We start from the raw sequence: 57671 nt of genomic DNA, 5'->3' as shown, positions 1-57671 counted from the left end.
TTCCCCTTTCGGACGATGCAAAGGACGAAATGAAGGGAAGGGGGATACAGGGTGAAAAACCGTCCGACCGCGACAGTTCCTTCCTTTACGGCGGTGTGACCCTGAGCTTCACCTTTTGATGAAGATCCGCCGGAAGGGGGGTATGCCGGCGGAGATCATCCTTTTTAAAAAATATGCCTAAAAATGCTTGACCTGTCTATCGCTTTACAGTTTAGGATAGCTTTCTCTCCGGCCGGAAGAAATAGCGTCATGGAGGATGGAAAAGATGAAGGGAGCTGTAACGATAGCGGAATGGATAGACCGCTTCCGAGCGGTAGGGCTTGACGAACTGGCGATGCGGAAGTGGCACCGCCTCTTTGAAGAAGAGAACCCCGAAGGTCATCAGAGGTTCCTGGAATGGCTCGGCGCTTCGCCGGAGCAGATCGCTGATATCCGAAAAATGTAACCCGGAGTCAACCGCCCCCGTCCTAAGCCGGTCCGGGGCGGAACCCTTGAATAGGGCCCAAGTACCTGATTCGTGAACTTGCTGGAATTTTTGGCCTTTCCCGAAGCACCCTGCTTTACTATGACCGGGTCGGACTCCTTTCCCCTTCGGCACGATCCGAAAAGGGGTACCGTCTTTACTCCGATGCCGACCGGGATCGTTTGTCGGCGATCTGTTCCTTCCGAGAGGCTGGTTTAAGCCTGGAGGATATTCGGAAGATCATCTCTTCCCGGAAGAGCGACACGACGGAGATCCTTCTTCGGCGCCTTTCGGCTCTGAGCGGGGAGATCCAGGAGTTCCAGGCCAAGAGACGCATGCTGGCCGGCATGCTGAAAGCCCGTGCGCCGGGAGACATCCCTTCCTCCGTCGACAAGAACCTCTTCGTCGGGATGCTGAAGGCCGCTGGACTGGATGATGCGGCGATGCGGCGGTTTCACAGGGCCTTCGAAGAACGCGAGCCGGAGGCGCACCATGCCTTTCTTCTTTCCCTGGACCTTCCGGAAAAAGAGGTGCTCCGAATCCGCAGATGGGCCGCAGGCCTGTCCCGGGAAAGGCGTATGGGTTAGTTCAGCCCCCCTTCTCCCATCCCGTTAGACGTCTCCTTTCTCCCCGCTGTGAGAGATTTTCTTCCTGACGTGATGATTTCTCCCGCGTCTTCCTGATGGATTGATCCCCCTCTTTTTTTTTGAACTCCGACTAAGGCTTTGAGGCCGGTTACGCACAAACGGAAACGGCCACAGCCAAAGCTTCAGAACCTTCTCCCTTCCCGGGCGCTCGAGCCGCCAGGATGACTGTTTCGTCCCTCGTCCCTTTCGGGCAAGCATGACCAAGGCATCCGAGGCAAGATTGCGGCGCTTTTCCTAGGCCATATCTGAACGATGGCGCCATTTCTTCCTAGGCCAAAATTACGATATCTCTTAGTAAAAATAAGGTATTACCTGAATTGACAATCCCTGGAAGTTGTGTCTTTATTTTTTTTCATAATTAATATGGGGTTTCCGGTTCTGTCTTCTGTGCGGCGGAGGAGGGTCGGCGTTCTCCCGGGCAGGCGCTCCCGGGGAGAACGCTGTCGATCTGACTCTTCAACCGACAGCGGGACGCGGAGATCCCTCCAACCCGAGTTTTCACTAAGGAGGTTTTCCAAAATGCCAAAGGCTCGTCGTTCCCTGCTGTTCATGTTTCTGTTCTTCTTCGTCTGCTCCTCCCCTTTTCTCCTTTCCGCTTGTGAGAACAGGGCAAAGGAGGAGAAGCTGAATTTCACCACGGAGTACCAGGCTGTGTTTATGGCTAACGGTCAGGTTTTTTTCGGTAAGATCGAGAACGCAGGGGCGGCTTACCCGCTGCTGAAGGAGGTTTATTATATCGGCCGCCAGGCGGCTCCGGAAGAAAAGGAAGTGAGGAGCATCCTGATCAAGCGGGGCAGCGAATGGCACAAACCGGAGTATATGTACATCAACCGGCAGCACATTGCGGTGATTGAGCCCGTCTCGCCCGATTCCAGGGTGGCTCAGCTTATCAAGGAAGCGAAGACGGCGAAGCCAGCGGAAGCTAAGCAGCCATGAGGAGGAGAAAGTACCAGGCAACCGTTTCATGTTGAAGGTTATCCATTTTTGCACGTAAGGAGGGAGCCATGAAGGGTATGTTAAGGAAAAGGGGTGGGGCCTTAAGCCCGGTTTTGTTTCTTCTGCTATTCTGGCTGTGGATCATCTCCGGCCAGGCGGCCGCCGCAACGAACGCCACATGGTCGTTGGGTGGAGATGGTGTCTGGAACAATCCGGCCTATTGGGACATCGGGATGGTTCCTAACGGAAAATACAACGCTTTCATCATCGACGGCACATCCACTGTGACGAGCAACATCAATGTGGCTGTTGAAAACCTGACGCTTGCTTCGGGTAACGGACTTATCGTACAGGACGGGACGTCTTTTTCAATCTCAGGCGGGACAGGGATCGTCACCAACGACGGGACGATCAGGATCGCCGGAAACGGGACTGACACCAGGTTTTATGTCGGCAGCCCCAATGTGACCCTGACGGGTTTCGGTACCCTGATTCTCGATCCGGGCAATTCGGCTCAGCGAAGCCGGATCGGTTCCACCAACATCAACTATGTCCTCACCAACGACACGAACCATACCATCATGGGTGCCGGTTACATCGGGGAGGGCAACATGGGGCTCGTCAACCGGGGAACCATTGTGGCGAATAGCACGGCCGGTCCCCTCTACATCTTGCTGAGCGCTGTGGATGCAGTAAATGAAGGAACCCTCAAGGCAACAGATGGAGCCGGTCTTCATCTCGTCGGCCGGGCGTTCGACAATGCCACCGGTTTGATCCTTGCCGACGGTGCCGGTTCCTATGTCGGTCTCAGGGAAGGTGCCGAAGTGGAGGGGGGAACCTTTACCACGACCAACGGCGGCGTGATCGCGACCCTCAACAGCGGAACGATTGACGGAATCGCCCTTTCCTCCGGTTCCTCGTTTCAGGGCTGGGACGGCACCAACACCTATCTGCAAAACACTCTTACCAATTCCGGGACGATGACGATTGTCGGCAACGGCAGTGATACCCGTTTCTATGTCGACAGCGCCGGTGTGACCCTGACCGGTTCGGGGACGTTGGTTATGAATCCGGGCAATTCGGCACAGCGGAGCCGGATCAGTTCCACCAACGGCAATTTCGTTCTCACCAACGATACGGATCATACGATCCTGGGCTCCGGCTGGGTCGGCGAGAACAACATGGGACTCGTCAACAAGGGGACCATTGCGGCGACCAATGCCGGCGCCCCTCTGTACATCGATGTGAACAGCAGGGATGCCGTAAATGAAGGGACCTTCAAGGCGACGGCCGGTGCCGGCCTTCATCTCATGAACGGCTACTTCGACAATACCAAGGGGCTCATCCTTGCAGAGGGGAGCGGCTCTTATGTCGGCCTTGTGGACGGCGCCATGGTGAAGGGGGGCACCTTCACCACGACCGGCGGCGGTGTGATCGCGACCCTCAACAGCGGAACGATTGACGGGATCGCCCTTTCCTCCGGTTCCTCGTTCCAGGGATCGGACGGCACCAATACCTACCTGCGGAACACTCTTACCAATTCCGGGACGATGACGATTGCCGGCAACGGGAGCGACACCCTCTTCACCCTGAACAGCGCCAGTGTGACCCTGACCGGTTCGGGGACGCTGGTCATGAATCCGGGCAACACGGCTCAACGGAGCCGGATCAGCTCTTCCGACGGCAATTTTGTTCTCACCAACGATACGGATCATACAATCCAGGGCTCCGGCTGGATCGGCCAGAACAACATGGGCGTCGTCAACAAGGGGACCATTGTGGCCAACAATGCCGGCGCCTCTCTGTACATCAATCCCAACGCCAAGTTGCTTGACAACCGGGGAACCCTCCGCGCCGAAAGCGGTGCGACGCTGGCTGTATTGGATGGATTGAAAAACTACGGGAGCAGCACGCTGACCGGCGGCACGTACTACGCGGCCGGCACCATCAAACTTCCCATTGCTACGGCGGGTATCGTAACCAACGCAGCGACAATCGTGATGGATGGGCCGACATCCGCCGTTCTCCGCTATGCCGACAATACCGATGCCCTGAAGGGCTTTGCAACCAATGCGGCGGCCGGGGACTTCACCATCAAGAACGGGCGGGATTTCACCACGGCCGGAGCGTTCAGCAATGCCGGGCAGATGAGCTTCGGAACGGGCAGCGATTTCCAGGTCGGCGCCGCGGGCAGCCTGCAGGATTACACCCAGAGCGCCGGGATCACGACGGTCGATGGCACGCTTTCAGCGAGCAGCGTGGCGATCAATGGCGGGATCCTGAAGGGAACGGGAAGCATTACGGCAAGCGTAATCAATAGCGGAGGTACCGTTGCTCCCGGAAACTCCCCCGGGACCCTGACCATTCATGGAAGTTATGAGCAATCGGAGTATGGAACCCTGGCGATTCAGCTTCTCAATTCAGGTCCTGGCAATTACTCTCTCCTTGACGTGAACGGCTCGGCAAGTCTGGGCGGCGCTCTTGCGATTTATGTCCTGTCGAATGCGATGATTTCTGACGGCGACACCTTCACGGTTCTGACCTCATCGGGAATTCTAGGCGATTTTGCCTCCATCTCCGACAACTCGGCATTCATTGATTTTACATGGAGTATCTATGACGGCAAGGATGTGATCCTGACCGCCCACGGAAACGCCGTACCCATTCCGGCGGCTTTCTGGTTCCTGGGATCCGGGATTGTCGCCGTCCTCGGAATAAGAAAGAGGATGGGATGTTAATCCTGTAAGAGGGGAATTAAAAGCAGGGGGCGACTCGGAATGGAGCGCCCCCTTTTTTTATATCTGCGCACCGCATCAATCCCTCATCGGGCACGTGCCGGCCTTGAGCACTTCGATTCGGGCAAGGGACCTCTGAACAGAACGGAGCGCATGGCAATGCCGTCCGCAGGAGGGTGGCGCACCCGGGACCGGCGGTTTTTTCTCGTTCAGGGCCAGCCTTATTCCGTGTCGGGGATATTCCTTTGACCCGGTACCGGAGCCATAGAGAACCATGGAAGGACTCAGCGGGGATGATTTTTTTATCTTTACATGAGAAGCCATTAAAGTTTTAACGCGCCGGGCCGATAAGGGATATAAAAACCGGCAACAGTGTGCAACGAGGTTGCAGCCGGGACCTCGTCGCACGGAAGAGACGATCCTCTGACCAGAACCGCGGAGAAGATCCCCGAATCAGTCAATCGGCGGGTTGAACTTGTCCTTTGCCGACAAAGTGATTTTCCCCGTATGCTTTTTGCTTGCCTGTATGTAAAAAGATCTTCCGATTCCAGAGCAAAGGTGGCGGTAAAAAGGCCGTCTGCGCGGTCCAAAGAGGAGCCGATGCGGGTGCCGTCAAGGGGCGCTTTGATATGGAATTGGACGAGTGGAATCATGAAGCTGCGCAACACACAGGACTGAACAACCCGGGAACAAAAAATCGATGAAGAGATTGAGGCCGATTCCCAAAAACATCTGGCCGGATCACAAACGATTGCTCTGTTATGGCCTCATCGTTACGGCCCTGTTTTCCCTCCTCTACCTCCTGGATCCCCCTTTTCTCCGCTTTCTTGAACTGCGGTTTTACGATGCGGTCCTCCGTGAAAACCCGGTTGACAAACCTTCTGCGGATATTGTGATTGTCGATATCGATGAACGCAGCCTCCAAGAGTTCGGGCAGTGGCCCTGGCCCCGTCATCGTGTTGCGCGCCTGTTCAGAGAGATCAACGCGCAGGGCCCTTCCGCCGTCGGGGTTGATCTTCTGTTTGCCGAACCGGACCGGACATCATTAGCTTCTGTTCTTCAGGATATCAAGGAGACATACGGAGCCTTTCCCCGCATGGACCATGTCCAGCCCGCGGTCATGGACAACGACGCCCTGCTGGCGGAAACCCTTCATTCCGGTCCTTTTGTCCTTGCAAGGAAATTTTTATTTCAGAATGAAGCCGTCAGCTCAAGAGAATGTGTGTCTCATCCGATTTCCGTTGCTCTGCTTGGAGATGCGGACATCCAGCCGGAAAACCGGCCCTTTTACAAGGCCTCCGGGGCCGTCTGCAATCTGCCGATTTTTGATGCCGCCGCTTCGTCAGTTGGTTTTATCAATGCCTCCTTCGACATCGACGGGCTGATGCGTCGCATTCCCTTGATGATGCGGTGCGAATCCGGCTCTTCCGGTGAGGAGTATTTCCCCAGTCTCGTCCTGGCTGCCATCGTGAAGCACATGAAGCTTCGTCAGGTGTTTGTAAAATTGACTTCCACGGGAACGCCCTGTGAAATTCTCCTGGGAGACAGGGCAATTCCCGTGGATGGGCGCGGCAACATGCTGATTCATTTTCGGGAACAGGAAAAGGTCTGCCCTCATGTTTCCGCCTCGGACCTGCTGTCCGGTCGCCCAACGGACATCTCTCTGAAGGGGAAGATCGTCTTTGTAGGCACATCCGCCACCGGCCTTGGAGAGCGAACCATCACGCCCGTCCATTCGTATCTCCCGGGTGTGGAAATCCACGCCACTGCGGCCCAGAACATTCTCCAGTCGTGCTTCATCAAAAGCCCTCCCTGGATTTCCGGCCTCGAATTTTTTGTCATTCTCCTGGCCGGGGTCCTGTCGACGGTCCTCTTTGCGAAAACCAGCGCGAGGGGAAGTCTTCTCTTCGCCTTTGCCGCCCTGATCGGATTGAGCGCTCTTTCGTGTTTCGCCTTTCGCATCGACGGCATTGTCGTGTCTCCTCTCGTCCCCCTGCTGACGGTTGCAGCCAATTTTTCTCTTCTTAATCTCTCAAAGTTCTGGCAGGCTGAACGGAGCCTGCGCCGGAGTGAAAATCGGTATCGCTCCATTTTTAATAACGCCCTCGAAGGAATCTGCCAGATTGCTCCGGACGGTCGCATGGTAGCGGCAAACCCGGCTCTCGCGCAGATGATGGGATTTCAAACGCCGGGGGATTTTCTGGCCGCTGTTCCGGATGTCTCTTCGATTCGCCTGGTCCATCCCGATGATGGGCGGAAGATTCTCGAATCGCTTCTGAAAGATGTCGAAATCAGGGGCTTCGAGACGGAGGTTTATACGGGAAAAGGAACAAAAATCTGGGTGTCCATCAACGCGGGGACGGCGAAAAACAGCGGAGAACTCACCTGCTATGATGCTTCGATTGAAGATATTACCGAGAGAAGGAGATGGGAGGAAACCCTTCGGGAATCCCGGCAAAGGCTTCTGGATATCATAGAATTCCTGCCCGATGCGACTCTGGTCGTTGACAGGAGCGGCCGGGTGATTGCCTGGAACCGGGCGATGGAATTCATGACGGGGATTGGAAAAGAGGCTATGCTCGGCAAGGGGGATCGGGAATATGCCCTGCCGTTTTACGGAGACCGGAGACCGATCCTGATCGACCTCGCCCTTTCGCAGGATGAAGAGATAGCGGTGCACTATACGGCCATCCGGCGGAAAGGGGATATCATCTTCGGCGAAGCCTACGCTCCGAACCTCCCTCCCGGCGATGTTCACATATCCGCTACGGCCTCTGTGCTGCGGGATTCTGAGGGTTGCGTCATGGCCGCCATTGAATGCATCCGTAACAATACGGAACGAATGCGGATGGAGGAGCGGCTGAGAAGGGCGGAGAAAATGGAATTTCTGGGCACAATGGCGGGTGGAGTGGCGCACGACCTGAACAATGTCCTGGGCGTACTGGTCGGTTATGCCGAGATGATGATTCTCGAGATTCCGGAGGGAAATCCTCTGAGGCGTTATGCCATCAATATTCACCAGTCCGGTGTCCGTGGCGCTGCGATGATCCAGGACCTGCTGACCCTGGCCAGAAGGGGGGTCGCGGTATCCGAAGTCTTCAATCTGCGCGATCTGGCATCCGTGTATTTCAATAGCCCCGATTTTGCCGGGCTGAGGCAGGACCATCCCCAGGTATCCTTTCGGACGGATATATCCAGTGACCTGATGAATGTGAAGGGATCGCCCACCCACCTGTCGAAGGCACTGATGAACCTGGTTCCGAACGCGGCCGAGGCGATTTCGGGGCAGGGAGAAGTCGTTGTAAAAATGGAGAATTGTTATCTGGAGACACCGGTCAAAGGGTACAGCGAAGTGAAGGAGGGGGATTATGTCGCCCTGTCTGTATCCGACACCGGCCAGGGGATTGCGTCTGGGGAACTGGAGCGGATTTTCGAGCCGTTCTACACGAAAAAAACCATGGGAAAAAGCGGGACAGGCCTGGGATTGGCCATTGTCTGGAGCACCGTCAAGGATCACGGGGGATACATCGAGGTGACGAGCCAGGAGGAGGTGGGAAGCGTTTTCACCCTCTATTTCCCGGCAACGCGGGAGGGGCTGGCACAGAGCAAGGAGCAGATCTCCCTCGATCAGTGTACGGGCTCGGGAGAAACCCTCCTGGTGGTCGATGACAACGAAGGTCAAAGACACCTGGCGGCGAGCATATTGGCCAAACTGCACTATAACGTGGTGACCGCTTCCGGCGGAGAGGAGGCAATTTCCTACCTGACGTCCCAGAAGGCGGATCTGCTGCTCCTGGATATGATCATGGACCCGGGAATCGACGGCCTGGAGACCTACCGGCGAATCCTTGAAATTCACCCCCATCAGAAGGCGCTCATTCTCAGTGGATATTCCGAGACTGAGAAGGTGAAAAAAGTCCTGGAACTCGGGGCCGGGGGATTTCTTCGAAAACCTTATTCCCTTGAAGGGCTTGGTCTGGCGATTAAGGAGGAGCTGTCTAGGCCAACAGGGTCGGCTGCTGTCGGTCCAACAGCACGGTCAGCAGAATGAGAAGCGCCTTCCGTGTGGCGGATTTCCAATTCGGGTCAAAGGAAAGGCTGTAATCGTCCCATCCTGAAACGATGTTCGTGAAAAAAGTTGCCGCTCCCGCCATCCCGGCTTAATGGGTTCTGCGCATAACTGACGCGAAATATTTCCGCAAATCAATTCCTTATTAATTCTTCAAATACCCTCATAACATTCAGAAGCGACAGATCGATTTCATTCTTGAAGTTGCTGATACGCCCTCCGCTCCAAAGATCCCTTCCGAGAAAAGGCCATTCGTCATAGTTATTTTTAAAGGAAAAGAAGGAATATGCTTGACATTATGCGCGAGAAAGCATATGCCCAACGGCACATATATTAAAGACCGCATATGCTATGCGCTGCATGGACGATTCAGCCTTTTTTTCCAAACGAGAGTGATGAAGGAAGGTATGCCGTCAAATCGGCGAAACGGGACACTTCCTGTCGTCGAGGAGAACAGCGGATGCCAGGGGTAAAGGGGTGTGTGAAATCGTCGGTCAGGTTCAGCGATGTAAAGAAATCTGCAGGGGAGGAGAGTGTGACCGGTCATTTTAATCAAAGCAATTCATTGTCCATCCTTAACGAAGCAGCGGATGTTCTCCGCTGTCATTATGGAGCCGCCATGGAATCTCTCTTTGTTGAGAGGCTGGTGGTCGGCGTTTTTTTTACGGGCGTAAAACTCTCCAACGGTTCCGGAGGGGTTGCCTACACGCCGCCCGAAACGGTGGCGGATGCAGGCCGGCAGATTCTGCGGGAAGATTTCCCTCCCATTTCCGGGATGCCTGTACAGGACGTTTTGTCCGGTACCCTGTCAAGTCCCTTTGCCCATATCCTTCGGCTGGCGGCGATCAATGCCCTCTCCGTGCCCCTTTTCCGGGAGGAACGATATGTTCTGGCGGAGAACACGGACCTCTCGGATGTCTCGCATCTTTTTGCCGGGCGGCGGATCTGCATGGTGGGGGCGATCATTCCACTCCTGAAACGCCTGAAGGAACTGGGGGCCGGGAAAATTCAAGTCATTGATTACAAAAAGGAAAGTCGGAGCGAAGTCGAATCGGCCTGTGGGGAATTTGTTTCTCCGGAGCATACGGCGAAAACCCTGGCGCAGTGCGAGACGGCCGTTTTTACCGGGGCGACCGTCGCCAACGGTACGATTGAGTCTCTCCTCCAGCTTGTTCCGCGAGAGGCCGTCGTGGCCGTTGCGGGACCAACGGCGGGCTTTGTCCCGGGGCCCCTCTTCCGGCGCAGGGTGGCCCTGGTCGGAACCGCCATCGTGACGGACAGCGATGCGGCTTTGGAGATCATTGCCGAGGGAGGCGGCGCCTATCGGCTTTTCGGCCGCTGCTTCAAAAAGATCAATGTGCTCAACGAGGAACGGATCGAACAATTAACGAGGAGAGACAATGACCGAAGAGCAACAGGCTAGGGATCAGTACGCCATACTGCTGGAAGAGGCGGGGCGCTTTCATGGAGACATCTGCGGCGGCATTCAGATCGGAACGAGGATGACCATGTGTGCCCTGCGAAAACTGGGCATTGCGGATCCCAAGGGGGCGGATGGGAAAAAATTGATGGTCTTTGTGGAAATCGATCGCTGCGCGACGGATGCGATCATGGCCTTGACCGGATGCAGACCGGGAAAAAGAACCATGAAGGTCCTCGATTACGGGAAGATGGCGGCAACCTTTGTAAATCTGGAAACGGAAAAAGCGGTGCGGGTGACAGTCAAACACAAAAGAGAGGACGGCGAAGACGGCGGAAGTGAAACCGACTTCGGAAGCCTCAGCGAAGAGGAGCTTTTGTCCGTCACCGAGGTCGAAGTCCCTCTGCGTTCCGAAGACATGCCCGGCAAGCCCGTCCGCCGCTGTCGGTGCGCCCTTTGCGGGGAAGATGTTCTCGATGGGCGGGAGATGAACGGTGAGGGGGCAACGCTCTGCAGGCCATGCTTTGAGAAAAAGAAGTATTATTGCGTAAAGACGGAAGGTTGAGCGGGTAAGAGGCGATGCGCACGTGCTCTTCAGGTATGGAAGCGGGGCGATCGAACTGCGGGGAGACGAACTCTGTTCCAACAATGACGGATCGGCAAATCCGCACCTGCAAGGGAATGCTCCTGTCCCTTGTTTTTCATGCCTTTTGCGTCGCGGTGATCCTGTTTTCCGGGAACCTGTCCGCTCAATATTCCGAGACCCCAAGAGTTTTCCTGACTTTGGAGCCGCCGGGCGGGAGTCTGGAAGAAAGCCGCCAGGAAACGGCGGCCGGAAAAAAGACTCAGAGCCTTCCGATCCGAGAGAAACTCTCCCGGCAGAGCCCGATCCGCAAGGCACGTTCATCTGATCCCGCTCCGGCAGTGGACAGGGCCTCCGTTGAACCGGCGAAGGAGGCCGTTCCCCTGCTTGACAAGACGCCGATTGAGACGGCCGCTCCGCTAAAGGCTGTTGGTTCCGGCGCCCATGAGGAAAGCGTTGCATCTGTTGCAGGCGCCGGAATCGGAGCGGGAAGCAGCAGTCGCATGAGGAACGGTGCAGACGGCAGTGAGGGAGCGGGAAAGGGCCGCGAATCCGGGGAGGGGCTGAAGAGCCGCTATTTGAGGGAACACTTTGCCTATATCCGCGACCTTATATTGAAAAATCTCACGTATCCCCCGATGGCCAGGAAGAACGGCTGGCAGGGAAAAGTGAAAGTGTCATTCATGATCCGGGAGGATGGAAAGGTGGAAACCATAAGGATTGTTGAAAGTTCGGGATACGTCGTGTTGGACAGGAACGTCGTGGAGACGATTCGTGAGGTCCAGCCCTTTCCGAAGCCGCCTGTGCGGGCGGAACTCGTCATTCCCGTCACCTACGCTCTGAAGACATGAACCATCAGACGGCAGATCCTCGATCTATGAAACGCAATCTTCTTTTTCCGATGCTGTCGCTTCTTCTCGTTCTTACGGTGGCCTTTTCGCTGACCCTTGGCAAATATCCTATTATGCTTAATGATATCGGAAACTTCTTCCTTATGAAAATGTTCGGTGCGGGCAGCATGGACCCTGAACGATACAGTCTTCTGGAGAGCCTGCTCCTCGAGATTCGGATGCCCCGGATTATCGCGGCCATCCTCATCGGTGCTTCGCTTGCCGTAGCGGGGACCGCCTTTCAGGCCATGTTTGTCAATCCCCTCGTGTCGCCCTCCCTTCTTGGCGTTCTGGCAGGGGCCTCATTCGGCGCAGCGTTTGGAATGGTTTTTTCCAAAAACTGGATTGCCGTGCAGATCCTGACGTTTCTTTTCGGTTTTCTTGCCGTCCTGTTCTCCGTGGGCATTGCCCGGATCCACAAAGGCAATACCATCCTTCTTCTCGTGCTCGGCGGCGTCATCAGCAGTGCGCTTTTCACTTCCCTTTTATCCGTCATCAAATATATCGCCGATCCCTACAACCAGCTGCCCGCCATCACCCAGTGGCTCATGGGCGGTTTGTCCCTCGTGGATGGGAAAAGCCTGCTGGCTGCCGGGATTCCTCAAACGGCGAGCATCGCGCTCGTCATCCTGTTTTCCGGGTATCTCAATGCCCTGAGCATGGGGGATGAAGAGGCGCGGTCGCTGGGCATTCCTGTCGAGGGGATCCGTCTGGCCCTCATCTTTCTGGCGACGCTGATGAGTGCGCTGACCGTCGTGCTGGCGGGAATGATCGGCTGGGTGGGGCTCATCATTCCCCATATCGCCCGGATGCTGGTGGGGCCCGACAATAAGATCCTTGTTCCGGCAAGCGCCCTCATCGGGGCCATTTATCTGATTGTCGTCGATGACATTTCGCGGATGATCTTCACGGTGGAGATCCCCATCGGAATTACCACCGCTCTGATCGGCATCCCCTTTTTCGTAATCATTCTGAGGAAGGCAAAAAAAGGATGGAACTGAAATCCCTGATCGAAGTGGAACATATTTCTTTCGGCTATACCCGGGAGATCGTGCTCAGTGACGTCAGTTTCGCCATCGGTGAAGGTGAAATCGTGACCCTGCTGGGGCCGAACGGTTGCGGGAAAAGCACCCTGATCAAGATCATGCTCGGTCTTCTCCGTCCCGCCAATGGCGATGTTTTCCTTAACGGCCGAAATATCGGACAGATAGGTTCAAGAGCACTTGCCAGAAAAATCGCTTATGTCCCGCAGATCCACAGGAGTTCCTTTCCCTATACCGTGATGGATGTGGTGCTCATGGGGAGGATTCCCTACAAGCCGTTCTTCTTTCGCTATTCGAAGACCGACCAGCGGATCGCAGGCGATGCCCTTGAGAGGCTTTCCATTTCACATCTTGCGGACAGGGCGTACACGGAAATCAGCGGCGGCGAGAGGCAGTTGACCCTCATTGCACGGGCCCTTGCCCAGGGGGCAAAGACCTTCATCATGGACGAACCGGCCAGTGGTCTCGATTACGGGAATCAGCTGCGGCTCCTCGATCAGATCATCAAATTGTCCCGGGAAGGATACACCTTTATCAAATCGACGCACTCTCCCGAACACGCCCTCTGGATCGCGGACCGTGCCATTCTGATCAAGAACGGCGCCATCGCAGCGGACGGAAAATGCGACGAGATCATCAGTTCCGAGAATCTCTTTTCCCTTTATAACGCCAGGGTCAACGTGCTGAAGCTCACAGGATCCCTGCGGGTATGCGTTCCCCAGACCATCTGCGGCTGTGCGGGGTTCGGCCATTCTCCAAGGGTGCTGGACGATTCGGACAGCCCACTTCCCTGTGCGGTCATTCAAGGGGCATGAGGCGATCCGGGCGCAGGCGGTTTGGACATATCGATTTTATGAACCAGCTATTAAAACGTTAAGCCATCAGGAAAGAGGACAAGAATGGAATGGCTGAAAGAAGCAGTGGATTACGGAATTATCTGGTTCCTTGTTTTCTTGAGCTTGATCTCTGTGGGGATCGCCATCGAACGGCACCTTCTCTACAGAAAGATTCAGCTTGAGAAGTTTACGGACCGGAAAACCCTCGAAATGGAGCTGACCCGGAAGCTGCACCTCATCGCGACGATCGGCAGCAATGCCCCCTATATCGGTCTGCTCGGGACCGTCTGTGGGATTATGCTGACCTTTTACACTCTGGGCAGGGATGGATTTCTGGATACGGGGAAAATCATGGTCGGCCTCGCCCTGGCCCTGAAGGCGACCGCTGTGGGGCTTTGCGTGGCGATTCCCTCCGTGGTTCTTTACAACCTGCTCCTGCGCCGGGTCAAGGTTCTTCTGATGAACTGGGAGATTCAACATGGAAGAGAAGGAGTTTGACTACATCAACGTCATTCCCCTGGTGGATGTGATGCTGGTCCTGCTGACGATCGTTCTGACCACCTCGACCTTCATCGCCACCGGAGGCATTCCGGTGAGCCTTCCCAAGGCATCCCAGAACCGGATGGAGACGCTGAAGGTTCGCACCGTAGAAATCGACCGAAACGGTCAAATCTATTTTTCCGGTCAATCGGTCACCCTTGAAGCGCTGGCGGATGGCATCCGGTCGCTGGACCGCGGCAGCCCCTTTATGATCCGGGCGGACCGGGACATCCCGCTGCAGAATTTTGTGGATGTCCTGGATGTCGTGAAAAATTCAGGATTTCGGCAGGTAAGCCTCCAGACGGAGACAATAAAATAAAGGAGTTCACAGCATGGACATTCTGGAGAATATTCTCAAAACCGTCAAGGAAGACGCACCGGTCCAGGAGGTGAGAAGAGGGCTCTCCTGGACCGCCGTGGTGAGCAGGCGCTGCGGTCTGGCCTCGACCATGGCGCAGGGGGGCTGCAGCCACGAGGATGGAGGGGGACTGGAGGGCAATCTTACGGAGATGAGCGCCCTCGGCCTGGCGCGCTACGGTCTCAGCGGCGGCATGGCAAGGGCATCCCTGGGACTAGCCGTCATCAATTCCCTCATCGATGTGGACCCGAACCGATATTCCGATGTCGAGGGGCTGAAACTGGTCAAGGATCTGGGCAAGGGGAAGAATATCTCCGTCATCGGTCATTTCCCCTATCTCGATGCGCTGGCCAGAGAGGCCAAAAATCTCTGGATCATAGAAAAGCGGCCCAGGGTGGGAGATTATCCGGAAGAGAGCGGAAATGATCTTATCCCGCAGTCGGACATCGTCGTCATCTCCAGTACGACCCTCATCAACGATACCCTCCCCGGCATTCTCAAGCTCTGCAGAACAGGGAGCGTCAAGATGCTTCTCGGGCCATCGACGCCCCTCTCCGAGGTGCTCTTCGATTACGGCATCGACATGCTCGCCGGGAGCGTGGTGACGGAAAAGGACGTCGTGCTGAAATCGGTGAGCGAAGGGGCTTCTTTTCTTCAGCTCAAGAAGAATGGCGGCGTTCGCTTTGTGAGCATCATCAGGGATTACGACGATATCGTCCGGAGGCTTGCGGGAGCGGAATGAGGAGAGGAGAACCTCCAGGAGCAGGGGGAATTCTTTTGAAAAGGGCAATTTCTGCGGCAGGACGGTACAGACAATATAACTTGAAGGAGGTTCAATCAATGAAAAACAGGAGGATTCTTTTTATGTTGGGTATTTTGTTAACCGTATTATTCGGCGCCGGTATCGGTAATATCCCCCTTTATGCCGGGGATCACAAAATCATCACCGACATGTGCGACAAAAAGGTCGAGGTGCCGGTCGAGCCGAAGAGAATCGTCTGCATGCACTGCGTGTCTCCGGAAAAGATCATGACCCTCGGCGGGGGCAATTCCATACTCCTGATGGCACAGCAATCACCTTGGGCCTACCGGCTCTATCCGGAGATCAAAAAAGCTCAATCCAATAAGGGCGTCACGCCGGAGCAGCTGCGGGATATGAACGTTGATTTCGTACTCTATACCCCCGGGATGACGAAAGAGTCACCCTATAGCAAGGCCGGTTTGAAAACGGTCTGTACCTTCAACGCCGACACTAGACCCGGGAGCCTCGATGAATATCGGCAGAACTTTAAACGGCAGATATCCTTTTTCGGCGCTCTTCTTGGACCGGACGCGAAAGCGAGGGCGGATCAATATAACCGCTATTTCGACCGGAAGGTCCAGCAGATCCTCTCCATCACCTCAAAGATCGAAAAGAAAAACAGGCCCAGGGTTTATTACGGCGGTCTGCACGGCAGCCCCCTGGGCAGCCAGGGAAACGGCAGCGTGATGCACTGGAACACCGAGGTCGCCGGCGGCAATTACCTGCCGGCGGCGCTGGATGACAACCATGCCACGGCGACCCTGCAGCAGGTGCTGTTGTGGGATCCGGATATTATCCTCCTGAGCGGCTATTTTGATCCCTCGGATGATCTGAAGAAGAATCCGGACTGGGCTTCGCTGAAAGCCGTCAAAAGCGGGAAGGTTTATCATCTCCCCCGGGGGATCTACACCTGGGATCATGCCAGCGGCGAGGGCGTGCTCCTGATGATCCATCTGGCCAAGATCTTTTACCCCGAACAATTTCAGGACTGGGACATGATTCAAGAAATGAAGGCCTTCTATTCCGAGGTGTACGGCAAGGCGGTAACGGATCAGGATGCGGAAAGGATCCTGAACTGCCTGCCCCCGCTCTCGAAGGAAGAAGCTGCGGTAAAGGCGGGTGAAGCGGTTCCGGGAACAGCTCCGGAGCAGGGTTAATGCCCCTTGTTGCTTTGGAAGGGAAATCCGTCCATGGCGGAAGAGGAGAAGCGGCGGGTGATCATTCGATGGAAAACAACAACTCTTCTACAATCCAGGGAAAGAATCAAGCGAAGTCCGACTGGATAGACAGGCAGAATTTCTGGAATGGACGGGCTCGGGAGTTTTCGGAGCATGCCGCCTCCACGGGATATCCTGCGGCTTTTCTCCGGATTATGAAACCCCGTAAAAGCTGGACAGTGCTTGATATGGCCTGCGGCGGCGGGACGCTTGCGATCCCCCTTGCCCGAAAGGTGAAAGCCATTACCGCCGTCGATTTTTCGGAGCGCATGCTGGAGATCGTTGAGCAGCGGTGTTGCACAGGCGGCATTGCGAATGTGAAGACCCTCCTGGGACGGTGGGAGGACGATTGGGACCGCCTGGGGATAGGCGTTCACGATGTGGCCATCGCCTCCCGGTCGCTTCTCAGCGAAGATGACGGCGGCTCCATAGCCAAACTGGACAGAATTGCAGAAAAGGCCGTCTATATCTCCACGCAGGTCGGTGACGGTCCCTTCGACAGGAAGCTGCTGGAGTCGGTGGGAAGGGAGTTCAAACAAAGGCCGGATTATATCTTCTATGTCAACCTTCTCTATGAGATGGGGATTCGGGCGAACGTCACCTTCATCCCCGAGTCGAACCCCAATTCCTGGGAAAGCCCTGAAGAGGCGTTTGAAGATCAGCGGTGGATGCTTCAAGGAATGACCGATGAAGAGGAAGAGAAACTCCGGACATACCTGGGGCAGTGCCTGGTTCGAGTCAAGGGGCGCTGGCGGTTGCCTTATTCAAGGAATTATTGCTGGGCGGTTCTGTATTGGACGAAAAACGGAAGGGGCAAAGGATGAGAGGACGGACGGCAACAGTGCAGGGCATGTGGAACCGGTTTTTTTGGGCACTGACCTTTTTGCTTCTGGCGGTCCTGGGCTCTGCAGGGTCTTCGCAGGGCAGGGAAATTACCGACATGTTCGGGAAGAAGGTGTCCGTACACGATGTCCCGCGGAAGGTTTACAGCACCTCTCCACCGGTCACCTACATGCTCTATGCCCTTGACCCCGCCATGCTGGCCGGCCTCAATTTTCCGGTCCGGCCGTGGGAGAAGCGCTACCTTCGGAAAAGCATGCAAAGTCTGCCGGTTCTGGGGGGGTGGTTCGGACAGGGAGCGATACCGAATCTGGAGATGATCCTGAAAATCAATCCCGAGATCGTCGTGACTTCCTCACAAGATTCCGCCATGAAGACCAAGGTGGATGAGGTGATGAAGCGGATGCCCATGCCCGTCATTTCCGTTTCCCTGAATTCGCTGGCGGATTATCCCGGTGCCTTTTCCTATCTCGGCGGGGTTCTCGGCCGCCGGGCGCGGGGGGAAGAGCTGGCTGCCTATACCCGCAAAGTGCTCGCACAGATGTCCGCCCTGGCGGCCTCGATTCCACCTGGAAAGAGGGTTTCCGTGTACTATGCCGAAGGCGTCGACGGACTGAGCACGGAGTGCGATTCCTCGCCGCATGCGGAGCTTATTCCTCTGGTTGGAGGGCGGAATGTCCACCGCTGCCGGTCCTCTAATCCCATGGGGATGGAAAAGGTCGGGTTCGAACAGGTCCTGCTCTCCAATCCGGAGGTGATCCTGGTCATGGAGGACGTCTTCTACAGGAAGATCTTTTCGGATCCTCTGTGGCAGCGGATCAAGGCCGTACGGAACAAACGGGTCTATCTCATTCCCAGGGAACCTTTCAACTGGTTCGACCGGCCGCCGTCCTTCATGCGGCTTATGGGGGCCAAGTGGGTGGCGGGCTGTTTGTACCCGACCATCTACAGAGCGGACATGGTCAAGGAAACGCAGGATTTTTTCAGGGTTTTTCTTCAGGTCAACCTCACGCCGCAGGAGGTTCGAGCCTTGATTCATCGGCAACAATAATCAACAAAGAAGAAAGGAGATGAAGATTCACGGGGTGCACTGCCTGCTGTCCGCCTGGACCCGCCTGCAAACACGGGAATACGGGGCTTGCGCCGCCATGCAGGCAGGTCAGGGAGTTGGAGAGCCGTTTTGGATATGGGGTGTCCGGGACTTCAAATAAAATCATGAAAGGAGGATGTTGCAGTGGTTGGAGCAAGACATTTATGGTTAATGATTGCGTCTTTGTTTATTCCTATTTTTTTAACGGTTCCTTTTGCCTACTCGGGAGCTTCCGACAGTGGATTTCAGCCCTTTGATCTGGGGGAGGTGGTGGTTTCCGCCGATCGGGAAAGGGAAAAAAATATCGCCATTACAAACGAGATCACGGCGGACGATATCAAGGCGACCAACAGCCATACGGTTGCCGAAGCCCTGTCGAGAGCCCCGGGCGTCCGGGTGACGACAGGAGCAAAGAATCAGGCCACCGTATCGATTCACGGTTTCGATCAGAGCCAGATCCTTTTTATGATTGACGGAGTTCCTTATTATGAGACCAAATTCGGCATCCTCGATCTGAACAGCATCAGTACGGATAACATCGCCAGGATCGAGATCATCAAGGGAGCGCCTTCCGTCCTCTACGGTGCCAACACGATGGGGGGCGTCGTCAACATCATCACAAAAAAACCGACGGAAAAACCCTTCACCAGCGCCTCGTTCGAAGTGTCGGGAAACGACACCTACCGGGCCTCCGCTTCTCACGGCATGAAGGTGGGCATGTTCCATTACTGGCTTAATTATATGTATGAAAAATCGGGCGGCTGGGATCTGTCGGACGACTATCCTGTAAAAGAGGGGACATTGACGGATTTTCACGAGTTTCCCTATAATAAAACAACGTCTGCAAAGGTTTTCGAAGACGGCGGCAAACGCTATAATTCCGATTATGAAACTCAGAATCTAAGCGGCCGCTTCGGAATCGAACCGAACAAGGATTCTCAATACTACATGACCCTCTTCTACCGGACGAAGGAGAAGGGGGTGCCGTCCAATACGGAAGGCAACCAGGTATGGGCCCGCCCCGTTTTCTCTCAGTTTTACGCGAGCTATATCCCCGACTACGATGAATGGGGGGTCGATCTGGATGGCCGCCAGCGCCTGTCCGATAAGCTGGTGCTCAAAGGGAAGCTTTTTTATCACAGGCATAAAGACAGCCTTTATGCCTATGAAGACCCGTCGCTTGACGATGTGCTGGCCAAGAGCCATTATAAAGACTACCTTGCGGGCGGATCGCTCATTGTAGATTTTCAACCCGTATCATGGGATTCGGTCCGCCTGGGCTTGAGTTACAGAGGGGATTCCCACAAGGAAGTGGCGGATGAATATCTGCCGTACGAGAAATACCGGTCCTACACGGGTTCGATCGGACTGGAAAATGAATTTACCCTGATCAAGAATCTTACGGTCGTTGCGGGGCTCAGCTACGATTGGTATGAGGTGACGGAGGCCAAAAGAAACGTCACGAGTACGGAAACAGCAACCTATGGCGATTATCTCGGGCAGGAGGATCTTTATCAGCCAAATGACGATGATATCAATTACATGATCGGAGCCAACTATCTCTTTTCCGATAATACCAAGATCTATGCCTCTGCAGCCAGAAAGAGCCGGTTTCCGACTCTCAGAAGTCTCTACAACAAGCTCGATGCCAATTGGGGAGACCCCCATCTGAAATCCGAGAAGAGCAACAACTATACAATCGGGGCGTCCAGGCCCTTTGGATCTTTCATGAGGGCCGATTTCGCCCTCTTCTGGCATGACATCAAGGATAAGATTTCGTCTACCGGGTCCACAAAAACGGGTGATTATCATCCGATAAACATCGATGGCGTGAGAACGATCGGTTACGAAGCGGGAGTCGAACTTTATCCCGTGGATAAACTGATTCTCCGGGCCGATTACACCTATACCTATGCAAAGGATAGAAGTGAGGACCGGGTCAGCGATGATGTAACGGGTATCCCCAGGAGAGCGTTCAACCTTTCGGCTCAGTACACGCTGCCTTCCGTCAACACGAAGATGGATTTCAATGGCTCCTATGTGTCTCACGTCTGGACCAACGTGACGCCGGGACAGGAAGATTCGTTGGACAGTTATTGGCTGTGGAACGCCAAGGTCACCCAGCCCATGGGGAAACACGTTGAATTTTATGTTGCGGCGAACAACCTTTTCGACAACTATTATGAATGGGGAGACGGTTATCCGGCACAGGGGCGCAGCTTTTGGAGCGGCGTTTCCGTCAAGTTCTGAAGCGTTTCATCTGGAAGCGAATGACCAACGCCGGGCTTGATGAGGTCCCGTGTGCCGGTGCGGAAAACCCATGATATGCCGGGACGCCGATTGTCCCGGCTGCGTTCAGGTTTCAATACCGAAGATGATTTTTCTTGCGTAAATCCGTCATAAATGTACCATCTTTGCGTATAACCCCCGTGTGGTTTTGTAACCATGGGAACACTCGGACCTCCGGGCGAAGGCGACAAAAATCGCCTTCGCCCGGAGGTCCGCCTGGAATCAAGGCGAGCAGGGAGGAAGGGTCGAAGCGGGGGGATTCCACTCCACATTCTTCACCTTCGACATGATCCATGTAATACCGATGGAAGGCATCGGCGGAGGGCATGAACGGAGAATCGCCCGGCAGCTCCTGCCTGGCAAAGAGCAGAGGAGACGCATAGATGGGTCACATACAGACAATGTTCGATCCGGCAACGATCGCCCTGGTCGGGGCATCGGAAAAACGCGGTGCCGTGGGAAGATCGATTCTCGAAAAACTTCTGAATTCCGGAAAAAGGCGCATCTACCCGGTCAATCCGAAGGCGGAGTCCCTGCTCGGGATCAAGAGCTATCCTGATATCGCTGCTGTTCCTGAACAGATGGACCTGGCGGTCATTGCCGCACCGGCCCGCTCTGTGCCCCGGGCGCTGGAGGAATGCGGAGCGGCCGGCGTAAACGGCGTGGTCATCGTCTCGGCCGGATTTCGTGAAACCGGCGAAGAGGGCAGACGACTGGAACACGACATCAACAGGATCGGCAAGAAGTACGGGATGCGCATCCTGGGTCCGAACTCCGTCGGTTTTATCAGGCCTCCCCTCAACCTGAGCGCCACTTTTCTTAAAAACACCCCCCCGCCAGGCCGTATCGCTTTCATCTCTCAGAGTGCGGCCCTGGGAAGCGCCATCCTTGACTGGGCGGCCGACGCAGGGATCGGTTTCAGCCTGTTCGCCTCCCTCGGGGACATGATCGACATCGACTTTGCCGATCTGATCGACTTCCTGGAGGAATATGACGAGGCTACAAGAAGCATTCTGATCTACATGGAGAGTGTCGGAAATGCGCGGAAATTCATGAGCGCGGCGCGTGGGTTTGCCCGCCGCAAGCCCATCATCGTTTTGAAGCCCGGCAGATACGGCGAAGGGGCCGGGGGGACTGACTTTCAGCTCGCCTCCATGGCTGGTGACAGTGCCGTCTACGGTGCGGCGTTCCGGCGGGCAGGCGTATTGAGAGTCAAGGAAATAGCGGAACTCTTTGATGCGGCGACGGTCCTTGTTTCCCGGAAGTTTGCCCGAGGTCCGAGGGTCGCCGTCATCGGCTCCGCCGGTCCCTGCGCGGTCACCATGGATGCACTGCTCGAAAAGGGCGGGGAACTGGCCAATCTTTCACAGGAAAGCATAGACCGCATCAACACCGTCATGCCGCCTTACTGGAACAAGGCGAATCCGGTTTATCTACATGGAGGCGCCACCGTCGAACAATATGCGGAGGCACTGGCCATATGCATCCAGGATGAGGCGGTGGACGGTGCAATTGTAAACTATGTGCCCCTCATTAATGCCCCCTCCGATCAAGTTGCGCAGGCGATCGTGAAGGTTGCTGAAAAAAACAGAAAGCCCGTCATCGCTGTATGGATGGGCGGAAAAGTGGTTCAGGAGGGCAAAGGCATTTTTTCCCGGAACGGCATCCTGGTTTATGACACGCCGGAAGAGGCGGCCAGAAGCTACATGAATATGTACAATTACAGGCGGTACCTCGATCGGCTGTATGAAATCCCCGCCGCGCTGCCCGAGCAGGAAGCGCCTCCGAAAGAACGCCTCAACGCGCTGATCGGCAATGCCCTTGCAGAGGGACGGACGTTGCTCAACGAACAGGAGTCGAAGGAATTTCTCGCCGCTTATGGAATTCCGACGGCGATGCCCCAGGTTGCCCGGAATCCTGAAGAGGCTGTAGCCATCGCCGAAAAGCTGGGATATCCGGTCGCTCTCAAGATTGTCTCGCCCGATATCTCCCGCAAAAGCGAGGTGGATGGCGTCATCCTGGGGATCGACTCCCGGGACGAGCTGCCGGGTGCCTGTGAAAAGCTGGTCCGAAGAGTGAGGAAATGGGCCCCGGAGGCGACGCTCAGTGGCGTGGCCGTGGAAAAGATGGTGAGCCGCGTGGAGCATGAACTCCTCCTGGCAGCAAGGAAGGATACGGATTTCGGTTCGGTCATCCTCTTCGGGTCGGGTGGGCCCATGGCCGGGGCCGGAAGGGATTATTCCGTCGGCCTTCCCCCGCTGAACAAGACCCTGGCGTCCATGCTGATCCAGGACACCCGTGTGTACAAGATGATGCGGAATTCCCGCGAAAGCTCAGCGGCAGATATTGCAAGGCTTGAGGAAGTGCTGATCAATTTTTCCAATCTGATTGTCGACTTTCCGGAGATAGCGGAAATCGTGATCAATCCTTTTGCGGTATCCCCGGAGGATATGGCCGCCCTGGATGCAAGGATAACGATCGAAAGAGATCCTCGCCCGGACGGTCCATCGGCCTATCCTCATCTGGCCATCAGCCCTTACCCTACAAAATACATTCGGTCCTGGCAGATGGAGCCTGGAGCGGAAGTGGTCCTGAGGCCCATCCGGCCGGAAGACGAACCTGCGAAATCCGAGATGCTCCTTTCTTCTTCCCCGGAATCCTTGAGAACCCGGTTCTTTCACACGGTAAAGGACATTCCCCGCAAATTGCTCATCTACTTTGTCAACGTCGACTACGATCGGCATATGTCGCTGATTGCCGAGGTTCAGGAGGAGAAGAAAAAAAGGATGATCGGGGCGGCGAGCCTCGTCATGAATGCGGATATGACCTCCGGGGAACTGGCCGTTTTCGTGCACGACCGGTACCAGGGAAAAGGACTTGGAAAGAGGCTCTTGGAGTCCCTGATTGACATCGCCAGGGATAAATCTCTTCCGGAGGTGCACGCGGAGGTCCTTTCGGAGAATGCAACGATGCTGGGAATCTTCAGGCGCTTTGGCTTTACCGTCCGGCAGCTTCCGGGGGGCTCCAGCGAGTGCAGGTTGAATTTGGGCTGATGGGTACGGATTATCCTTATTTTTAACATGCTCCAGAGTTTCTCTCCGCCGCGGGAGGCTTTGACGGATCAGGAAAGGCGAAGGCGGAACCGGACCGCCGGGGGCAGGGCAGTTTGCCGGGGGTGGCAGGCTGCAAGAGCTTCAGGGATCTTCCCGTTGCCTTCGGAACGAGGGGTCCGCCAGTACCAGCACAAGGGTGAAGAAGGGAAAGAGGGCCAGTCCCCCCAGCAGCCATTCCAGGGGTACGGATTCCGCGATTTTTGCGAAGAGAAAAACGAGAACCCCGCCACATCCCCAGACGAATCCGCCCAGAAAAGAGGAGACCGTTCCCGTATATCCGGGGGCCCGTTCCTGCGCCATGCTGATCAAAAGGGAAAAGGGGAGCATCAGGAAAAACCCCAGCAGAAACACCATGAGCAGCTGTGCGGCGCCTGCCGGCGGCATCGCGTTGAAAAGCAGCAGGAGAACAATGGGGGGGATGGAGGAGAGAAGAATCACGAAGAATCGCCCCGTCTTGCGGGCCGAGAGGCTGCCGGCCAGCGGACCGAGGGCGCAGCCCAGGGACAACAGGGAGAGGAAGAGGCCTGTTCTAGTTACGGATGCCCCGTGCTGGCGCAGAAGGATGGGCAGAAAGGCATAGAGGTTCATGGCGATGATGCTGACGGCGAGGGCAAAGAGGAAAAGGGGTAAAATCGGGGGAAGAATCTTCGCAAGGGGATAAGAGAAGCCTTTCGCCTGCAACCGCTGGCGGCTCCCGGGATTCGGGAGAATTTTCAAAAGCCACACGGTGGCCAGGATGCCGGGAAAAGAAATCAGGTAAAACTTTTCCATACCGAAGTGCGTAACGAAGAGGGAAATGAGGGAGGGGCCGGCAACAAACCCCAGCGAAGTAGCCAGGAGAAGGAAGGAGATGACCAGGGATCCGCCGTCGGGATGGATGGCCTTCACGGCGGAAAAGGACGCCGGATGGAAGGCGCAGATCCCGATTCCGGCAAGGAGCAGGAACAGGACCAGAAATCCGTAATTCGGAGCGGAACCCAGCCCGCCCATCCAGAACCCGACCCATAGAGGGGAAAGACACAGGAACGGATAATATCCCAGCCGGTCTTCAAGCCAGCCGAAGATGGGTTGCAGCACCGAATTGAAGAGCGAGAAGACGGAGACCAGGGCGCCTGTTTCCGTGAGGGAAAGCTTCATCTCCGTCATGAAAAGGGGAAGGAGAGGCGCCAGGATGCTCGTGTAGGACGTGATCAGGAATTTGACGACATAAAGCGGGACATTCCTCACGGGGGGGGTCCTTGATCCGCGGCCTGCCGCCGCTGTTGCCTGCTGTTCGCCCGGCTCATCCGCCTTCCCATCTCCGGAACAGATCGTGTTCGATGCCGAGGGAGTCGAGAATTTTTCCGATGGTCTGATGAATCAGGTCATCGATGCTCAACGGCTGGTGATAGAACGAAGGAATGGGGGGCAGGATCTGGGCGCCGCACTCCGCTGCCGCCTCCATAAGCCTGAGATGGCCGAGATGAAGCGGCGTTTCTCTCACCACGAGAATCAGTCTGCGTTTTTCTTTCAGGGTGACATCGGCGGCACGGATCAGGAGATTCTCCGTATACGAATGGGCGATGCCGGAAAGGGTCTTGATGGAACAGGGGATGACGACCATGCCGCAGGTCAGGAATGAGCCACTCGCCAGGGCCGCGGCCATATCCCGGTTGTCATACCAGCGGGAAGCAAGGGCCGTTACCTGGGAGAACTGAAAGGGCGTTTCGATTTCAATAGTCTTCCTTCCGGACTCGGAGACGATCAGGTGGGTTTCCACGTCCATCTTTCTGAGGACTTCCAGCATCCTGATCCCGTAGATGACGCCGCTGGCGCCGGTTATGCCGATCACAATCCGCTTTGCCATTCTTCAGACCTTTCCCCTTTCTTCATCCGGGACGTTCAGATCTTCCTCGAGGTACTGCACGATGTATTCCGTCAGCAAATCGATGTTCCGCAGAACCAGGCCGATTCCTTCGCCGTCGAGGTTGTCCCAGTGGATGCCGGCCGTGACGACGACCCGCGTTTTGAAGACCGAGGAGAGATGTTCAGACGCCTTTTTTACGACTTCGTCTTCCTTGTGGCCCACCACGCAGAGCACGGAGGCGGTGGCGCCGGTCCTGCCGGGGTCTCGAAGGCTCGGCCGCGGCTGGGCCAGCGCGACGGCTCCGATGTGCGGCCGTTCGCCTCCCCAGATCGAGACGAGCAGATCCTGTCCGATCCACTGCGCCGAGGCATCCAGATCATACCGGCCTTCTTCCGTCCTGAAGAGGATCCCGTTCAAAGTTCTTGTTGCCTGCAAGAGTTTCCCCCTTCAACGCTTCCGCGAAAACCATTGCGCCGCCGGTTCCGTGGAGCCGCTTCCCTTAGCTTTTTCCCGTATAACGAAAATTCAAAGCAATGCAAGACTTTTTCTGTTTACAATTGGCCGTGTGTCATCTATGAATATCTTACTTCGCTGAAAGCGGCCTGGATGGCCTTATCCCTGACAGGCTCCCATCCTGAGAGAAGAAAAATGCCCAAAAAAAAAGAGAAAGGATTACGACCATGAAGTGGACCATCAGACTGTTTGTGCCCCTTGTTTTTTTCTTCTTTTTGAGTTCCCCCGGCTGGCCCGCCCAGGCCGCGCCTGATCCGCATAAGGCCGATCGTCTCGTGGACCTGAACGCCTGCATCGACTACCTGGAAAAGACGGGGAATCTCGTCCGCGTCAAATCGGAGGTCGATCCGGTCCATGAGCTCGCCGGCATTGCAAAGAAGTTCGAGGGGAAGAAGTGCGTCCTTTTTGAAAAGGTCAAGGGGAGCGCCTTCCCGGTATTCATGGGCCTTCTGTGGAACCGCGATACGGTGGGCTCCCTCTTCAACGTCCCCAAGGAGAAGGTCCCCTTCGTCATAGGCCAGGCCATCGGTGCGTGGAGAAAGGACAAGGAGGCGCTGCCGTCGAAGGTTCTCGATAAGGGACCGGCCAACGAGGTTGTCGTGACCAAGGGTGTCAACCTCTACGATCTTCCCGCCCCGGTCCATGCCCTGCAGGACGGCGGACCCTATTTCGACTCTTCCGTGGTGGTGGTGAATGATCCGGCGACGGGAAAGCCCAACATCTCCATCCACCGGATCATGATCACCGGCAAGGATCGCCTTACCTTCCTGATCGATCCGGGAAGGCACCTGGGGGCCTACCTTGAAACGATGGAAAAGCAGGGGAAACCCCTTCAGGTGACCATCAACAACGGCGTCGGGCTCGCCCCCTGGCTGGTTTCTTCCGTACCGGGAACGGGGCCCGGAAAGGCGACCATTGCAAGCCATATCGTCGGCAGGCCGATCCATTTCATCAAGGCGCAGACCGTCGATGTCCCTGCCTTTGCCGATGCGCAGTTCGTGATCGAAGCGGAAATCATCCCTCACGTCCGGGAGACGGAAGGCCCCTTTGCCGAGGTGACGGGATATTATGGAAAACAGGACAAGCGCTGGGTCATGCGGGTCAAGGCGATCACCCATCGGAAGAATCCTGTCTTCCATTCCCTGCTCTCGGGCCAGGAAGTCTGGAATGCCGTCGGCTTCACCGCCGAGGCGAAGATCTTCGTTACGGTGAAACAGAAGGTTCCTGACCTTAAAGCGGTTTACCTTCCCCCGGGGGGATGCGGGTTTTATGGCGCCGTTCTCCAGCTGACCAAGAGCAGGGAGGGCATTCAGAACGAGGCCATCCAGGAGGCGTTCAAGGCCTTTCCATCCCTCCAGTGGGTTGTGGCCGTGGACGACGATGTCAATATCTACGACCCGATCGACGTCGAATGGGCGATTACGACGCGCTTCAACGCCAAGAAGGGATTTATCGTCCTGAAAGATCAGCCCGGCCATATCCTGAATCCCATGGTTGAGGACGGCCTGGTCACCAAGGTCGGCGTGGATGCAACGGCCCCGTATCCCCGCACCTCCTCCTTTGAACGGGTGAAATTCAAGGATGTGGATCTGGGGAAGTTTGTGATCCAATAGCGCCGGCGCCTGCGGATCTCCCCGGCGGGACTGCCTGGAAACGGATTTGATGCAGAAAGAAAGCAAAACGGGATGGCCTGAAGCGGGTAGTCATCGCCATGAACGTTCTTGCATTTTCCTGCGCCGATCCGGCTAGCCATTTCATGAAAGAGGCGTGGACTGAAAATTGGGATTCTATGAAGAGATGATCCGGCGCATGGCCGCCGATGCCGATCCGGCGGCGGTGATCGAGGATATCAGAATTTATGTCAACTGGGTCCTGGTCAAGACCGGGAAATGGTCTCTTTCGACCTACTTTCATAACATGCCCGGTTTTAACGAGCCGATCGGCATGGATGCCTGGATGGGGGATTGGATCGGCCGGCCCGCCCGGGCGGCAGCCCTCGAACTCCTGGCAAGCCGGAAGAACCTCAGGCGCAGTGTCGGAATGGCTTGCCTCAAGTCCCTGCTCCCGGAACCTCCCGTGACGATTGAAGGAGGGGCCATGGAACTCTTCGAGCCGGCCATAACAGCCCGCGTACCGAGTTGTTTTATCGGCTACTTCAAAAAAGCGGCCCTGTGGCGGGAGCAGGGCTATCCCGTCACGATTGTGGAGCTTTTTCCCCGCCCGGGGGATATCCATTGGGAGCAGGCTGACCAGGCGCTCCAGGACGCCGAACTGGTCTTTATGACCGGCTTGACCGTTGTCAACGAAACCCTCGAAGCCGTGATCCGCCGGACGCCGTCCGCCCGGATGAGGATCCTCATGGGTCCCACCGTACCCGCCAGCCCCGTGCTCTTCAGTTATGGCGTTGATGTACTGGGCATTACTTCTATCGACGATGTGGAGCTCATGTCCGGCTATGCGTTGCGGGGTGGGGGAAGTATCGCCAACGCCCCGTCCGGGGCGCTTCGAAGCCTCAATATGGCGAGCGACCTGGATGAACTCCGGGAGCGGATTGCCGCCTTGGCGCATTGAATTCCCCTTGGCCTTTCGGATGATGCCGCCGACGCCGTCGACGGATGAGAGCGCCGCGGGCCGCGGATAAAGTTCATTCAAGGAGAGAGGATATGTGGCTTGACCGCCTGGTTGAATGGCAGGCACAGGGCATCCCCTGTGCGATCGTGACGATTATTGACGCCCAGGGATTCACACCGCGCAAGACGGGGGCCAAAATGGTCGTGACTGAAGATGGCCGGAGCGCCGGATCGGTGGGAGGCGGCACGTCCGAGCAGCAGTGCATCGAACTGGCCGCCAAGGCCATTGCTCATCGGACCTGCCTGATGCAGCGCTTTGTCTCTCCCGTTGAAGGGGGGGAATGGATGGCAGAGGATCGTCCCCTGGGGGCCTGCGGGGGGACCATGACGGTCTTTATCGAACCGATTGTTCCCGAGCCTGAACTGGTCATCTTCGGCGCCGGCCATATCGGGCAGTGTCTGGCGCGCCTGTGTGCCGTCATGGAAATGTCCTATCGCGTTTATGATGACCGGCCGGGAATTCTGATCCCCGATCGTTTCCCCGGGGCCGGGGCCCTCGTCTGCGCCCCCTTTGACAGGATTTCCGAGAATATCGAACTTACGGCCATGAGTTACTGCGTCATCATGACTTATGGACACGACCATGACGAGGTGGTTCTGGAACAACTGCTTCCCTGCAAGGAGATCCCCTATATCGGCATGGTGGGCAGCCCGAATAAGGCGCGCGTGCTGATCGAGAACATCCGGGGGCGCGGCGGAGAAATTGATGAGCGGCTCTACTGTCCGGTGGGGCTGTCGATCGGGCGCAATCAACCCCAGGAAATTGCCCTGTCCATCCTGACCGAAGTCGTTCTTCTCTGCCGCGGCGGCAATCTTTCTCACCTGCGCCGTGACTGGACTTCAACGTAAAGGATCCTGGCTCACCGGACTGGATCCATATTCCCTTTTAAAAAGAAAAACGGCTGTTCCCAGGCAACCCGAGGGGACGATTACAGATCTCCCTCAGCCTGATGTGGTCATTGAGGCCGGCATGGCCAAAAGAAAGGTTTCGCAGAGATGTTTTGTTCTTCGTCCTGGGGACATCTTTCCCGAAGGCGAAAGAAATAGAAGCCTTCGGGAAGATGTCCCATCATGTGATCATTCTGCGCCTACAATGATGCTGCTTGTCTTGATGATGGCAAAGGCAGCCGCCCCGTCTTTCAGGGCCAGGTTGTCGGCGCTCGTGTTGGTGATCACCGCCGCGAGAGACGGTCCGCTCTTCAGAGCGATGACGACTTCGGTATTTACAGCCCCCTTCTTGACGCTTGACACGGTAACGCTCAAAACATTCCTTGCACTCAGTTTCATGACCCTTACCTCCATCAGTATTAAATTTTGACAGTAAAAAAACACAGATCACGATCGAATATCTTCCAATTAATTTTAATGATTTTAAGCAACAAAACATCCATATCGGAAAGAAACCTTTCCAATGGCGTCCCGAACATTCAGGACATCGTTTTATGTTCTTCTCCGAGCTGTATGACAAAAGGGCTCGAGCGAAAAACGCGTCATGACAGTTCTCTTGCCTGTGATGGTGTGATCAGGAATATCCTTGACATTATATCATTCATAAGATAAGCGGGGCATGGATTATGTTATTTCAGGCATAAAAGGATTCTTCTCTTATGCAATGATGTCCGGCCAACCTGATCAAAAGACGCTCTGATGGAGTCATGTGAATGCCTGAAAAAATATCTGCCCCGAGATATATGCCCAAAAAACTTACGGTATCAGGTTTGGTAAACAACCCTCTTCGCCTTCGCGTGGAGGATCTGCGACAGATGGAGGTTGTTGAACTTAACAACCTCAAAAGGTTCTACTCTATCGGTATGGGAGATGGGATTGCAGAGAAATATCAGGGTGTTCTGCTTCGTACACTGACGCATTCAGGCGGGCCGGTGTGGGGAATTGGAGTGAAGTCGGGCAGGGCTTGAAAAGAAAAGGGTTGAGCGGCGGGATTCCGGGAGCATTTAAAGATGACCCGTCGAATTTTCCCGGATGCTGATCCGCATCATCAGGGAGTGCAAATGACCTTGATGCCATGGTGGTTTCAGCTTCAAGGGACTTTGGAACACCTTGCACGGTGTCTTCCTTCGCGGGTTGTATTTGGGTTGAATATGCGTTATGCCCTGCATAATTTGAATCTGAGACTTCTGAAGTAAGGCGGTCAGAAAATCCCCCTTTTTTTAAAAATTCATTTAGGAAAGGATGAAAGATGAAGAACTGGACTATCAAACTCTTTTTGGCGGTGTTTTGTTTCGTGTTTTTAACCGGGACAGCCCTTGCGGGTGAAATTAAAATATCCGTGGCGGCCAGCCTGACGGATGCAGTAACGGACATTTCCAAGGAATTTACAAAAAAGAACCCAGGGGTTTCATTTCAACGAAACTTTGCCAGTTCCGGGGCATTGGCAAAACAGATCGCGAACGGCGCCCCCTGCGATGTCTATTTCTCCGCCAATGTGGAGTGGATGGACTTCCTGAAAGAAAAGAACCTGGTCGATGCGCGGCATGTTTCCACCTTTGCCTTCAATGAAGTGGTCTTTGTGGGCAAGCCCGGTCTCAAGGTGAGCGGCATGCAGGATGTGGTGAAACTGGGGAAGGTCGCCATCGGCAGCCCGAAGAGCGTTCCTGCCGGCCAGTATGCCATGGAGGCGATCAAGAGTGCGGGTTTGGAGAAGCAGCTGGAAAAAAAGCTGGTCATGGCGAGAGATGTTCGGGAATGCCTGATGTATGCCGAACGCGGTGAGGTGGATGGGTCCTTTGTCTATAAGACGGACGCGATGATGGCCAAGAATGTGAAGATTCTTTTTGCCGTGCCCCAGAACTATTACTCGAGAGTGACCTATCCTGTAGCGCTTACAGCTGCGGGAAGCAAAAATGCCGAAGCGGTGGCATTCTATAATTTCCTGAAAACCGCCGATGTAAAGAAGATTCTTGCCAAATACGGGTTTGCGGTGAAGTAATTTCCACATGCCCGGTTTTACATCGACCGATTATTCGGCAATCCTGCTGTCGATCAGAGTGGCCATTGTGGCCACTCTGATTTCTCTTCCCTTTGGTTTTGCCGTTGCCTATCTCATGACCTTCCGGAAGTTCCGGGGGCGGGTCGCCCTGGATGTCCTTGTCAATCTTCCTCTGACATTGCCGCCTGTCGTCGTTGGCTATCTTCTGCTCCTCCTTTTGGGACAGCAGGGCTGGGTCGGGAAGATGATCCTCCAGCCCCTCGGGATTCAGCTGATTTTTACCTGGAAAGCGGCGGTCATCGCCACGGCGGTCTTGGGCTTTCCCCTGATGGTCCGGTCGATGCGGACAGGAATGGAAACCATCGATGTGCGCCTTATTCAGGCTTCCCGGACCCTCGGAGCAGGCTGGTTTCACAATGTCCTCACGGTGATCCTGCCCCTTTCCGTCCGGTGAATCATCGCCGGCTCCGTTCTCATGTTCGCCCGGGGACTGGGTGAATTCGGGGCGACGATCATCGTCGTGGGAAACATCCCCGGGGTTACCCAGACGATCCCCCTGGCGATTTATGAATACATCAGTTCCCCTCGAGGCGACGAGATGGCCATGGCCCTCTGCTTGGTGTCCATAACCATTTCCGTAGCCGTGCTCATCTTTCACGAATGGTTGGGGAGAAGAATGATTCGGACGGACTGACATGGAACTGCGTGTGGACACAGGAAAACAGTTTGGCACCTTTTTCCTGGAGGCGAACTGTACCGTTGCAGTGGAGCGGATCGGCCTGGCGGTCACGAAGGAGGGCATCCCGGTGAAGTGCTGGACGATGCCGGGCAACACCTCGGACATGAAGACCGTGGAAAAGGTCAAGAGCGATCTTCTCGGCTGGAAGCTGGGCCGTTGCGTCTGGGTCATGGACCGGGGGATGAGTTCCGAAGAGAATCGCCTGATCCTGCAGAAGGCCGGCGGTCACTACATCATCGGCGAGAAGCTCCGGGACAATCAGGAGATCCACCGCGAGGTTCTGGCCAAGCGGGGCAGGTTCACTTCCGTTCGGGAAAACCTGGAGATCAAGGAAGTGATCATTGGCGACGGGGAAAAGCGCCGCCGCTTTATCCTGGTTCACAATCCGGATGAAGCCAAAAAGGATCAGGCCACTCGCGAGAAGACCATCAAAAAGATTGAAGAAGCTCTGAAGTCCATCAAAGAGCAGACCGGACACGGTCACACGAAGAACGTCTGCGCCCTTCTGTCCCACCGGACCATGGGCAGATACCTGCGGCAGTTGAAAACCGGGCGGATCAAAATCGACAAAGGGAAGATCAGAGAAGAGGCCCATCTGGACGGGAAATACATCATTTCCACCAGTGACGACACCCTGAGTCCTGAGGATGTGGCACTGGGGTACAAACAACTGATGGAAGTGGAGCGGGCTTTCCGAACCCTGAAAACGACTCTGGATCTGAGACCTGTTTATCACCGGAAGGATGAACGGATCGAAGCCCATGTGTTCCTCTGTTTCCTGGCACTCCTTCTGGTAAGGGTTGCCGAGAGGAAAACGAACATGCCTTGGGACCATATCAAAGCTCAAATGGAGCGCCTTCATCTTGGAGAATTTTTTTCAAAAGAAGGACGGGTATTACAGACCACCGAACCGACACCGGAACAAGTCAACATCCTAAAACAACTAAAGATATCTCCACCGCAACGCATTCGGCATATCCAGGTGACCCCTTAAAAATGTAGGCAAACGCCAAAAATTCGACAACGACTTATAACGATAATTTTACTTAAGAATTTCAATTTTGTTTACCTACCGCTGTCGAAGGCGGGTGACCGTTACCCGAAAAATCGCCCTTGAGTTTCAAGCTTTTGATATTAATAGAAACTTTTCTTTAGGGTTGGGAGTACAAATAAAGTGGCGCTCTCTGTCAACAAAAACATGTGAATATAAAAACATAGGAATATGTAAACATAAGAATATGGGAACACAAAAAATTCCAATTCCATCTCAAAAATGCTATCAAGCCGGTACACTGCGTTATGGCTTCCGGAAATCCGGGCGAGGAAGATCGCCATGGAAAGCGGGTACATAAGGCACATTCATGGAGATGGCCGGGGCAAAATATCGTGGTGGAATGTTTGATCAACAAACGGTAAAATCATGGAAATTCTATCTGTCATCACTCCTTGGGCAAGGGAGGAAGGCTATGAAGGTTATCATGAGTTCCATTGAGCTGCGGCCGATTGGAATCGTGTGCTCATCGGAAGCCTCCACGGCAAACATCTCACTTCAGGGGATTTCTTCGGTTATCGAAATCTTCCCGGAATATGCGGCTGCCCTGGATAAGATCAATGAGAACTCCCATCTGTGGGTTCTGTCCTGGTTCCACGAATCCCGGCGGGACGTTCTTACGGCATCTCCTGAGCGGGTGAATCCCCGCGTGCCGAAATACGGGGTTTTTGCCTTGAGGACTCCGGTCCGGCCGAATCCGATCGCCCTGACCCTCGTACGGCTGGAAGGAAATGCGGGGAACCGTCTGTTCGTCGACGGGCTGGACGCCGTGGATGGAACCCCCATTCTGGATATCAAACCATACTTCGAGCAGGATATCGTCTTTTCTCCCCGCACTCCGGAGATCGTGCCGGCTTGCCGGCAGATGAGGGAAAGGCACATGGAAAGAGAGGCCTTTGCCCACCACCGTGAGATCTGTGCCGACCTGCACATTGCCGTGAGGATGGGATTGTTCGTGGAGGAACGCTGGGGGAAGCTGAATAACGATGAATTGATTGTAACAGTGACCGGTTCCGCCTGCCTCGCCGATGTCCTGCAAGGGCTGACCCGGGCCCGCCTGGCCAATCCCCCGCGGTTTGCCTTTCAGCCTTCCGGAGAAAGGTTCTGCAGCATCTGGAGAAAAAAAGGGGAACAGATTTCTCTGACCTGGCTGGGCGAGACAGACCCTGACCGCATGAAGTCACTTTCCGACGAGGAACTGTTCAAGATCGAAGGAACTCCTTCCGTCATTTCAGGGCATCGGCCATGATCCCGTAAAGGTCGGTATTGTCGATGGCGCGGCCAAGGCGCTCACTTCCCGGCCCTGAACTCCAGATGATCGTGTCGACCCCCGTGTGTTTCTTCCCCGTCCATGCTGTTTCGACCTCGCCGTCGGCGTCCTTCCCGGTTGAAAAAGGGCCTGTAATGGCGAATCCGCCCGTTTCGTGGTCGGGAACCACGATCAGAAGGGTTTCCGCCTTGCGCTTCGGGTCCTGATCCACCCACGCCCGGACAACGGCTACGGCTTCGTCGAAGGCCAGAACTTCACCCACCTGGTAGGGAAAATTGTTCTCGTGGTTGGCCCTGTCCACCAGAGAGCCTTCGATGAGAAGAAAAAAACCGGCTTCATTCTGTTCCAGGACCCTCAGAGCGGCCGTTGCCATCTCCCGCAGCCGGGGTTCGGCTGATTCCGGCTTTCTGATGTATTCCGGGGTAAGGGCATGGTCGGAAAAAAGCCCCAGGAGTTTTGTCGCACCCTCCTCAACGGCTTTTTCCAGTTCTTTCCGGTCGGCAACCACACGGTATCCCCGCTCCTGAGCCAGGCGCAGAAGATCTCCGGCGGTCCCGCATGGATCGGCCTCCTGCGCTGTCAGCAGAGCTTTACCGCCGCCCAGAAGCACGCTCACATGTGACTCTTCGATGTACTGGCGGGCGATTTCCTTCCAGCAGCGGCGGAAGGGGACATGGGCGCCGAAGGCGGCGGGGGTTGCGTCGGTGATTGCCTCTGTCGCAACAAGGCCTGTGGATCTGCCGGATTTCATGGCCAGCTCCAGGATGTTCGGCTGATACGGGCGCCCGTCACGGTGATAGCAGACTTCACCGTTGGAGAATTTTTCTCCGCAGGCCCAGGCTGAAGCTGCGGCTGCCGAGTCGGTAATGACGCCGCCGGCGGCAAAGGTTCTCTGGTATCCGATCTGATCCAGGGTTTCAAAAGAGAGGGGAAGAGGATTGCTCCCATGTTTGGAAATGCGGGCGGCTGTGACATTGGCCAGCCCCATCCCGTCGGGAACCATGAGAATGATATTCCTGGCCCTTCCGGAGCAGGAGGAGGCGGGCAGGATGAAGAAAATAATGACGAAAATGACAATGCGGGACAGATGGACTTCATCAACCGGAGATCTCGTCATCAGCTTCCCGCCTAGCTCCTGGATTATTTGACTTCCACCGCGAACGATATCAGCCAATCACCAAAAGAACAAGATTTAAGATCAGGGCTGAAAAAGGCGGTTGATAACGTTTCGCCTCTGTTGCGCCATCCCGATAGATGAATTGTTTGACCGGAAGGGGAATTATGCGCTGACCTGGTCCTTCAACAGTGATTCCCGTTTAGTCCCGTTGTGTTGATAGTAAACGCTGGACCGCGATATTCCAAGCAGTTCAGCCTGACGGCACACGGCAATGTCAAGATCCTTTCTTTTGATAAGCGACACGCGCTCCTTGTGGCTCAGATCCAGATTCTGTCGCAGCCAGTTCAGTTCTTTCTGAAGTTGATCAACCTGACGGTTGAGGCTTTGGATCTGCCTTTCCTTCTCCTGGTCATCGTCCTTCTTACGATTGGTGAAAAGATCCGGCATCCGCCGGGTAGCAATGACTTTCCAGTTGCGGACCTGCACCGGATGAATCTTATAGCGATCGGCGAGTTCAGCCGATGTTTTCTTGTCCCGAATGGCTTCCAGAACGACCTTGGCTTTAAAGGACGGGGTGTATGTCTTTCGTTTGTGTTGCATGTAAGTTTCTCCTTTTTCTGACTCAGCTTTGAAAAAAATTTTCCCTGCAGCTGTAAAAACAGACCGCCAGAGTCCATATCCCACTCTGAAGCCCGATGAGTCGATGGCCTAGTGGATGAACCGGCAACTCAAAGTGGTCTTTTTATGTCATAATGTAAGAATAAGAAGTTGATTGTAATAATGAGTCATATAATGTAATGATAAGTAAATCAACAAGAATTGTTCGAGTCATTATGACTTTATTGACATAACGATAGGCAAGGCTTCTGATAGAGAAATGCAGGGGATTTCAGGTATTTGAAAGGCAGATTACTTCTTAATAGGAAGAATTGTTATGAACTTTTTGAAGATTCCTGTTTTTTGTCGCTGTCAGGGGTGCACAGAAAGGATAACTGCTTTGTCCGCTCAGCGATCAGGGAAGTGATTTCCTTTTCAAGCTGGTCGAAAGCCTCCAGCAGTGCTGTCGCCTGTTCGGTAAGATGCATTCCCTGTTTTTGCGATTCAATAACCACCAAGGGGATTCCCAGCCGTTCCTCGGAGGCCTTCAGCCTGCCCCATGCCGCACGATAGGACATATTCAGCTTTTTAGCGGCTGCATTGAGGCTTTTGCATTCCGCAATCGTCTTGAGCAGTTCATATCGTCCCTCGCCGAATAGAACACGGCCATTCTTTTCCAGCCATACTTTATGTCGGATGTTCAACGATTCCATCCTCTTCTTCTGAAATTTGTGGGCGAACCAATATGTTATTTATGCCATAGAGCAGGCGGAAAATCAAGACAAAGTCAAGCAGGAGAGTATTTTGAACAGGCGTGTTTTTGGCTTGACTTCCAGGATGACCTCCTTTTATGCTGCAGCTGTTTTGTATGAAATGATCTTTAAGGAGCCCCTGCTTATGAAACCTGCAATCGTTGTTATCGACATGGTCAAGGATACCCTGGATTCTTCCCATCCCCTGCCCATTACGCCTTTTGCCCGGGCCATTGTGCCGATGATAAACCATCTGACGGAGGAAGCCCGGAAACGTTCGATCCCCGTCATCTTTTCCACCGACAGCTTTCTCGAAGGGGATTTCATTTTCAAGGGAAAGATGAAAGAGCACAGCATCCGGGGCACTGAAGGCGCTGAAGTCACCGACCGGCTGGTTCAGGCCCCGACGGATATCTGGCTCCCCAAACGCCGCTTCAGCGCATTTTTCAAGACGGATCTCGATCAGACACTGCGTCTGCATGGTGTAGACACCCTGGCCGTCGCAGGCATCAGCACCAACTGGTGCGTCCTTTCCACGGTCCTGGATGCGCTGGCCCATGATTTTGCCGCCTATTTCATCGAGGATTGCTGTGCTGCCCACAAAGAGGAAGTCCATGAGCAGATCCTGAACATTTTCCGCAATAATCCACTTTATCCGATTTTCCAGGTTATGACCGCCGACGAATTTCTGCAAAAGCTGAACTGATGTGGTGAAATCTTTCACCGGGAAAGGAAGAAGCCATGATGCTCCAGGAACTGGTTTTGAAGAACAGGAGTTACCGACGATTTGAAGAAAGCGAACGAATATCCGAAGAAACGCTGAAAGAACTTGTGGACCTCGCCCGCCTTTCGCCTTCGGCGGCCAATCTCCAACCGCTCCGGTTTGTCCTTTCCGCGGATCCTGACAAGAATGACCGAATCTTTCCCTGTCTTGCCTGGGCCGGTTATCTGAATGACTGGCCAGGCCCTTCGGAAGGGGAGCGCCCTGCCGCGTATATCGTGATACTGGGAGATACGTCCATTGTCCACTCCTTCGGGTGCGACCATGGAATTGCCGCGCAGAGCATCCTTCTGGGTGCGGTGGAGAAGGGACTGGGGGGATGCATGATCGCTTCGATCAAGCGGGCGGCCCTGCGGCAGTCCCTGAACATCCCGGAGCAGTACGAAGTCCTCCTTGTGCTGGCTCTGGGCAGGCCGCGGGAGAAGGTTGTCATTGAACCCCTCGGACCGGATGGCTGCATCCGATACTGGCGGGATGAGGAGGGCGTCCATCACGTTCCCAAGAGGCCCCTGGAAGAGCTTCTTCTCTGAAGCTCCCTTCCGACCGTGAAGGGCAGAAGGCTCAGCGGCCTTGAAGCTGTGAGGCAAAACCCCGATGTCGGCGTGGGGACAGCGACGAAGCGGTCTTAAAAAGGCGCATGTTAACGTCGGGATTGGAGCCGGCCGCTGCAGAGGGAGGGGATCACGTCAGGTCGTACTCAAAGATCTGCCAGCGGTCGATTTTTTCGAAGGCATCGTCGACGGCTTTGAAGAGCGTCTTGAGCGAAACAGGTTTGATGAAAAAATCATCGAAGCCGGCGCCCCGGCATTCCAGAAGCCCGTAAATATTGCTGTAACCCGTCAGGGCATTGATGATGGCAATCTGATTGTCTTTGCGGATTCTCCTGCAAAGATCGATGCCGCTCATGCCGGGGAGATTGAGATCCAGAAACATGACCATGACACTTTCCCTGGCGAGAACCTCCAGGGCCTTTTCCGCGTTCTCCGCCGTGATCACCTTGTAATCGCGCATGCTCAATGCCTCCTGCAGCATCGAAAGAATCTCAATCTCATCATCCACCAGGAGAATCTTCGGTTCAACCATGTCTTACCTCTTCACAATCCAATGAAATCTGTTGTTTGCTTATTCTTGATTCTATGTGTTCCTGTTCAAGCCATAACCATGCATCAGGACGGATCCGTTTCTTCCGTCTCGTCTTCATGCAGGTTCATGATCTTGCCGATTCCCGCATAATCCTTGAAAGAACATTCTTTCACGGTTAAAAGCTTCTGGGTGATCATTTCCATCCGTTCCGTCTGTCCCTTTATGATCTGCAGTTTCTGATGGATTTTCGGATCCAGGGCCGGGTCGGCAAGGAGCAGTTCGGTGTATCCGGAAAGGATCTGAAGGGGCTGGTTGAATTCGTGACAGATCGTTCCCGCCGTCTGCAGTATGCTTTGCAGCCTCATCCGCTGGAGGCGCTCCTGCTCCGCATGCTTTTGATCCGTGATGTCCTGCATCAGGATCAGTGCGTGCTCCACATTCTGCAACTGGATCCGTTCCGCCGACAGAAGGCAATGGCGGATCTCTCCCGTTTTGGTTCGTAACGGGACATCGAGGTTTTGCACGGAACCTTTTGCAATCATCATGTTAATGACAAGATTACGCTGTTCCGGATAGACGTAAACATCAAGCTTTCTTGAGGTTTTTCCCACCACCTCCCGGCGCGTAAACCCGAGGTTTCGCAGATAACTTTCATTGACTTCAACGATTTTTCCGTCCTGAAACGTGATGATGGTCATCATCGTCGGAATGCCTTGAAACGCTTTGAGGAATTTTTCCTCGCTGATCCTGAGGACCTCTTCAGTTTGTTTGCGATCGGTGATATCGGTCATGCTGGCGACAATGCCGCCCGGAGTCCCGTCGGCTTTGTGAAAAAGGGCTTTATGGATGATGGTATGCAAGAGGGTGCCGTCTTCGGCGTGGATCGTGGATTCATAAACGGCCCTGCCGCCCTTCTGAATCAACTCTCTGTCCAATTGGCGATGAAGGTCGATCTGATCGACCTGATCGAGATTCTCGACGGATGAACCCAGGATCTCTTCCCTCCGCAGATTGAAATATTCCTCGAAAGCCTTGTTGCAGCCGAGGTATAGTCCCTGTGGATCCTTGTAAAAGACAGGATTCGGGATGTTGTCGATCAGGATCTGGAGAAAACGGATCTGTCCCGCCAATTCCTCTTGCAGAAGCTGTTTCTCCGCCAGGCGCGCCTCCAGCATCCGGTACAGGATCCGGTTTTCCTCCGCCACTTTGGCGGCATAGGACAGCTCGTTGCCCAAGAGGAGGATCACAATGGCCTCGTTGTTGTGGCGGCTGACATGATCCGCGTTCGTGCCCTGTTCGCCGGCACTGTAGAAACCCGCCAGGGGAACACCGGGCATGGCAGTGGTGATCGCGGCCAGTTCTTCATTAATCCTGCTTTTCAGAAGATTCATCCTCAGGAAGCATGAGCAGACCAGTATGGCGGCAGGTTCGGTGATGCCGGACTGCATCAGTGCACTCTGCAGCGTGTCCTTTCCCGCCGCGGCCACTTCGTCCTCGATGGCTTCCATCAGGGCCAGAGCGGTTCCCTCCTGCACCGGGTGGGCGAGTTTTGCTCCGCCATTCGGCGTTAGGGTGTGAGGGACGAAAATCGTGTACTCCCCCAGAGCATGGCGCATTCCGAAGGGCCGCGCTATCTGTTCAAAGAGATAGTTTCCTTCCAGCTCTTCCCTGGGGATGCCGTGAAGTTCCGAAAAAACATCCGCGGCCGGTCTATGGTCCAGTTCAAGAACTTCACGGCCCCTGCATTTTGTGGCAACGACTCTCTTCCCCGTGGGGTGGAACCCGTGGCCCATGGCAATACCGAACTTAAGCCCCGTTTCGAAGACCGCCAGAACCATGCTGTCAGAGTAGGCTCTGTTTCCGTAAAAAACGAAATTTTCCTGCCCGGTTGTTCCTGCGGGATCGACGGCGCTGCCTCCGAAAAAAGAGATGCATCCCTGAGAAAGGCGTTTGAGTTCTTCCAGGATTTCAGGGCTGTAGGAATCCGAGGCGGCCGTGCATCCCGGTGAAAACAGGATGGCAAAGACCGACCGGCCGTTGCGGGTCATTTTATTGTAATAGGAGCTGTTTTTAGGATTGAAATACCGTTTGACCGTGCCCCCTTCGATTGCCTCGATCACGGCGCCTCGACAATCCGTTGACACCCCTTTCCCCAGTCCGACGCTGACAGAGAGATAAGGGGAAGCGAGGGCCATAACCACAACGCTTCCCGAAAAGGCCCGATGGCACATTTCTCCGGCTGAACTGGCGCCGAACAGGGGGACGTCACCAACGACGCTCCGGATTCCGGAAAGCATGGCGTCAAGGTCATAGGAAGCCGGTGCAAAGACGATCACCGCCGTCAGGAAATAGGAGATAATGCCCTCTGTCGCCTGGCTGGCAGCATCCCGACCGGCCCCGAATGAGTCATCCCCCCGGGCGATGCCACATCCCACTTCAATATTCGGGGTGCCCTTCACCCTGGTTCTTTTTCCCGTGCCATGCATTAGAATTGTGCTGTCACTGTCATTTTTTAGGTAGTCTGCATAAAAATCCGTCGCCGCGCCCTTTGATCACGATGTCCGTAACCCGAGGATACAACAGGAAGATCTGATATGAGGTTTTTTTCAGCATGCAGGATAGAGCTTTTTGTAGAAGCAATATCCAAGCCATGAAGAGCGTGTGTTTCCGGGGGGAGCCTTCAGGATTTGAGGCCTGTATACCGGAGGCGGAGGGAATTGCTGACGACCGAGACGGAGCTCAGGGCCATGGCGGCTGCTGCGAACTCCGGGTTCAGAAGGATTCCGGAGAAGGGGTAGAGCACACCGGCGGCGATCGGGATGCCGATGATGTTATAGATGAAGGCCCAGAAGAGATTCTGGCGGATGACCTTCATGGTTTCCAGGGAGAGCCGGATGGCCCGGGGAACGGCCCGGAGATCACCGGTCATCAAGGTAATGTCGCTGGCTTCGATGGCCACGTCCGTTCCGGCTCCGATGGCGATGCCGATGTCCGCCGACGTCAGGGCCGGAGCATCGTTGATCCCGTCTCCCACCATGGCCACGATCTGCCCTTCCTGCTGAAGCCGCCGGATTTCCCGTGCCTTGTCACCAGGCATGACTTCTGCGAGAATTTGATCGATGCCCAGTTGGCGGCCGATAGCTGAGGCGGTGTTGAGATTGTCTCCGGTGATCATGGCCACCCGGAGCCCTGAGGCTTTCAGTTCGGCCACGGCTTCTTTTGCAGATTCCCGCGGGACATCGGACAGGGCGATCAGTCCTGTAACCCGGCCCTCTTCGGCGACCAGGACGCAGGTTTTTCCCTGACCGGCCAGATCGGCGACCCTCCGGTCCAGCCCCTGCAAATCCATCCTTTCCTGAAGCATAAGGCGGAGATTCCCCAGCAGGCACGATTTCCCTCCGATGAGAGCCCGTGTCCCCAGTCCGGACAGCGCCTCGAAATGCTCAACGGCCAGGGGGGCCAGCCCCTCCGATCTTCCTCGAACGACGATGGCCTGGGCCAGGGGGTGTTCCGACCGGGATTCAAGAGAAATCGCCGTCTGGAGAACCCTTTCCGGCACAGTTCCCTCCGCGGCCAGGATATCCGTCACCTCCGGCTCTCCCCGGGTCAGGGTGCCTGTCTTGTCGAAGACCACGGAGGTCAGCCGATAAGCCTTTTCCAGGCTTTCTCCTCCCTTGATCAGGATGCCGTGCTCCGCCCCCAGCCCCGTGCCCACCATGACCGCCGTGGGTGTGGCCAGACCCAGCGCGCAGGGGCAGGCGATGACCAGGACGGAAACAAAATTCAGGAGGGCGCGGCTGAAGACAGGTTCCGGGACGAAAAAGAACCACACGATAAAAGTCAGCAGCGCTATCGCAATGACAACGGGAACGAAAACGGCCGCCACACGATCGGCAAGCCGCTGGATCGGGGCCTTGGAACCCTGAGCTTCTTCCACCAGCCGGATAATCTGGGAAAGAGCCGTTTCCGCACCGATCTTCGTGGCTTCAAAGGTAAAGCTGCCGCTGCGGTTCAAGGTGGCGCCGAAGACCTCGGAGCCCGGCTCCTTGTTCGCAGGCACGCTTTCCCCCGTGAGCATGGATTCGTCCACCGCTGAAGAGCCTGAACGGACGATGCCGTCTGTGGGGATCTTTTCTCCCGGCCGCACAACGAGCAGATCCCCCTTGAGAACCTCTTCCACCGGGATGTCCATTTCCTGATCGTCCCGGATGACGCGGGCTGTTCTCGGCTTGAGTCCCACCAGACGCCGGATGGCCTGGGATGTCCGGCCCCGGGCGCCCGCCTCAAGCAGCCTTCCCAGAAGGATCAGGGTGACGATCATGGCCGCGCCGTCGTAGTAGACATGAGGCATCAGCCCTGCCTCGGCGAAGAACCGGGGGAAAAAAGTGGCCAGGGCGGAATAGATGTATGCCGAGAGTGCCCCGATAGCCACCAGGGTGTTCATGTCGCTGGTTTTCTGCCGGGCCGCTTTCAGGGCGCCGGTAAAGAAGCGGCTGCCCACCCAGAAAACGACGGGGGCGGTAAGGATAAAGAGGATCATCTGGAGGGGCCGCGGCGGAATGCCATGGAGAAAGGGAAACCAGTGCTGCATGGAACCCATGAAGATGATGACACTGAGCACGGCGCCGACGGAAAACCGGAGTTTCAAGTCCTTGATTTCCCGGATCCGCGCGGCGGCGATGGGGTCTTCCTGAAGCTCGTCGATGATCCCCAGGAATTCGTATCCCTGGTCGATCACCGTTTCCTTCAGTCCCGTCACCCCTTGCCAGACGGGTTCATGGAGGACCGTGGCCCGGGCCGTGGCCAGATTGACCGACACATCCTTCACGCCCTCCACTTTTTTCAGGGCGTTTTCGACGCGGCGCACACAGGCGGCACAGGTCATCCCGCCGACGGAAATCGTTGTTTTTTCCAGCCCTCCGGCGGCCGGGCGGTCGATTTTGACGACCTCATAACCCAGTTCCCGGACCCGCTCGGTAAGCTGTTCAGGGAGTACCGTCGCGGAATCGAAGTCCACAACGGCCTGTTCCAGGGCGAAATTGACGGTGGCCTGTTCGACCCCCGCCATTTCCCGCAGTCCCTGCTCAACGCGGCGCACGCAGGAAGCGCAGCTCATTCCGGAGATATGAAGGATTGCCTTATCCGACAACTTCGAACCCCGCCTCGGAAATTTTTTGTTTAATGACTTCCGGGTCCACGGACTTCGTTTCCTCGAACGTGGCTTCACCGGCCTTCAGATCAACGGAAACATCCTCAATGCCCTCGATACCCTTCAAGGCCTTCGTAACAGCCATTACACAGTGGTTGCAGCTCATTCCTGTAATCTTGATCTTTTTCATAATGCCGCTCCTGAGATTGTAATGTATCATAAATATTACAATCTCCTTCTGGTTTGTCAAGGCGAAGACGGCGGCTCACCCTTTTGCGTCCTGAAAAGGAGCACTCGCAAGGGAGAATGAAGCCGGGGCCGTTGGGCGAGAGGACTGGTCGGCACAGGCCATGGTGGCATGGGATCGTGCAAAAAGGGGGCTCTTCTTGAAACGAGCGGGGGGCAGGTCGTCAGGACAGTGATGACAGGTAGGCGCGGAGATTGGTCTTTTCATTGGTGATTCCCAGTTTCCTGCGGATGTTGTTGCGATGAAAATCGATCGTGTTTTTTGAGAGATACAGCAAATCTGCTATTTCCTTCGTTGTTTTACCCTCCCGAATCAGGTTGGCCACATCCAGTTCCTTGGAGGTGAGATTGTACGTCCCGGAGGTCAATCGTCCGTTGAACGAAGTTCTGATGTCTTTGAGGTTTGTTTCAAGAACCTCCAGGCACGATCGATTGCGCGCATCAAGTGGGGCTATCTTCAGCTTTTCGACATAGGGCATGACAAGGTCATTGATGTTTGACAGAATCCTCTCTTCAACTTCCTCTCGATCTTCCTCCTTCTGCCTGAGGAGAACCCTCAGGGCGACATTGGCCTCTTCGAGGGATCGGGATTTCTCATCCAGTTCCCTCTGCCTCTCCTGCAGCGCCTCCTCCGCCTGCTTCCTGTCCGTTACATCCCGGCCCACGCCTTGATGCTCCGAAAGGGTGCTCCCTTCAGAGAAAATCGCCCGCTGGCTCCACTGCTGCCAGCGAACCCCGCCGTTTTCCATCATCCCGCGGCACAAAAAGCAGATGACCGGATGCTCCGGGCTGAGTGACGACATCCTTTCCAGGATGCCCGCCCGGTCTTCCTCGTGAATGAAGGATAGAAAGTCTCTCCCGATCAGCTCCTCGGCCTGTTGGCCCAGGTATGAGCCGTAGGCTTCATTGACGAACGTGAAACGACCGTTCGGCGTCATCCGGCAGATCAGTTCCGTCTGGTCTTCAACAATGCCCCGATAGCGGGCTTCACGGATGCGGAGGATCTCCTCTGCCTGGTGGCGCTGGGTAATGTCGTCGAGCATTTCGATCACGGCCTCGATGGAGTTGTTTCTGTCCAGGATTGCGGAAGAGACGATGCGAAAGAGGCGGGGTTCCCCGCCGACACGGATCGTGCTTTCCGCCTCGTGGACCTGTCCGTCATGGAAGGTCCGGGATGCGGGGCCAGTCAGTTGACGGGTCCCTTCGTCGCGATGCTCTTCAGGCCCGCTGGGACAGGAGCCGGCAGGAGCCAGATCCGGAAACCACTCCTTCATCCGCCGGTTGGCCGCGATGATGTTCTGCTGCCGGTCGAGAACGATGATTCCGATTCCGACATTGTCGATAATGCCCGCGTATTTTTTTTCCGACACGGAAAGGGCATCTTCAATCTGGGCCCTTTTGGCGATTTCAGTGCTTAACTGTTCATTTCTTCTCAGCAATTCAGCGGTCCGCATCTGAACACGCTTTTCCAGGTCCGCATAAGCATTCCTGAGAGATTCTTCAATCAGTTTCCGATCCGTGACATCCCGGATGACCGTCTGAAATTCCAGAGGCTGCCCAACCTCATCCGAAATCATCCGCTCCGTGGCATGCTGCCACCGAATCCTTTCACCGGCCAGGGCCACCCGATATTCATAGGTCGTGATCGGGTTGTCTCTGCTCAACGCCTGCCGGCAGTGTTCAACCGGTTCGCGGTCCGGTTCGCTGACAGAAGCAAAGGCCAGGGAGCCCAGCAGTTCCGAACGGTTTTTTCCGTAATAGCGGCAGTAGGCATTATTGACAAAGATCAACCTGCCGTCGGGCAGGTAGCGGCAGACCAGTTCCGTCTGATCCTCGACAACCGCCCGATAACGTGCCGCCTCCCTGCGGAGCAGAGATTCCGTCTGCTCGATTTTTTCCATCAGAATATTCATGCTTTTTCCCAGAACGGACAATTCATCACCGCCTGTGACGGTAAAACGGCGGTCCGTATGGCTGCCGTTTCCGATTTCCAGAGCCTCCTTGCTCATGCGACTCAGGCGCTTCATGACCGAGCCGCTCCAAAAGAAGAAAAAAAACGAACATAAAAGCGACGGTACTGATCAGAAGAAAGGCGAACATATATTCGATGATCAGAACACCTTGCCGGTAGATCGACCGTTCTTCCGTCGTAGATAGAAGAAGAGCCGGCTGTCCGAAGATGTCATCGATGCGGGCGTATCCGGAAATGGTCCTTCCGTTGACCGGCTGGACCATGATGGATTTCGATGTCTCCAGCCGGAGGCGCACCTGTTTTAAATCCGTTGTCAATTTGCCGTTCTTGAAGGGGAGCAGCTCGAAATGCTGATGGGTCAACTGCGACATGCTCCTGATTTCTTCCGGGTTGAGAAATCGGCCCATGATCAGATTGCCGCTGGCAGGCCCGCTGAGGTCGCTCTTCAGGACCGGTTGAATGGAGATCATCATGGGACCTTCATCGAGAATTACGATGCCGCTCAATGTTCCCTTCGCCTGAGGGATTGAGGCCTTCAGGCGCTTCATGAAGGCTGGGTCCCGGAGCAACCGCGGCACCGGCGTGAAGGAGCCTTTCTGGAGGTTAAATCCGGCTTCATAAATTGAGCTGCCGTTCCGGTCGAGGATCATCAGCAGGTTGAGCTTCTGAGTCGTGTATGTGGAAGCGATCAGGTTTGTCTTGATGTAGGTATGATTGTGGTTCTGGGCAAAGTCATAGGTGTCGTCCCATCCCGAATAATCCAGGGCATTGGAACTCAATTCGGAGACGGTGGCCTGGATGAAGCTCAAAACCCGCTCCACGTTCAACGTGACATTCCGGTTTTCGATGTCCCGCAGACCGCTCTGCAGAATATGCAGAGATACCAGCAGTGTGAGGACCGCCAGGGCCAAAGCGACAGCGGTTGTCGTCATGATGGTTTTCTGTCGCAGCGTCATGAACGTCATTCTCCGGTTCCACCAGGGCGGCAAGGGGACATCCCTGAGAAAAAATCCTGTATGACAAGCTAAGGAAAATCGACAGTGGTTTCGTCATTGGATAATGACGGGTAAATCCCATCATTTTATCTGTAGGAAAAAACGAAGGGAAAGTAAGGGAAGCAGGAGGTTGATTTGTCAAAGATAGCCAATTTCCTTAGGGAAATATTTTTATTCAATCTTCGTACCACCAAACCAACGTTGGTGCCCATGAGTTTCCCTGTTATTTTTCCCGTCAGCCGTCAAATATTTACAGGAAAGACGATTTTCGATAATTTCCTGTTCAACGTTGAGTCACTTTCGCCTTCTGAGTTCTGTTCGACGTTTTCTCAAAGGGCACCGCGGAATCAGCCGCTTCCCCGAAGAAGGGGCAACGGATCCTGACCGAACTGAAACAATAGAAAAGAAAGGAAGAGAGGAATGATCATGGCAAGCCCACTCTCGAAAAAGGGGTTCACTCTGGTGGAACTGCTGGTAACCATGCTCCTGATCACCATATTTACCGTCGGCCTGGCTTCGGTCAATGTCATGGCCGTTAAAAGCAATTCCTACAGCAGGTTGTCAACGCAGGCGACCGTGCTGGCCAAGGATAAAATGGAGGCCCTGAAGAACATGAATTACGACGCCATGGTATCGGGTGGACCGGAAACGGTGGCGACGGTCTTTTCCCGGCAATGGACTGTTCAGAACAACGTACCGGTCACCAATACGAAAACCGTTACCGTCAATGTGTCCTGGTTGTCGAACGGACTGACCCGGACCGTAACCATCAGAAGCATTATTGATCGATAGGAGTGGAAAAAGATGAGAACGAAACATGAAAGACATGAGAAGCGGAAGCATCTTATGGTCAATGAAAAAGGGGTCACCCTGGTGACGGCGCTGATCGTGATGGCGGCGTTGATGCTCCTGGGAACAACGGCGATGCTCAACATATCAACGGATTTAAAAATCAGCGGCAATTTCAAGTCAGGCGAGCAGGCTCTCTATGCGGCTGAAGCAGGGGCCGAATACGGCGTCAACCGGTTGCGGGAAGCTCTGAAGGTATTGAACGGACCCACCACCGGTGTCGTACCGCCGGCGATTTCCGGATTTTCCTTTCAGAATACCGGTACATTCCTTGCGACGAATTCGACCGTCACGGAAAAAACGATGACGGGGGCATATAACGGACTGACGGCTTACTGTCAGGCCTACACCATCACATCCACCGCCCTTAAAGACGGCACCAACGCCCGTGCCACCGTGGTCTACAAGATGGAAGACCAGCTGATCCCCCTGTTTCAATTCGGCATTTTCTACGAGAACGACCTGGAGATGCTTCCCGGCGGCGATATGACCTTTACGGGAGGGCGCATACATTCCAACAAGGATATCTACATGCGTCCCTGGGGGTCAAAAACGCTCAAGGTGGATTCCATTATCACTTCCGCAGGCGATATCGTTCATCAGAGAAAAGACTATACGGACACATCCGGGGCCGGTGCCGTGAAGATAAAGGATTCGACCGGTACGTATCAATCCCTGACCACGGACAGTTCAAGCGGCACCTGGAAGGCCGATGCCCTGGACAGCTGGGATGGAAGAGTCAAGACGAGCGATCACGGCATCCAGAAGCTCAACCTGCCCCTGTCAACCACGGGCGGGCAACCCATCGATATCCTTGGAACCGGCACGGACAGCCTTTATGTAAAGTCGGGGCTGAGAATTGTCAATGGCGTTGCCTATGACAGATATGGTACAGCCGTTACACTTCCGGCGGGAACCATCACCACAAAGACCTTTACGGACGGAAGGGAAAGCAAGGTGATGACAGCCGTGGAGGTGGATGTCGCCCTTCTGCGCACCAGCACAGCCGCCATGGCCGCGCTGAATGATCCTCCCAGCGGGGGCGAAAACGGCATTCTCTATATTTCATCCGACTCCGTGACCAATCCAGCCGTCCGTCTGGTCAACGGCAGCGAAATGCCCTCCGGCGGACTCTCCGTGGTCACCAACAACCCCCTGTACATCAAGGGAGACTACAACACGGACAATGACCCGGCGGGAATTTTCGCTGATGCCGTAACGGTGCTCTCCAACAACTGGTCGGATGCCAACAGTACCAGCGGGCTGTCCAGCCGAACCGCCTCCAGTACGCAGGTCAACGCCGCGATCATGACGGGAAATAAAAACACGGCCGGCAGCCAGTACAGTGGAGGGGTGGAGAATCTGATCCGTTTCCTGGAAAACTGGTCGGGGAAAACCTACACCTACAGCGGATCACTGACCTGCCTCTGGGAAAGTCAACAGGCCACGGGAAACTGGCCGGGGACCGGAACGGTGTACAATCCCCCGACCCGTAACTGGTCTTACGGGGTCAGCTTGAGCAACCTGCCGCCTGGAACGCCCCGGGTAAGAAACCTGGAAAGAACTTCCTGGCACCAGGTGAGCAACTGATCCAAATCGAATCGACAGGGGTTTGTGTGTTATGAAATCATGCCATAAAAGCGACAACGGGTTTACGCTGGTTGAAGTAATGGTTGCCCTGGCAGTTTCTCTTGTCCTCCTGGGGGCTATCTGGGGATTCTTTGAGAATCAGCACCGGAATTACAGCACTCAGGAGCGCCTCACGGAGATGCAGCAGAATGCGCGGGTGGGGCTCGAAATGATGACCCGGGAGATCCGAATGGCCGGCTACAATCCGACCGGCGGCCTTTCGGTCTGCGCGGGAACAAACATGGCTTCAGCCACCAATTCCCCCTGCGTCGGAATTTCAAATGCCTCGGGCAATACGGTCAGCTTCTCGGCGGATCTCAATGGAAACGGCGCCGTCACGCCCGCCACGGCCAGCGCCAATCCGGGAGAAAACATCTCGTATTCGATCTACACCTGCGGAAATCATCAGTGCCTGGGCCGCACATCCAATGGATCCCTCCAGCCCCTGGCGGATCACATAACGGGTCTTACCCTGACGTATTATGACAGCAGCGACGGCGTTGCGGCGGACCTGTCCCTCATCCGGAAAGTAAAGATATCCCTCGTCGCGGCGACTTCCGCCCCCGATTTTAAAAACGTCACGCGGACCATGACGCTTACCGCGGATGTAACTCTGCGAAACTATGATTGATCGGCTTCAGAGCAGGCCGGTGCTGAAATACCGCTCTGCCCGGTCCGGGAGCACGGTGGCGATCACCCATTCCGGATGTTCCACGGCTATTTGCCTTGCGCCCCAGATGTTCGCCCCGGAGGAGGTCCCGCATAACAGAGAATTGCTCGTAGCCAGCTCCCGCGTTGTGGCAATGGCATCATCGTCACTGACTTCGAGAATTCTGTCGATCAGGGACGGATCCAGGAGGTCGGGAATGAAACCGTCGCCTATTCCCTGGATCTGGTGCAAACCGGGTTCATGTCCGAGAAGGGCGGAAACATTCTTGGGTTCGACAGCGACAATCATGATGTCCGGACGCTGTTCCTTCAGAAAGGAGCCGATTCCCTGGATGGTTCCGCCACTGCCGATGCCGGAAACGAAGACGTCGATCTTATGCCCTGACTGCTCCCAGAGTTCCGGTGCGGTATGTTTGTAATGAGCCAGTGCGTTCGTCGGGTTCTTGAATTGATTCGGCATATATCCATGAAAGTTCTCAACGAGCTCTTCCGCCTTTTGAATCGCGCCGGCGACACTTTCACTGTCGGGAGTCAGGACAAGATTTCCTCCGAGGACCTTGATGATGTTCTTTCTCTCTTCGCTCATGCCCTCCGGCATGACGATGTAGACTTCATAGCCCCTTGCCACTCCGACAAGGGTTATCCCAATGCCGGTGTTGCCTGACGTCGGTTCAACGATTTTCATCCCCGGCTTCAGGATTCCATCCCGTTCTGCCGCTTCAATCATCGCCAGTGCGGCACGATCCTTTATACTCCCCCCGGGATTGAGGAATTCAGCCTTGGCTATAATGTTTTCATTTCTAAGTCTGATCAGCGGAGTATTTCCGATCAATTCAATAACATCACACCCTTTCATAATCTTTCCCTTCCCATATTTTCCGTAACACTTGAAAAGCGGCCGTGCTTCACGGCCTTTTAACACCGGATCGATTTCCTTGAATCCGGGGCTGCATGTATACATAAAATGGAAAAAAAGCACTCAAAAAAAGATGCCCTGCGGGAAAGAGATCAAATTTCCCTGTTGAATTCCCCCGCTTTTGAGGGATTGGCCTGTTGTCCATCTCCTGCCCATGGCGGCTCTGTGGGGAAATGCCCCCCTTAATACTGCTGACATTGTTATGGAAATTATGGTATGAATATCCCCTGCGAAATGGACCGGAGCGTGTGATTCTTCCGGAGTGTCGTCTACAAACCCTTCATATGTTTCTTCAAGGAGGTTCTCCATGCTTTTTCAGCGAATCGAGTCTGAAGGAATCGCCCAGTATTCGTATCTTGTCGGCGACAGTCACGAGGCCGTGGTGATCGATCCGCGCCGCGACATCGATGTTTATCTCGAAGCGGCGACCCTTCAGGGGTATCGCATTGTCGCCGTTCTGGAAACCCACCGTCATGAGGACTTTGTCCTGGGTTCGGTTGAACTGGCTGCCCGGACCGGCGCGGAAATCTGGCATGCCGACGGCCAGTGGGAATATCGATATGGCCAGGCTGCCGTTGATGGGCAGACCTGGAAGATCGGCCGGCTGAAGCTCGAAGCGGTCTCTTCGCCGGGCCATACCCCCGGGAGCATGAGTTATCTGCTCTATGAATCCGGCGGCAACCCCTGGATGGTTTTTACGGGGGACGCCCTCTTTGCAGGGGACGTGGGCCGGGTGGATTTTCTCGGGGAAGACCAGATGGTGAGGATGGCAGGTCTCCTGTACGACACCCTGCACCGGCGGCTGCTGCCGTTCGGGGATGAAGTGATCGTCTGCCCCGGCCACGGTGCGGGTTCCGTCTGCGCTGCAGACATTGCCGACCGGTCATGGACGACAATCGGTCTGGAGCGCCGCTATAATCCGAAGCTGCAGTTTCCCGACCGGGATGCCTTTATCCTCGGGGTGGCGCACAAACTGGAATACGCCCCCTATTTCAGGCAGATGGAGCGGCTGAACCTGGAAGGTCCGCCGCTGCTGGGAGCGATGCCCCTGCCGAAGCCGCTGTCGGCGGCAGCGTTCGCTTCTCAGCTTCAATCGTCCATCGTGGTGGACACCCGCATGGAATTGGGGTTCGGGGCTTCCCATGTCCCCGGCTCCCTTTCGATCTGGCTGGGTGGACTGCCGGGATATGCCGGCTGGTTCCTGCCCTACGGCAAACCCATCCTCCTGGTTCAGGAGGGTGAAGATTTTTCCCAGACGTTACGCTCCCTGATCCGTTTCGGCTACGATACCGTGGCGGGACATCTGGCCGGCGGGATGCTGTCCTGGAATACGGCGGGTTACGAAAGCGGTTCGGTCCGGATGGTTTCCGCTTCATCCCTCTGCAGGCTTGTCGATGAGGGAGAGCAGGCATGGATTCTGGACATTCGAAGCGAAGACGAAGTGGCGACTCACGGGAGCATCTCCGGCGCCCATAACATTCATCTCACGATGCTTCCCGAACGGATGAACGAGGTGCCGAAGAGCGGAACCGTTTATATCCTGTGCGCCAGCGATCTGCGCTCCATGATTGCGGCCAGCCTGCTGCAGAGGGCCGGCTGGCGCAATGCCGTGGTTGTTCTGGGCGGTCTCATCGGCTGGAATTCCACGACATGCCCGATTGTCTGAGCCGAAGCCGGGGATGGGAACCTGCGAATCCCTCTGTCCCGCACGGACAGAGGGATGTTTCTTGTCTGCGAAAGAAGCGATGATCCATGAAGACCTCTCCAGCGCTCTTCTCCTTCGAATTTCTTGCCCTGAACCTGATCCTGCTGGTGGCCTTCTGCAGCGTCTCCGTCTTTTTCAATTTCTACCATTATCTTGGTGAAATCGGCATTCCTGTCCTCTGGCGGGGGGGCCTCGTGGGGCTGGAGCCCATGGCCGCCTTTCTTTTCCGTCCCTTCGTCATCTCCTGGATCACCGCCCGCAATGCCTTTGCCGTCATGATGGCCTCCATGATCCTGCTGATCGGGGTGTCCTGCTCCTACATTCCGGCAGCGGGAGTTACGTTTCTGATCCTGCTGCGCATTGCCCACGGAGTTGTTTTTGTGGTCCTTACCACGGCGGTAATCGCATTGATCGTCCAGTATATCCCCGGCGAAAAAAGCGGCCAGGGTTTCGGGATTGTCAGCATCGCCACGATGATACCCCTGGCGACGCTTCCGCCTCTGACGGAGGCGATTCTGCCGATGGTCCGCAACGAGGCGGATATCTATGCCGGCGTTTCCCTGTTCACTCTTGTCGCCCTGCTGTCCGGCCTGGTTCTTCGCAAGCGCCTGAGGGGGATGCTGAGCCGTGCGGACGCATCGGTCCTGCGCCGTCCGGGTTTTGCCGAAATCAAAGGGAACTTCCGGCAGCGTTCCGTGGCCCTGCTCCTTTCGGCGGCCTTTTTCCTCTACCTTGCCCACGCGACGGTTTTCTATTTTGCCAAGGATCTTTCCCTGCAGACGGGTGCGGGCCGTGTGGGATTCTTCTTTGCGATTTCCATGGCGATGATGATGGCCGTCCGCGTGGTGGGGGGGAGACTCTTCGACCGGTTCAACAAGCTGCGCTCCTTTCGCCTGGGGCTGGCTGCGCTGGTTTTCTGCTTCGTTTTTCTTCCCTCTGCCGATTCTCTCCGGCCGTTCTATCTGATCGGGGCTTTTTATGGCCTGGCCATGGGGGTGGTCCTGCCCCTTCTGAATGCTCTCCTCTTTTCGGCGTCACCGCCATCCCTCCGGGGATTGAACACGAACCTGACGCTTTTCGCTCTGGATGGGGGGTATTTCCTTCTGCCCTATCTCGGGGGAAGTCTGATTGCCCTGGGGTCGGGCTTTGAAACGCTGTTCTATCTGGCGGCTGGATCGTCGCTGGTAACCCTGGCGCTCACCTTTGGACTGGATGGACTGGATGGACGGGATCAGGATGGCCCTGCCCGGCCTGCCCAAAAGAATTCTTAGCTTTCGAACGTTCTCCGAATCCCTCCAAACCCGGTCATGCCGGACCCCGGAAACCGGGGAATCAGAGGATGCCTGACCCTGCACGGTGTGGCCTGCTTTTAGCGGCATTAATTGAAGGACCCCATCTCCCACCTTCCCGGAGAAAGTTCCTATAAAACCTAGGCATTATCCTTAGATAAAACCATGGTTTATCTGTATTGACATAATGCAAAATTCTATTAATGATAAAATCCGGTTCAGGATCTTCACTTTTTCTGTCCAGTAATGCAATCATGAGAGACCGCAAGAGGCGCTGTCTGCTTCATGTAATGAATGTGGGGCCGTTGTTTTGGAGGGCATGAACATCTCTTTAACTCTTTTGGCTTCATCCGTGGAGAGTGCCAAAAGCGGAAAGAATGGATTCGTAAAGGAGGTGGTGAGAGCGTCGAGAATAGCTGGCTGTATGATGAATTTCAGACCCAAAACGAATGGAAGCATCTTGGCTGATTGCAGCAAATCAAGGGGGGAGGAGGATTAAAAGGATGAAGAAACAATATGTTATGACGGCGTTCATGGTCGTTATGGCCATGTTCTTCTTGGTGAGTTCGTCCCATGCCACGCTCTGGGATTTTAACAGCCTGACGGCGGGAACGAATATCAACGGCGTCAACCTGGGAGGGGTAACCATTACGGCACCGGATAGTTATGTAGGAGTCATAGCCGATTATCAGACATTCAGCGGTACACCCAGCATTTGCGCATCATCATGGTCTGGTGGAATGACCTTGACGATGACATTCGATTCTCTGGTAAAATCCGTCTCCATTTATGGAGGGGATTATGGCGGAGATTCTGACTGGTTCAGCATGAAGGCCTACAATGCCCTTGGAAATCAAATTGCTTTTGCCGATACCGGGTCATTCAGCGGCATTGATCCCATCCATACTGTTGCCGGATGGGCGGGCGACTATAGATATCTCGCCGTAAGTGCCGATGATATCAAATCCGTTGTTTTGACTCAGGTCACCTGGGGCTGTCTCTGGGATAACCTTGATACGACTCCGGTGCCTGTTCCTGCCGCATTCTGGCTGCTCGGTTCCGGTTTGCTGGGGCTGGTGGGGCTCAGAAAGAAATTTAGAAAGTAACACACGCCGTTGAAGATGGATGTAAGAGGCAGGGCCTGATAACGGTCCTGCCTCTTTTTTATGGTGCGCCCGGCATGGGCGCGGCCTTTTATGGCCGACCCCTGTGCCGCTCCCGCATTGTTTGAAGAGCTGTTCTAAATCCTAGTGCCTGAACTTTCTTCGTATCCCTGCCAAGCCGATCAGGCCGGACCCCGGAAGCCGGAAAGCGGCGGGAACGGTCAACGCTGAGGCATCCGTTCCCGGGCCACCGGATTGCTCAATCGGCCGATTTGATCGATTTCAACGGAAATTCGGTTTCCCTCCCGGAGATACAAGGGGGGCTTTCTCGTAAACCCGACTCCTTCCGGAGTCCCCGTCAGGATGACCGTCCCCGGCAGCAGGGTCATCGACTGGCTGAGAAAACTGATGACGGCCGGTATCTTGAAAATCATTTCGGATGTGGCGGCATCCTGCAGGATGTCCCTTTCATTGAGCAGGGCGCGGATGCGGAGCCGATCCGGGTCAGGGATTTCATCCTTCGTGACCAGCCAGGGTCCCAGCGGGCAGAAGGTGTCGAAGCTCTTTGCCCGGACCCACTGCCCCTGCTGCCTTCGCAGCTGCCAGTCTCTCGCGCTGACGTCATTGGCGCAGGTATACCCCAGGATACAGTCCATGGCCTCGGAGGGCTGCAGGTTCTTGGCCTTGCTGCCGATCACGACGGCCAGCTCCGCTTCATAATCCACGCTTTCGGGAGCGGCCGCGGGCAGCAGGATCGGTTCCCCGTGGCCGATGACGCTGCTGGATGCCTTCATGAAAAGGATGGGATATTTCGGCGTATCCAGCCGGGTCTCTTCGGCATGACGCCGGTAGTTGAGCCCCAATGCCAGGATGTTCACCGGGGTTACCGGGGGAAGGTATTGCCTGATGTTCACCCTCTCAGAGGTGACCCGGAAATCGCCGAAAAGATCGCCCTCGATGACCCTGGCTTCAGCAGGCCGTTGCGGGTCATATTGTCCATACAGGGTGCGATGGGAGTCCGAGATAAAGCGCACGATTTTCATTTTTTAATTTCCCGCCCGAGCCTTTTTTCGACGGATTCGATCTTTCCGGATATCCGGTCGGGCTTCCCCGGGCGGTCGTCAATCGATAGCGACGTCAGCACTCTTGGTGCGCTCCTCAATGCCTCTTCATGGCACTTCCTGATAAGGTCGATCACCGCGTCCCATTCCCCTTCGATGACGGTTCCCATGGGATTCGTCCTGTAGGGGAGTCCGCTTTCATCAACAAGGCGGATGACCTCTGCAACGCTTTCGCTCAGGCTTTCACCGGTTCCCAGGGGGACGACACTGAACTGGACAAGCATCATGGATCTCCTTAACCGTTGACCGTCTTATGAAGACGGGCGGCGACGGTCTTTTCGAGCGCCCGGCTTATTGTCTTCCCCTCAGCCCAGCTCCGGCGGGAGTTCGTTGTTCTCGCGCATCATGGCCAGCGACCGCATGGCGGCCTCGTAGCCGAGATGGCGGTAGCTCTCGAACTGCGACTCGTCAAAGAACTGGTCCGCTGTGGACTCGTGGGGGAAACTGTTGTGTGTGCGCCGGTAATGCATGATGTCGGGCGGAAGATCCCCGGTGAGCGAGGACTTCAGGTAGATCAGGGTGCCCGTCAGCCCCTTTGCGCCCGGGTATTTGATTTCAGCGATCGCGTAATGCCGCTCGCTGATCCTGTCGCCGGCAGGCAGCGTGTCGTCGCCCTGCGGGCGGATCGCATCGACTTTTGATTTGAACTCGAATTCCACGCCGAAATCGGTATAGCATTTGCGGATCGCCTCGGCGAGATCGTCGAAGGCGTACTTCGGATCGCAGCCCGCATCGCTTGCCAGGATCACCCTGCAGCGCCGCCGCACCAGTTCATAGATGCCCAGGTTCTCGAAGTGTCCGCCGTCGCTGAGGTTCACGAAGGGGCGGTCC

General features: G+C 55.3%; 50 protein-coding genes and 2 pseudogenes (2 of these 52 running past the window's edge). 35 read left to right on the top strand and 17 right to left on the bottom strand.

Annotation, left to right across the window (positions count from 1 at the left end; genetic code table 11):
• The 19 genes from AB3175_RS02920 to AB3175_RS02830 all read left to right on the top strand — a co-directional run.
• Nucleotides 1-119 carry the final stretch of a TorF family putative porin gene (locus AB3175_RS02920; RefSeq protein ID WP_367359431.1) on the top strand. It extends 730 nt beyond the left edge of the window, so 119 of the gene's 849 nt are visible here — the last part of the coding sequence; its start codon lies beyond the left edge, outside the window; it ends in the stop codon at nt 117-119.
• Between the two features lie 146 nt (nt 120-265).
• Nucleotides 266-445 carry a hypothetical protein gene (locus tag AB3175_RS02915; protein ID WP_367359430.1) on the top strand — a complete coding sequence of 60 codons (180 nt, stop codon included), beginning with the start codon at nt 266-268 and terminating at the stop codon, nt 443-445.
• Between the two features lie 50 nt (nt 446-495).
• Nucleotides 496-1050, top strand: a complete 555-nt coding sequence (locus AB3175_RS02910; protein ID WP_367359457.1) for a MerR family transcriptional regulator — start codon at nt 496-498, stop codon at nt 1048-1050.
• A gap of 579 nt (nt 1051-1629) precedes the next feature.
• Entirely contained in the window at nt 1630-2046 is a 417-nt protein-coding gene (locus tag AB3175_RS02905; protein ID WP_367359429.1) for a hypothetical protein, read from the top strand.
• Between the two features lie 68 nt (nt 2047-2114).
• On the top strand, nt 2115-4784 hold the full coding sequence (locus AB3175_RS02900; RefSeq protein WP_367359428.1) for a beta strand repeat-containing protein: 2670 nt from the start codon (nt 2115-2117) through the stop codon (nt 4782-4784).
• Between the two features lie 697 nt (nt 4785-5481).
• Nucleotides 5482-8832 (top strand): CHASE2 domain-containing protein, encoded by a 3351-nt coding sequence (locus tag AB3175_RS02895; protein WP_367359427.1) that lies wholly within the window; start codon nt 5482-5484, stop codon nt 8830-8832.
• A gap of 553 nt (nt 8833-9385) precedes the next feature.
• Complete coding sequence (locus AB3175_RS02890) at nt 9386-10273, top strand: DUF364 domain-containing protein (protein WP_367359426.1); 888 nt, start codon at nt 9386-9388, stop codon at nt 10271-10273.
• Nucleotides 10251-10835 (top strand): FmdE family protein, encoded by a 585-nt coding sequence (locus AB3175_RS02885; RefSeq protein WP_367359425.1) that lies wholly within the window; start codon nt 10251-10253, stop codon nt 10833-10835. The genes AB3175_RS02890 and AB3175_RS02885 overlap by 23 nt, the downstream gene beginning before the upstream one ends.
• Before the next feature lie 83 nt (nt 10836-10918).
• Complete coding sequence (locus AB3175_RS02880; RefSeq protein ID WP_367359424.1) at nt 10919-11704, top strand: TonB family protein; 786 nt, start codon at nt 10919-10921, stop codon at nt 11702-11704.
• A gap of 26 nt (nt 11705-11730) precedes the next feature.
• Entirely contained in the window at nt 11731-12744 is a 1014-nt protein-coding gene (locus AB3175_RS02875) for a FecCD family ABC transporter permease (protein ID WP_367359423.1), read from the top strand.
• Entirely contained in the window at nt 12735-13601 is an 867-nt protein-coding gene (locus AB3175_RS02870) for an ABC transporter ATP-binding protein (RefSeq protein ID WP_367359422.1), read from the top strand. The genes AB3175_RS02875 and AB3175_RS02870 overlap by 10 nt, the downstream gene beginning before the upstream one ends.
• A gap of 84 nt (nt 13602-13685) precedes the next feature.
• A complete protein-coding gene (gene exbB, locus AB3175_RS02865; protein WP_367359421.1) occupies nt 13686-14120 on the top strand; it encodes a TonB-system energizer ExbB in 435 nt (144 codons plus the stop codon).
• The gene (locus tag AB3175_RS02860; RefSeq protein WP_367359420.1) at nt 14101-14481 is read left to right on the top strand and encodes an ExbD/TolR family protein; all 381 of its coding nucleotides are present in this window, start codon (nt 14101-14103) and stop codon (nt 14479-14481) included. Before exbB ends, AB3175_RS02860 begins: the two co-directional genes overlap by 20 nt.
• A gap of 13 nt (nt 14482-14494) precedes the next feature.
• On the top strand, nt 14495-15262 hold the full coding sequence (locus tag AB3175_RS02855; protein WP_367359419.1) for a DUF364 domain-containing protein: 768 nt from the start codon (nt 14495-14497) through the stop codon (nt 15260-15262).
• A gap of 122 nt (nt 15263-15384) precedes the next feature.
• Nucleotides 15385-16479, top strand: coding sequence for an ABC transporter substrate-binding protein (locus tag AB3175_RS02850; protein ID WP_367359418.1), 1095 nt, complete (start codon nt 15385-15387; stop codon nt 16477-16479).
• A complete protein-coding gene (locus AB3175_RS02845; protein WP_367359417.1) occupies nt 16479-17363 on the top strand; it encodes a class I SAM-dependent methyltransferase in 885 nt (294 codons plus the stop codon). The genes AB3175_RS02850 and AB3175_RS02845 overlap by 1 nt, the downstream gene beginning before the upstream one ends.
• Nucleotides 17360-18430, top strand: a complete 1071-nt coding sequence (locus tag AB3175_RS02840) for an ABC transporter substrate-binding protein (RefSeq protein WP_367359416.1) — start codon at nt 17360-17362, stop codon at nt 18428-18430. The genes AB3175_RS02845 and AB3175_RS02840 overlap by 4 nt, the downstream gene beginning before the upstream one ends.
• A 210-nt stretch (nt 18431-18640) precedes the next feature.
• On the top strand, nt 18641-20719 hold the full coding sequence (locus tag AB3175_RS02835; protein ID WP_367359415.1) for a TonB-dependent receptor plug domain-containing protein: 2079 nt from the start codon (nt 18641-18643) through the stop codon (nt 20717-20719).
• A 422-nt stretch (nt 20720-21141) separates the two neighbouring features.
• Complete coding sequence (locus tag AB3175_RS02830; protein WP_367359414.1) at nt 21142-23811, top strand: GNAT family N-acetyltransferase; 2670 nt, start codon at nt 21142-21144, stop codon at nt 23809-23811.
• 141 nt (nt 23812-23952) lie between these two features.
• Here AB3175_RS02830 and AB3175_RS02825 read toward each other — a convergent pair whose 3' ends face one another.
• The 3 genes from AB3175_RS02825 to AB3175_RS02815 are packed head-to-tail and all read right to left on the bottom strand — an operon-like array spanning nt 23953 to nt 26152.
• On the bottom strand, nt 23953-25098 hold the full coding sequence (locus AB3175_RS02825) for an MFS transporter (protein WP_367359413.1): 1146 nt from the start codon (nt 25096-25098) through the stop codon (nt 23953-23955).
• 55 nt (nt 25099-25153) lie between these two features.
• Nucleotides 25154-25717: a UbiX family flavin prenyltransferase gene (locus AB3175_RS02820; RefSeq protein ID WP_367359412.1), complete on the bottom strand. Its 564-nt coding sequence runs from the start codon at nt 25715-25717 to the stop codon at nt 25154-25156.
• A 3-nt stretch (nt 25718-25720) separates the two neighbouring features.
• Nucleotides 25721-26152, bottom strand: a complete 432-nt coding sequence (locus AB3175_RS02815) for a hypothetical protein (protein WP_367359411.1) — start codon at nt 26150-26152, stop codon at nt 25721-25723.
• 245 nt (nt 26153-26397) lie between these two features.
• Between AB3175_RS02815 and AB3175_RS02810 the strand changes: the two genes are divergently transcribed.
• From AB3175_RS02810 to AB3175_RS02800, 3 genes are all read left to right on the top strand, one after another.
• On the top strand, nt 26398-27843 hold the full coding sequence (locus tag AB3175_RS02810; RefSeq protein WP_367359410.1) for a UbiD family decarboxylase: 1446 nt from the start codon (nt 26398-26400) through the stop codon (nt 27841-27843).
• 166 nt (nt 27844-28009) lie between these two features.
• Nucleotides 28010-28801, top strand: coding sequence for a DUF364 domain-containing protein (locus tag AB3175_RS02805; protein WP_367359409.1), 792 nt, complete (start codon nt 28010-28012; stop codon nt 28799-28801).
• Between the two features lie 92 nt (nt 28802-28893).
• The gene (locus AB3175_RS02800; RefSeq protein WP_367359408.1) at nt 28894-29709 is read left to right on the top strand and encodes an XdhC family protein; all 816 of its coding nucleotides are present in this window, start codon (nt 28894-28896) and stop codon (nt 29707-29709) included.
• Between the two features lie 228 nt (nt 29710-29937).
• Here the strand turns inward: AB3175_RS02800 and AB3175_RS02795 are convergent, their stop codons facing one another.
• Nucleotides 29938-30147 (bottom strand): molybdopterin-binding protein, encoded by a 210-nt coding sequence (locus AB3175_RS02795; protein WP_367359407.1) that lies wholly within the window; start codon nt 30145-30147, stop codon nt 29938-29940.
• A gap of 374 nt (nt 30148-30521) precedes the next feature.
• Between AB3175_RS02795 and AB3175_RS02790 the strand changes: the two genes are divergently transcribed.
• The 5 genes and pseudogenes from AB3175_RS02790 (at nt 30522) to tsaA (ending at nt 34846) form a co-directional block, all read left to right on the top strand.
• Entirely contained in the window at nt 30522-30776 is a 255-nt protein-coding gene (locus tag AB3175_RS02790; protein ID WP_367359406.1) for a hypothetical protein, read from the top strand.
• A 281-nt stretch (nt 30777-31057) separates the two neighbouring features.
• On the top strand, nt 31058-31807 hold the full coding sequence (gene modA / locus AB3175_RS02785; protein ID WP_367359405.1) for a molybdate ABC transporter substrate-binding protein: 750 nt from the start codon (nt 31058-31060) through the stop codon (nt 31805-31807).
• 7 nt (nt 31808-31814) lie between these two features.
• Nucleotides 31815-32501, top strand: a pseudogene (modB, locus tag AB3175_RS02780) (molybdate ABC transporter permease subunit).
• A 13-nt stretch (nt 32502-32514) separates the two neighbouring features.
• Nucleotides 32515-33540 (top strand): transposase, encoded by a 1026-nt coding sequence (locus tag AB3175_RS02775; RefSeq protein WP_367359404.1) that lies wholly within the window; start codon nt 32515-32517, stop codon nt 33538-33540.
• A 472-nt stretch (nt 33541-34012) separates the two neighbouring features.
• On the top strand, nt 34013-34846 hold the full coding sequence (gene tsaA / locus AB3175_RS02770; RefSeq protein WP_367359403.1) for a tRNA (N6-threonylcarbamoyladenosine(37)-N6)-methyltransferase TrmO: 834 nt from the start codon (nt 34013-34015) through the stop codon (nt 34844-34846).
• Here tsaA and AB3175_RS02765 read toward each other — a convergent pair.
• The 3 genes and pseudogenes from AB3175_RS02765 to AB3175_RS02755 form a co-directional block, all read right to left on the bottom strand.
• Nucleotides 34824-35984 carry an alkaline phosphatase gene (locus AB3175_RS02765; RefSeq protein ID WP_367359402.1) on the bottom strand — a complete coding sequence of 387 codons (1161 nt, stop codon included), beginning with the start codon at nt 35982-35984 and terminating at the stop codon, nt 34824-34826. The genes tsaA and AB3175_RS02765 overlap by 23 nt on opposite strands.
• Before the next feature lie 486 nt (nt 35985-36470).
• Nucleotides 36471-36584 (bottom strand): annotated as a pseudogene (locus tag AB3175_RS02760) (transposase); the annotation flags it as partial.
• A 332-nt stretch (nt 36585-36916) separates the two neighbouring features.
• Entirely contained in the window at nt 36917-37294 is a 378-nt protein-coding gene (locus AB3175_RS02755; RefSeq protein ID WP_367359401.1) for a winged helix-turn-helix domain-containing protein, read from the bottom strand.
• A 184-nt stretch (nt 37295-37478) separates the two neighbouring features.
• Between AB3175_RS02755 and AB3175_RS02750 the strand changes: the two genes are divergently transcribed.
• Both AB3175_RS02750 and AB3175_RS02745 read left to right on the top strand, forming a co-directional pair.
• Entirely contained in the window at nt 37479-38039 is a 561-nt protein-coding gene (locus tag AB3175_RS02750) for a cysteine hydrolase family protein (RefSeq protein WP_367359400.1), read from the top strand.
• Between the two features lie 35 nt (nt 38040-38074).
• Complete coding sequence (locus AB3175_RS02745) at nt 38075-38644, top strand: nitroreductase family protein (protein ID WP_367359399.1); 570 nt, start codon at nt 38075-38077, stop codon at nt 38642-38644.
• Between the two features lie 151 nt (nt 38645-38795).
• On the opposite strand, the gene AB3175_RS02740 is transcribed toward AB3175_RS02745, so the two are convergent.
• The 6 genes from AB3175_RS02740 to AB3175_RS02715 form a co-directional block, all read right to left on the bottom strand.
• Nucleotides 38796-39197: a response regulator gene (locus tag AB3175_RS02740; protein ID WP_367359398.1), complete on the bottom strand. Its 402-nt coding sequence runs from the start codon at nt 39195-39197 to the stop codon at nt 38796-38798.
• A gap of 83 nt (nt 39198-39280) precedes the next feature.
• Nucleotides 39281-41656, bottom strand: a complete 2376-nt coding sequence (locus AB3175_RS02735; protein ID WP_367359397.1) for an FIST N-terminal domain-containing protein — start codon at nt 41654-41656, stop codon at nt 39281-39283.
• Nucleotides 41657-41877: 221 nt separating this feature from the next.
• Entirely contained in the window at nt 41878-44346 is a 2469-nt protein-coding gene (locus tag AB3175_RS02730) for a heavy metal translocating P-type ATPase (protein WP_367359396.1), read from the bottom strand.
• Nucleotides 44336-44536: a heavy-metal-associated domain-containing protein gene (locus tag AB3175_RS02725; RefSeq protein WP_367359395.1), complete on the bottom strand. Its 201-nt coding sequence runs from the start codon at nt 44534-44536 to the stop codon at nt 44336-44338. The genes AB3175_RS02730 and AB3175_RS02725 overlap by 11 nt, the downstream gene beginning before the upstream one ends.
• A 220-nt stretch (nt 44537-44756) precedes the next feature.
• Nucleotides 44757-46619: a PAS domain S-box protein gene (locus tag AB3175_RS02720; RefSeq protein ID WP_367359394.1), complete on the bottom strand. Its 1863-nt coding sequence runs from the start codon at nt 46617-46619 to the stop codon at nt 44757-44759.
• On the bottom strand, nt 46531-47520 hold the full coding sequence (locus tag AB3175_RS02715) for a CHASE4 domain-containing protein (protein WP_367359393.1): 990 nt from the start codon (nt 47518-47520) through the stop codon (nt 46531-46533). The genes AB3175_RS02720 and AB3175_RS02715 overlap by 89 nt, the downstream gene beginning before the upstream one ends.
• 465 nt (nt 47521-47985) lie before the next feature.
• Between AB3175_RS02715 and AB3175_RS02710 the strand changes: the two genes are divergently transcribed.
• From AB3175_RS02710 to AB3175_RS02700, 3 genes are read left to right on the top strand one after another with little or no spacing between them, the layout of a single operon-like run.
• Nucleotides 47986-48351: a prepilin-type N-terminal cleavage/methylation domain-containing protein gene (locus tag AB3175_RS02710; RefSeq protein WP_367359392.1), complete on the top strand. Its 366-nt coding sequence runs from the start codon at nt 47986-47988 to the stop codon at nt 48349-48351.
• Between the two features lie 12 nt (nt 48352-48363).
• On the top strand, nt 48364-49998 hold the full coding sequence (locus tag AB3175_RS02705) for a PilX N-terminal domain-containing pilus assembly protein (RefSeq protein ID WP_367359391.1): 1635 nt from the start codon (nt 48364-48366) through the stop codon (nt 49996-49998).
• Nucleotides 49999-50029: 31 nt separating this feature from the next.
• Complete coding sequence (locus AB3175_RS02700) at nt 50030-50668, top strand: PilW family protein (RefSeq protein WP_367359390.1); 639 nt, start codon at nt 50030-50032, stop codon at nt 50666-50668.
• A gap of 6 nt (nt 50669-50674) precedes the next feature.
• Here AB3175_RS02700 and cysK read toward each other — a convergent pair whose 3' ends face one another.
• Entirely contained in the window at nt 50675-51562 is an 888-nt protein-coding gene (gene cysK / locus AB3175_RS02695; protein ID WP_367359389.1) for a cysteine synthase A, read from the bottom strand.
• Between the two features lie 367 nt (nt 51563-51929).
• Between cysK and AB3175_RS02690 the strand changes: the two genes are divergently transcribed.
• The 3 genes from AB3175_RS02690 to AB3175_RS02680 all read left to right on the top strand — a co-directional run bounded on the left by AB3175_RS02690 (nt 51930) and on the right by AB3175_RS02680 (nt 55722).
• On the top strand, nt 51930-53288 hold the full coding sequence (locus AB3175_RS02690; protein WP_367359388.1) for a rhodanese-like domain-containing protein: 1359 nt from the start codon (nt 51930-51932) through the stop codon (nt 53286-53288).
• An 86-nt stretch (nt 53289-53374) separates the two neighbouring features.
• A complete protein-coding gene (locus AB3175_RS02685) occupies nt 53375-54598 on the top strand; it encodes an MFS transporter (RefSeq protein ID WP_367359387.1) in 1224 nt (407 codons plus the stop codon).
• A 521-nt stretch (nt 54599-55119) separates the two neighbouring features.
• On the top strand, nt 55120-55722 hold the full coding sequence (locus AB3175_RS02680; protein ID WP_367359386.1) for a VPLPA-CTERM sorting domain-containing protein: 603 nt from the start codon (nt 55120-55122) through the stop codon (nt 55720-55722).
• A 218-nt stretch (nt 55723-55940) separates the two neighbouring features.
• Here the strand turns inward: AB3175_RS02680 and AB3175_RS02675 are convergent, their stop codons facing one another.
• The 3 genes from AB3175_RS02675 to AB3175_RS02665 all read right to left on the bottom strand — a co-directional run.
• On the bottom strand, nt 55941-56762 hold the full coding sequence (locus tag AB3175_RS02675; protein WP_367359385.1) for a fumarylacetoacetate hydrolase family protein: 822 nt from the start codon (nt 56760-56762) through the stop codon (nt 55941-55943).
• Entirely contained in the window at nt 56759-57067 is a 309-nt protein-coding gene (locus tag AB3175_RS02670; RefSeq protein ID WP_367359384.1) for an MTH1187 family thiamine-binding protein, read from the bottom strand. Before AB3175_RS02670 ends, AB3175_RS02675 begins: the two co-directional genes overlap by 4 nt.
• A gap of 78 nt (nt 57068-57145) precedes the next feature.
• On the bottom strand, nt 57146-57671 hold the 3' portion of the coding sequence (locus AB3175_RS02665) for a patatin-like phospholipase family protein (protein WP_367359383.1). It continues 2264 nt past the right edge of the window; the window shows 526 of its 2790 coding nt (coding positions 2265-2790); its start codon lies off the right edge, out of view; its stop codon occupies nt 57146-57148.

The sequence above is a fragment of the Syntrophus sp. (in: bacteria) genome (assembly GCF_040768185.1).
GTDB classification, from domain to species: domain Bacteria; phylum Desulfobacterota; class Syntrophia; order Syntrophales; family Syntrophaceae; genus Syntrophus; species Syntrophus buswellii.
Note: the sequence above shows the minus strand (reverse complement) of the source record. Positions and strands in the feature narration are given on the sequence as shown.

What these genes read in the sequence shown, in the direction of transcription:
- AB3175_RS02715 (WP_367359393.1), bottom strand. Translation starts at nt 47,520, where the DNA reads ATGACGCTGCGACAGAAAACCATCATGACGACAACCGCTGTCGCTTTG.
- AB3175_RS02705 (WP_367359391.1), top strand. Translation starts at nt 48,364, where the DNA reads ATGAGAACGAAACATGAAAGACATGAGAAGCGGAAGCATCTTATGGTC.
- AB3175_RS02750 (WP_367359400.1), top strand. Translation starts at nt 37,479, where the DNA reads ATGAAACCTGCAATCGTTGTTATCGACATGGTCAAGGATACCCTGGAT.
- cysK (WP_367359389.1), bottom strand. Translation starts at nt 51,562, where the DNA reads ATGAAAGGGTGTGATGTTATTGAATTGATCGGAAATACTCCGCTGATC.
- AB3175_RS02800 (WP_367359408.1), top strand. Translation starts at nt 28,894, where the DNA reads ATGTGGCTTGACCGCCTGGTTGAATGGCAGGCACAGGGCATCCCCTGT.
- AB3175_RS02670 (WP_367359384.1), bottom strand. Translation starts at nt 57,067, where the DNA reads ATGATGCTTGTCCAGTTCAGTGTCGTCCCCCTGGGAACCGGTGAAAGC.
- AB3175_RS02850 (WP_367359418.1), top strand. Translation starts at nt 15,385, where the DNA reads ATGTTGGGTATTTTGTTAACCGTATTATTCGGCGCCGGTATCGGTAAT.
- AB3175_RS02685 (WP_367359387.1), top strand. Translation starts at nt 53,375, where the DNA reads ATGAAGACCTCTCCAGCGCTCTTCTCCTTCGAATTTCTTGCCCTGAAC.
- AB3175_RS02680 (WP_367359386.1), top strand. Translation starts at nt 55,120, where the DNA reads ATGAAGAAACAATATGTTATGACGGCGTTCATGGTCGTTATGGCCATG.
- AB3175_RS02745 (WP_367359399.1), top strand. Translation starts at nt 38,075, where the DNA reads ATGATGCTCCAGGAACTGGTTTTGAAGAACAGGAGTTACCGACGATTT.
- AB3175_RS02700 (WP_367359390.1), top strand. Translation starts at nt 50,030, where the DNA reads ATGAAATCATGCCATAAAAGCGACAACGGGTTTACGCTGGTTGAAGTA.
- AB3175_RS02820 (WP_367359412.1), bottom strand. Translation starts at nt 25,717, where the DNA reads ATGGCAAAGCGGATTGTGATCGGCATAACCGGCGCCAGCGGCGTCATC.
- AB3175_RS02790 (WP_367359406.1), top strand. Translation starts at nt 30,522, where the DNA reads ATGCCTGAAAAAATATCTGCCCCGAGATATATGCCCAAAAAACTTACG.
- AB3175_RS02860 (WP_367359420.1), top strand. Translation starts at nt 14,101, where the DNA reads ATGGAAGAGAAGGAGTTTGACTACATCAACGTCATTCCCCTGGTGGAT.
- AB3175_RS02830 (WP_367359414.1), top strand. Translation starts at nt 21,142, where the DNA reads ATGGGTCACATACAGACAATGTTCGATCCGGCAACGATCGCCCTGGTC.
- AB3175_RS02690 (WP_367359388.1), top strand. Translation starts at nt 51,930, where the DNA reads ATGCTTTTTCAGCGAATCGAGTCTGAAGGAATCGCCCAGTATTCGTAT.
- AB3175_RS02810 (WP_367359410.1), top strand. Translation starts at nt 26,398, where the DNA reads ATGAAGTGGACCATCAGACTGTTTGTGCCCCTTGTTTTTTTCTTCTTT.
- AB3175_RS02710 (WP_367359392.1), top strand. Translation starts at nt 47,986, where the DNA reads ATGGCAAGCCCACTCTCGAAAAAGGGGTTCACTCTGGTGGAACTGCTG.
- AB3175_RS02855 (WP_367359419.1), top strand. Translation starts at nt 14,495, where the DNA reads ATGGACATTCTGGAGAATATTCTCAAAACCGTCAAGGAAGACGCACCG.
- AB3175_RS02675 (WP_367359385.1), bottom strand. Translation starts at nt 56,762, where the DNA reads ATGAAAATCGTGCGCTTTATCTCGGACTCCCATCGCACCCTGTATGGA.
- AB3175_RS02755 (WP_367359401.1), bottom strand. Translation starts at nt 37,294, where the DNA reads ATGGAATCGTTGAACATCCGACATAAAGTATGGCTGGAAAAGAATGGC.
- modA (WP_367359405.1), top strand. Translation starts at nt 31,058, where the DNA reads ATGAAGAACTGGACTATCAAACTCTTTTTGGCGGTGTTTTGTTTCGTG.
- AB3175_RS02840 (WP_367359416.1), top strand. Translation starts at nt 17,360, where the DNA reads ATGAGAGGACGGACGGCAACAGTGCAGGGCATGTGGAACCGGTTTTTT.
- AB3175_RS02845 (WP_367359417.1), top strand. Translation starts at nt 16,479, where the DNA reads ATGCCCCTTGTTGCTTTGGAAGGGAAATCCGTCCATGGCGGAAGAGGA.
- AB3175_RS02885 (WP_367359425.1), top strand. Translation starts at nt 10,251, where the DNA reads ATGACCGAAGAGCAACAGGCTAGGGATCAGTACGCCATACTGCTGGAA.
- AB3175_RS02875 (WP_367359423.1), top strand. Translation starts at nt 11,731, where the DNA reads ATGAAACGCAATCTTCTTTTTCCGATGCTGTCGCTTCTTCTCGTTCTT.
- exbB (WP_367359421.1), top strand. Translation starts at nt 13,686, where the DNA reads ATGGAATGGCTGAAAGAAGCAGTGGATTACGGAATTATCTGGTTCCTT.
- tsaA (WP_367359403.1), top strand. Translation starts at nt 34,013, where the DNA reads ATGAAGGTTATCATGAGTTCCATTGAGCTGCGGCCGATTGGAATCGTG.
- AB3175_RS02740 (WP_367359398.1), bottom strand. Translation starts at nt 39,197, where the DNA reads ATGGTTGAACCGAAGATTCTCCTGGTGGATGATGAGATTGAGATTCTT.
- AB3175_RS02720 (WP_367359394.1), bottom strand. Translation starts at nt 46,619, where the DNA reads ATGAAGCGCCTGAGTCGCATGAGCAAGGAGGCTCTGGAAATCGGAAAC.
- AB3175_RS02795 (WP_367359407.1), bottom strand. Translation starts at nt 30,147, where the DNA reads ATGAAACTGAGTGCAAGGAATGTTTTGAGCGTTACCGTGTCAAGCGTC.
- AB3175_RS02900 (WP_367359428.1), top strand. Translation starts at nt 2,115, where the DNA reads ATGAAGGGTATGTTAAGGAAAAGGGGTGGGGCCTTAAGCCCGGTTTTG.
- AB3175_RS02870 (WP_367359422.1), top strand. Translation starts at nt 12,735, where the DNA reads ATGGAACTGAAATCCCTGATCGAAGTGGAACATATTTCTTTCGGCTAT.
- AB3175_RS02765 (WP_367359402.1), bottom strand. Translation starts at nt 35,984, where the DNA reads ATGACGAGATCTCCGGTTGATGAAGTCCATCTGTCCCGCATTGTCATT.
- AB3175_RS02905 (WP_367359429.1), top strand. Translation starts at nt 1,630, where the DNA reads ATGCCAAAGGCTCGTCGTTCCCTGCTGTTCATGTTTCTGTTCTTCTTC.
- AB3175_RS02880 (WP_367359424.1), top strand. Translation starts at nt 10,919, where the DNA reads ATGACGGATCGGCAAATCCGCACCTGCAAGGGAATGCTCCTGTCCCTT.
- AB3175_RS02895 (WP_367359427.1), top strand. Translation starts at nt 5,482, where the DNA reads ATGAAGAGATTGAGGCCGATTCCCAAAAACATCTGGCCGGATCACAAA.
- AB3175_RS02725 (WP_367359395.1), bottom strand. Translation starts at nt 44,536, where the DNA reads ATGAAAAAGATCAAGATTACAGGAATGAGCTGCAACCACTGTGTAATG.
- AB3175_RS02915 (WP_367359430.1), top strand. Translation starts at nt 266, where the DNA reads ATGAAGGGAGCTGTAACGATAGCGGAATGGATAGACCGCTTCCGAGCG.
- AB3175_RS02835 (WP_367359415.1), top strand. Translation starts at nt 18,641, where the DNA reads ATGATTGCGTCTTTGTTTATTCCTATTTTTTTAACGGTTCCTTTTGCC.